The organism is Rhizobium sp. RU35A (assembly GCF_900156005.1).
Taxonomy (GTDB): domain Bacteria; phylum Pseudomonadota; class Alphaproteobacteria; order Rhizobiales; family Rhizobiaceae; genus Neorhizobium; species Neorhizobium straminoryzae.
Window position 1 is genome coordinate 1 of sequence record NZ_FTMR01000003.1, and the last position, 56,660, is coordinate 56,660.

Here is a 56,660-nt window from a genome sequence, read left to right on the forward strand (position 1 = left end):
AATCCCATCTGCAATCTCCCAGACAACTGTCAGAGCCGGGGAGTGTGACATTCCAACTTTGCAGAAACAGGACATTCTAACTTTGCGGCTACATGCGCCAGCCGCGTAATCCAGCTTATGGAACATTCATTCTCGCTCAAGAGGGCCGGAGAGTTTGCTCCGGCCCGCTTTTATCGCCTTCAATTCGATGCGAATGCGGCCTGGGCCGCAGCCGGCTGATACAGGTCACGCCACCTCGAACCTGATCGTGTGGGCGCCCTGCCAAAGAACCTTGTTGCCGAGGATCGGCAGCTTGTCGAGGTTGGAGGTGATGGTGATGAAGTGGTTGCCGGCGAGCTGACCCATTTTCGAGGAAAAGTCGACGCCGCCATAGGCCAGCAGAATTTCCGTTTCGCTGATGCCGCCGGGATAAAGAATGATGTGGCCCGGCGCGGGGTGGCTGGTGTGGTTTTCGTACCCGACCCCGAAATTATAATCGCCGAGCGGGATCCAGACGCCTTCGCCGGACCAGCGGACATGCACGATCTGGCCTTCGTACGGCAGGCGTTCGGCAAAGGCCTTTGAGGTCTGCGGCGCCTTTTCGGTTTCCAGCACCGCGTCGAAAACGAAGGGGCCGGCGGTAATCTTGAGCTTCATGGTGTCCTGTCTCCAGCAAGGTTCAGAGTGAGGGGGCAGGCCGCGTGCGGGCCGGGCGATAGAGGCCCTGGCCCTTGCGGCCCAAAAGTTCGCCGTCGCGGATCATCACGTGACCGCCGAGAATGACCGTCGTCGGCCAGCCGGTCACCTCGATCCCCTCATAGGGCGAATAGTCGGCGCCGTCATGCAGATCGGCGTGGCGGATCGTGCGGGTCAGGCCAGGGTCCCAGATCGCAAGATCGGCATCTGCGCCGATGGCGATCGTGCCCTTCTGCGGATAGAGGCCGTAGGTCTTGGCATGGTTGGTGGCAGAGAGCGCGACGAAGCGCGGCAGATCGATCCGCCCCTTCATTACGCCTTCCGAAAACAGGATCGGCAGGCGCGTCTCGACGCCCGGAATGCCGTTCGGAATGTGGCGGAAGCTCTGCCGGCCCCTCGTATTCAGCTTGCCGCGCTCGTCCTCGTAGCGAAAGGGGCAGTGGTCGGAGGAGAAGAGATCGAAGACGCCGGTCTCGATGCCGCGCCAGCAATCGGCCTGGGCCGCCTTGTCGCGCGGCGGCGGTGAGCACACGAACTTCGCCCCCTCCCAGTCCATGCCGTCGAGATCGTCGGCCGTCAGCATCAGGTATTGCGGGCAGGTTTCGCCCACGACCTTCAGACCCCTCGCCCGGGCACGCGAAATCTCCTCCATGGCCTCGCCGTTCGAGACATGCACGATGACGATCGGCACGTCGGCGATTTCGGCGAGCGTCAGGGCGCGATGAGTGGCCTCGCGCTCCACGGCGACCGGCCGGGTCGCGGCATGCGCGCGCGGCGCCACGTCGCCGGCCGCTTCATGGCGGGCAATAAGGAAGCGGATCGCATCCTCGTTCTCGCAATGGACCATCACCGTCGCGCCGGTCGAACGGGCCACGTCGAGCGTCTTCAGGATCTCGGCATCGTTGAGGCGCAGGCCCTCATAGGTCATGAAGACCTTCATGGAGGCATAGCCGTCGGCGGCAAGCGCCGGCAGTTCCTGGCCGAGCAGCGAGTCTGTCGGATCGGAGACGATCAGGTGAAAACTGACATCCGTATAGCAATTGCCCTCGGCAAGCGCGTGGTAGGCGCTCAGCGCCTCGCGCATCGGCCGGCCCTTTTCCTGCAGGCAGAAGGGCATGATGGTGGTATTGCCGCCGAAGATCGCCGAGCGCGTGCCGCTTTCGAAATCATCCGCCATCACGATGCCGTCCCCGGAGGGCTGCGAGATGTGCACATGGCTGTCGATCCCGCCGGGAAGGACATATTTGCCGGTGGCGTCGATCACCGGACCGTCGCCGTCAAGCCGTTCGCCGATCTGGACGATCCGGCCGTCCCGGATGCCGATATCGGCGTGAAAGACATCGGAGGCGGTGGCAATCGTGCCGCCGCGGATCGTCAGATCGAACGTGCTCATCCCTGTTGCCCTCAATGATGCAGGATCTTGCTGAGAAAGGCCTCGGCGCGCGAATTGCGGCCTTCGGTGAAAAATGCCTCCGTCGGCCGGTCCTCGACGATCTCGCCCTGGTCGATGAAGATCATGCGGGTGGCCACGCGGCGGGCAAAGCCCATTTCATGGGTCACGACCATCATGGTCATTCCCTCGCGGGCAAGGTTCGTCATCACATCCAGCACTTCCGAAATCATTTCCGGATCGAGCGCGGAAGTCGGCTCGTCGAACAGCATGGCCTTGGGGTTCATCGCGAGAGCGCGGGCAATCGCCACGCGCTGCTGCTGCCCGCCGGACAACTGGCCCGGATATTTTTGTGCATGGCCGCTCATCCCCACCCGGTCGAGCAGGGTCATCGCCTGCTTTCTGGCAAGACTTTCCGAGCGGCCGAGCACGATGCGCTGGGCGATCATGATGTTTTCCTCGATGCTGAGATGCGGAAACAGCTCGAAGTTCTGGAACACCATGCCGACGCGCGAGCGCAGATCCGGCAGGTTGGTGTCCGGATCGTTGACCTCGATGCCATCGACCTTGATCGATCCCTGCTGAATGGGCTCGAGCGCGTTCACGCACTTGATCAGTGTGGATTTGCCCGAACCGGACGGCCCGCAGACCACCACCACTTCGCCCTTCGACACATGCGTCGAGCAGTTCTTCAACACCGGATAGGTGCCGTAATATTTCGTCACGCCCGTGATTTCGATCATCATCGTCCTCCTTGGAAGCGGCGGATGGAAAAGGCCGACAGATCCCGCCCGGGATCGCGGCCAAGAACGAGCGCTGCGGTCAACTGGCCGACAATCGGCCCCAGCGTGTAGCCATTGGATGTCACGGCGGTGAAGACGCCCGGCAGGGCCGGATGTTCGCCGAGGATCGGTGCGCCGTCGATATTGATGTTCATGGCGGCCCAGCTGCGGATGACATGCAGCTTGCGCAGCCCTGGAACGACATGCTGCGCCACCCAGAGATTGCCCTCCAGGCTCGAAAACAGGGGACGCGGATGGCTGTGCACCGGGTCGAGCCCCGCCGTCCAGCCGCCGCCGATCAGAAAATTGCCGTTGGCGGCCTGCTTCAGCGTCAGATGCCGGTCGGCATGCGCGACGAGATGGGAAATGGCGGGCGCCGCGGCCTCCGTCACCACCATCTGCAACGGCGCCCCGAACACGGGAATGTCGAGGCCGAGCATGGCGCCGATCCGCCCGGCAAACGCACCCGCGGCGTTGACGATGCGCCCGGCCCTCAGCCGGCCGCGGGAGGTGACGATATCGAAGCCGCCCGCCCCGGGCGCGATCGCCAGCACCTCCGTTCGGTCGAGAATGCGGGCGCCAGCCGCGACCGCACCCTCCAGCACATGCCGGGTGGCGACGAGCGGATTGATCTTGCCTTCCATCGGGCAATAGGCCGCGCCGATCATCGCCTCGGAGAGGAGCGGCTCCAGCCGCCTCAGATCATTCTGGCCGATCACGTGGCAGTCGATACCGTTTTCCCGCTCCACCCGCGTCTTTTCCTCGAGGAAGCGCAGATGGGCCTCCGTTTCGGCCACCATCAGGCCGCCGGTGATCTTCATCTCGAAATCGCGGCCAAGCTGCGTTTCCAGCCGCCGCCAGAGGTCGATCGAATCCCGTTGCAGGGTAAGGGTGCGCGCGGCGGCCCCGCCGCCGCCTTCGGCGCGGGCGCCGTGATCGAAGGACAGAAGCTGCGCATGCAGGCTGCCCGCATTGCCGCCCGACGCCAGGCCGCCGGGAAAGCCGCGCTCCAGCACCACCACGTCCTCGCCCGCTTCCGCCAGAAACAGCGCGGTGGCGAGCCCCGCAATGCCGGCCCCGATTACCACTGTCGCGGCCTCTGTCAGCGGCAGGGGCGAAGGCGCCGGCAGTGGCGGACGTTCCGGCAGCAGCGCCCGCTTGTGGCCGCCCCATTCGGGCTTTTCCACCGCCAGTGCCGCAAGAGGGACGGGCCGCAACGGCATTTGCGGCGCAAGGAAGCCGGTCGTCTCGCTGCGCGGCGTTTCGCGCCGGCTTGTTTCTCCTTTCGGCGTTTCCGCCGGTGCCGTGTCGGCCAGCGTGGCGAGCGTGCGGCCGCAGTATCGGCTCTGGCAGCGGCCCATGCCCGCCCGCGTCAGCCGCTTCAGCGTGGCGATGTCCGCCCTGCCCTGCCGGATGACGTCTGCGAGCGCGCCGGCGGTCACGCTTTCGCAGCGGCAGACGATGGTGGTGTCCGGCGTGGCCGAGGCAAACGCTGCCGGCGCAAAGAGATCCCAGAGCGCCGACTGGAAGGCTCTGGCGCGGGCCAGCCGGCGCCGCGCCGCCGGATCGGCGGGGGCCGTCAGGCCGAGCTTTTCGGCAATCGAAAGCCCCGCGAGCCGGCCTTGCGCCAGCGCCACCTGCGCGCCGCCGAACAGCCGCGCCTCGCCGACGATATGCACCGAGGCAAGCGAACTCTCGCCATCCTCGCGGCAATCGGCGACGAGCGTCCCGCCCGACCCGACGGAATGGGTGCACCCGAGAAGGCGCGACAATTCGTTGGCGGGCGCGAAATCGCCGCCGATCAGCACCGTGTCTGCCTCGATCGTCGTTTCGATGCCGCCGCTTACGAGCGTGACCGCGCGCACCCGGCCCTCTCCCGCGATGGAGTGCACCTCGCTTTCAAAGGCAAGCGTCACGCCCGCCTGCTCCAGCCGCACGAGATCCTTCATCCCCTTCCAGGCGAGCGCGGGATCGTGACGCAGCAGGGCGGCTGCCTGGCGCGGCCGCTGCCAGGGGGCGGGCGCCCGCTCCGCCAGACAGAGGACCTCGCCCCCGGCCTTCAGGATTTCGCCCGCGATCTGAATGTTGAGCGGACCGTTGCCGGCAATGACGATCCTGCGGCCGGGCAGCACGCCATAGCTGCGCAGAAGCGTTTGCGCCGCACCGGCGGTCATCACGCCGGGCAGGGTCCAGCCGGGCACGGGGGCCGGTCGCTCGAAGGCGCCTGTGGCGATCACCAGAAAGCGCGGCTGGCAATAGAAGGCGCCGTCCGGGCCGAGGCAGGCGATGACCGGCTGCCCATCCTCTCCGCGCGCCGCACCCCAGACGGTCACGGCGTGCAGGAAGCGGATGCCGAGCGCCACGGCACGGGCAATCAGGGCAGCCCCTTCGCCGGCCTGCGCATCGGCCTGAAGTGCCAGGCGGGCGGGCGCCGTCGCCGGCTGCTTGTAATACTGTCCACCGGCCTTGGGGCGCTCGTCGAGAACGGTGACGGATGCTCCGGCGGACGCTGCCGCAACCGCCGCCGCCAGTCCGCCCGGCCCCGCGCCGATCACCAGGAGATCCATGGCGCGGCTCTCGATCTTGTCCGGAAGAGGCTGCAGGGGGGCAAGCAGGGCATCGGCGATATCCGGCCGCGCCTGCTGCCGCTCGATGCGCATGCCGTCGGCAACGGCGCTCAAACAGGCCCGCTGGCTGGTGCGCCCGTCGATCTTCACAAGACAATCGTGGCAGACGCCCATGCCGCAGAACTGGCCGCGCAGCTCTCCGGCCGCATCCCTGGAAAAGCCGGGGCGGTCGAGCGATGCCATCAGCGCCGCAACGGACAGCTCCGCCGCGCAGCGATGCGGCTTTCCGTCGATATAGACCGTCACTGTCGTGTCTTCTGGCACGGAGGCTGGCATCGTCCGGGCTCCGGTTCAGTGCGCAAAGCGCAGGCCGAACCGCTCGACCAGCGCCTGCATGGCGGCATCCTGTGCCGGCGGCAGGGGAAGGCGCGGCGGCAGCGGGGCACCCGCCGCAAAGCCCATATGGCCGAGCAGCGCCTTCGAGCCCGCCACATAGGCCTGCCCGCCGACCGCCTGAATGATCGGCAGCCATTCGAGATAAAGCGCGCGCGCCTCCTCGTAGCGCTTCTCGTCGGCGGCGAGTTCGAAGATCCGCGCCATCGGCCCCGGCGCCACGTTGGAAGCGACTGCTACCCAGCCCTGCGCGCCCATGACGAAGGATTCAAAGCCCAGGATCCCGCCGAACGGTGTCATTCTGTCCCCGGCGAGCCGCACGATATCGCGAATGCGCGTCACCTCGAGCGTCGATTCCTTGACGTAGTCGCAGCCGTCGATCTCGGCGATGCGGGCCAGCAGCTCCGGCTTCATGTCGACATTCGAGGTGGCCGGATTGTTGTAGACCATGATCGGAATGGAGATCGCCGCAGCGATCCGGCGATAATGCTCCACCAGCTCGTCGTCGGTCGGCGTCGAATAGAAGGGCGGGATGATCATCACGCCATCGGCGCCCATCGCCTCAGCCTTGCGGCTCAGCCTGACGGCCTCGCGCGTATCCTCCGCGCCCGTTCCGATCAGGACCGGCACGCGGCCGGCAGCCGTTGCGATGACCGTGCGGGCAACCGCCTCCCAGTCAGCCTGCGACAGCGACAGGAATTCGCCGGTGGAGCCGAGCGGGATCAGGCCATGCACACCCTCGCGGATCTGCCAGTCGGTGAAGGCTTCGAGCGCCGGCAGATTGACCTTTCCCTGATCGTCGACCGGCGTGATCATCACGGTGAAGACGCCGCGAAATGGCTTGGACATGCGATTACCCTTTTATGAATTCAGCGTTTTTCGGTGAGGCTGGCAACGGCGGTGGACTGGCCGAAGCGACGCTCGATGCGCCGTTGCACGAAATCCCAGACCGAGGTGAGAAGGAGATAATAGAGCGCGGCGACCGCGAAGAGTTCCAGCACCATGAACTTCTCCTGGATCAGCACCTGCGTGCGCCGCAAAAGCTCTTCCATGGAGATGACCGAGGTGACCGAGGTCGTCTTGAGCAGGCCGTTGACGGAATTGCCGAGCGGCGGAATGATGACCTTGAAGGCCTGCGGCATCACGATGTGGCGCATGATCTGGCGTTCCGTCATGCCGAGCGCGCGGGCCGCGCGCGACTGCCCGTCCGGAACGGCCTGGATGCCGGCGCGGATGATTTCCGCGAGATAGGCGGCCTCGTTCAGCGCAAGGCCGATCAGCGCCGCCTGGACGACGGAGAAGCGGATGCCCATCTGCGGCAAGGCCGTGTAGATGACGATCAGCTGCACCAGAAGGGGCGTGCCGCGAAACAGCCAGACATAGAAGGCGCCGAGACTTCTGACCGGCCTGAGCCTCGAGCGGCGCATCAGGGCGATCAACAGGCCGAGCATCAGGCCGAACACCAGCGAGACGGCGGTCAGCCAGATGGTGATCAGAACGCCGCCGAGAATGAACGGGTTGACGAGATAGTCAAAGAAGCCGGACCAGCTCCAGAACGACATGAGGAGGCCTTTCTTGCCGCGGTGGATGGTGCCGGCGAAACACCGGCACCCGATGGTTCGGTCGCTGAGCGATCAGCGGCCCGGCCCCTTGACGGAATAGTCGCCGGCCACCATCGGCAGGCCGTAGCTGTCGAACAGCTTGGCGAGCGAGCCGTCGGCCTTCATCTCCTTCATCACGGCAGAGACGGCATCGGCAAGCTTCGGGCTCTTGAAGGCGACGGCCACCGGGGCCGGATAGAGCCCGCTGACGGCACGGCGGAAATCGCCGCGCGTCTCGTATTCCTTGGCCACGCCGTCGATCGACACCACGCCCTCGACCTGGCCGGCGCGCAGCGCCTGATAGGCCAGCGCGAAGTTGTCGAAGGTCTGGATCGTCAGACCCTTCTTGCCGGCAGCCTTCAGCTCGGCATCGAGCGCGCGGGTCTTCGTTTCCTCAAAGCCGCCGAGTTCGACGCCGACGCGCAGCCCGTCGAGCCCGTCCTTGTCCTTGATTGCGGTCTTGCCGACGGGAACCGAGACGCTGATCGCCTGATCCTCGTAGGGGATCATCTGCATGATCTTGGCGCGCTCGGGGGTGAAGAAGATGCCGGTATTGATCATGTCCCAGCGGCCGGCCTGCAGGCCCGGAATCATCGCCGAGAATTCGATGCGGATATATTCCGGCTTCAGGCACAGGCGCTTGGCGATCTCCTTTCCGAGTTCCACGCGCATGCCCTTCAGCTCGCCGGAGGAATCGACGAATTGCAGCGGCGGCAGAGTGGGATTGGTGGCCATGACGAGTGTGCCCGGCTTGATCAGCTCGGCGGCATCAACCTTCGGCGCGCAATCCTCGGCGAAGGCGGCAGCAGCGCTGGCGACAAGCAGCGCGGAAGCAATCGGAAAAATGCGGAATGACATGGGGACCTCTGGCGATTTTTTGATGTTGTTTGCAACCAAGGAAGGATGCTTGCGCAATCGCATTCAATTGGTATACCATTTATATACACAAACAGCCGAGCCTCCGCAAGCCCCTCCTTCGAGCCTGACGCATGAACCCAGACGAGCCGGAATGCAGACCCTTGCGGGCCCTAGTAGGAGGCGAGCACGTTCTGCCGCGCCTGTTCCAGATGCAGCGTCATCGCCGCGCGCGCCGCCTCGGCGTTTCGCGCCTTCAGCGCCTCAAGGATAGACTGGTGGTCGGACAGGCCCGGCTTCCGCTGGGCAAGCTTGCGCTGGCGTTCGAAGATCGTCGTGTAGCGCCGCATCTGTACGATGGTATCGGCCAGAAAAGGATTGCCGCTCGCCTCGCCGACGCTCTGATGAAGCGCATGGTCGAAGGACCAGACTAAGGCGGGGTCCGGATCGGGATCGGCGGCAATCGCATCGAGCATGGCCTGAAGATCGGCGATGCGGGCGTCGTCGATGTGTTCGCAGGCCTGGGCGGCCGCACTCGGCTCGATCAGCAGGCGCATCGCCATGCTGCTCAGATAGTCGGCAAGGGTGATGATCCGCACCGTCAGCACGCCCTTGGCATTGCGCACCAGAAGCCCCTGCCCTTCCAGGCGGCCCAGCGCATCGCGCATTGGCGAGCGGGACACGCCGAGCCGGTCCGCCAGCCGCCGCTCCTGCACGACGGAGCCGCCAGCGAGTTTGGTCGAGAGGATCTCGTCCAGAAGCGTGCGGTAGGTTTCGTCGGCCAGACTCTTGTCTGTGCCCCGGCTCTCATCCATAGGTCGCGGCTCCCCGTCCATCGTCATGGTGCCTGCCATGGACGGAGGCAAAGGGCAAGAAAAGGTCATCGCGCCCAGACGCGAAACATTGAATAATCCATGGCGGGAGCACAGACATGACACAGCCAGACACAGACATCGAGACCGACAGACCCGCGCGGGCCAGCCACAAGCTTGCCGCCCAGGCCTATAATGCCGTGTCGGAAATGATCCGTCATCGCCGGCTCGGCGGCGGCCATGTCATCGTGGAGGCGCGGTTGGCCGAAACGCTCGGCATTTCCCGCACGCCGCTGCGCGAGGCGCTGCAGCGGCTGGAGGGCGAAGGCCTGGTGCACAAGGGAGACGGGCGCAATTACGTGGTGCGCCATGTGGATATCGGCGAATACATCCAGAGCCTGAAGCTCCGGCTGCTGATCGAGCCGCAGGCGGCGGTGGAGGCCATGGACAGCATTCCCGGCCGCAAGCTGATCGAGGTGCGCCGCGAAATCGACGAGTTGATGGGCGCCACGATCTATCACACCGATGCCCACTGGTTCTCGGACGACCACCTGCACAACCTGATCATCGATTACTGCGGCAATGAGGTGATGGCCAAGGTGCTGCGCAACCTGCGCGCCACCACGCGCCTGTTCGAAATCGGCCGGCTGAAGGACCGGCTGACCCCGGATTCGACCGAGCACCTGCTGATCATCGACGCCCTGCAGCGCAAGGACGCCGAAGCTGGCCGCAAGGCCGTTGCCGCCCATATCGAAAGCCTGATCGCGTTCGCCAGAAGGCATATCAAGATGAACGAGTGATCGTCTTGCCCATCCAGCCGCGCGGACGCGTCAGCCAAACCCGGCTGCCATCGGCGCTTGCCTCGGCCTGACGGTGTCGCACATCAAGGATTGGGGCAATGGGCCAGCAAGCCTCACAGACGGCGCGCTGCCCCGCGTCGCCAACGCACGACAATCTGCGAGTTCTCGCAGTCGCACCGCCACCGCACTATGGGGGAAGAAGTTTTTTTATTTATTAAATTAATATTTGACAGCGCTGACCGTTTCTGATGTTTTTCCGGCGCCAGGATGAGGTTCCTGGCGGAGGAGAGACCCATGACCATCGACAGAATTTCCCTGCGCCCCACCCGCCGCGCCTTCATGGGCGGCATGGGTGCTGCGGCATCGACCGCCCTGTTTACGCCGGCCATTGCGCAATCGCGCCAGCTCACCATCATCTCCAACCGTGGCAATGCCGACCAGCGCAAGGCGGTGGAAAACATCGCGGCAGACTTCGGCAAAGCCGCCGGCGTCAGCGTCACCGTCAACAATATGGACCACGAGGCGCACAAGACCGCCATCCGCAACTATCTCGTCGCAAGCCCGCCGGACATCTGCTTCTGGTTTTCGGGACAGCGCATGCGCTCCTTCGTCGAAAAGAACCTGTTCGAGGATATTTCCGACCTGATCGCCAAGGAAAACTGGGCCGGCCCGATGGGCACCTCGATCGGTGCCGTCACGGTCAACGGCAAGCAATATGGCCTGCCCACCGGCGGCATTCTCTGGGGCCTGTTCTACCGGCAGGATACGTTCGATCAGTTCGGCCTGAAGGCACCGGAAACCTTCGAAGACTTCTTCACGCTGGCCGCTCAGTCCAAGAAGGCGGGGCTCACGCCGATGTCCATCGGCACCAAGGACATGTGGACGGCCGGCGGCTGGTTCGATCACATGAACCTGCGCATCAATGGTCTCGACCATCACATGGACCTGATGGCCGGCAAGATCAAATATACCGACGCATCGCTGAAGGAGGTCTTCGATCTCTGGGAGCGTCTGGTCAAGGCCGACTTCTTCTCCGCCAACCACACCTCCTATGCCTGGGATCCGGCCGCCGCTGCCGTGGTGCAGAAGAAGGCCGCGATGATCGATCTCGGCAACTTTATCAAATACGCCTTCCCGGTCGACGATCTGGCGCAGGTGCGTTTCAAGCCCTTTCCGAGCATCAGGCCGGGTGTGGCCCAGTATGAGGATTTCTCGGTGGATTCCATCCACATTCCCTCGGGCGCCAGGAACAAGGAGGCTGCAAAGGAATTCCTTGCCTATTTCTACAAGCCGGAAAATCTGGGGGCCTATCTCGCGCCGGAGGGCAATATGCCGGCCCGCAGCGATTGCCCTGTCGGCAATGATCCCATCCTGAAGATGGCCGCCGAGAGCATGAAGACGATCAAGGGAACCGCGCAGTATTTTGACCGCGATACCGATCCCGACCTCGCTCAGGCCGGCATGAAGGGTTTTCAGGAATTCATGGTCCGGCCCGAACGGCGCGAGCAGATCCTCGGCCAGATCGAACGCACACGCGCCCGCATCTACGGCTGAGGCCGATGCGGTTTACGGGAGGCGACACGCCTCCCGTCTTCGAGGAGAGTTTTCCATGACCATCTGGTGGCGGCGCCATCGCAACTGGCTCACGCCGGCGCTTCTTCTGGCGCCCGGCCTTTTTCTGTTTCTCGTGGTGATCATCTGGTCGTCGCTCGAAACCTTCTGGATTTCGTTCTTCGACTGGGACGGCATGGGAGTAAAGACCTGGGTCGGGCTCGCCAACTATCGCGAGCTTCTGGATGATCCCCAGTTCTATGTGTCGCTGAATAACAATCTCATCTGGCTTTTGATGTTCCTGCTGGCGCCGCCGGCCGGGCTCGCCATCGCCTTTCTGGTCAACCAGAAGATTGCCGGCATGCGCGTGATGAAGTCACTGTTCTTCATGCCGCTGGTGCTGGCAACCGTCACCGTCGGCGTCATCTTCACCTGGTTCTACGACCCGACCTTCGGGCTGCTCGCCCTTCTTTTCCGGGCCTTTGGCGCAGAGGCGCCGGCGCTGTTGTCCGACGAACACCTGGTCACCTTCGCCGTCGTTGCCTCCGCGCTGTGGCCGCAGATCGCCTTCTGCATGGTGCTGTTTCTCGCCGGGCTCAACAATCTGGACGAGGAACTGATCGGTGCGGGCCGCGTCGATGGCGCCCGGGGTCTGGCGATGCTCTGGCATGTGGTGCTGCCGCAACTGACACAGGTGGCCTTCATCGCGGTGGCTATCACCATTGTCGGCGCGCTTCGCTCGTTTGATGCCATTTCCGTAATGACGGCCGGCGGTCCCTTCGGTTCATCCACGACGCTTGCCTACCAGATGTACGAGCAGTCGCTGTTCTCCTATCGCTTCGGCTATGGCGCGGCCATCGCCACCATCCTCTTCCTCATCATGGCGGTGTTCATCGCCTGGTATCTCCGCGGCCTCATCCGGGCCGAAAAAGGAGCGTGACCATGTATCCCCGCGCCATCCCCGAAAATCGCCCGCTGTCGCGCTTCGCCTATGGGCTGCTGGTGGCCCTTGTTCTGGCCCTCTGGTTGCTGCCGCTGTTTGCGGTGATCATGACCTCCTTCCGGTCGTTCGACGACGTGATGGCCGGAAACTACTGGGGCTGGCCCTCGAAGATCCAGGTTTTCGAGAACTATGCCGCCGTGTTCCAGCAATCGAAGATGCTGGACTATTTCCTCAACAGCCTGATCATCACCATTCCCTCGACGATTGCGGTGCTCGTCCTGTCGACGATGACGGGCTTCGTGCTGTCGCGCTATCCCTTCCCCGGCGCCATGGTGATCTTTGCGCTGTTCGTCGGCGGAAACTTCCTGCCGCAACAGATCATGATGATACCGATCCGCGACCTGATGGTGGCGACCGGTCTCTATGACACGTTCTGGGCGCTGATCCTCTTCCATGTCGCCTTCCAGACGGGCTTTGCCACGCTCTTCATGCGCAACTTCATCGCGGCGCTGCCATCCGAACTGTTCCAGGCGGCGCGCGCGGAAGGTGCCTCTCCCTGGCAGACGCTGATCCACATCGTGGCACCCCTGGTAAGGCCGGCACTCGCGGCGCTCGCCATCCTCGTCTTCACCTTCATCTGGAACGATTATTTCTGGGCCGTCGTCCTGACCCAATCGGACGCGGTGAAGCCGGTCACGGCGGGCTTGTCCAATCTGCGCGGCGAGTGGGTGTCGCAGTGGAACATCGTGTCTGCCGCAACCATCCTCGTCGCCGTGCCGCCGGTGCTGATGTTCTTCCTGATGCAGAAACACTTCATCTCCGGCCTCACCATGGGAGCGGTCAAAGGATGACCGCGCGCCCCATCAACAGCATCACAGGGAGCGATACCCCATGAACAGCGTCGAACTCATCGGGCTGGACAAGCATTACGGGCAATACCATGCCCTGAAATCCCTCGACCTCACCATCGAAAAGGGGGAATTCATCGTCATGGTCGGCCCTTCGGGCTGCGGCAAGTCCACGTTGCTGAAGACCATTGCCGGCCTTGAAACGGTGGACACCGGCAAGATCACCATCGGCGGCAAGGACGTTACCAAGGCCGAGCCCGGGGATCGCGGCATCGCCATGGTGTTCCAGTCCTACGCGCTCTATCCGCACATGACGGTTGCCGAAAACATGGGCTTCGGCCTGCGCATGGCCAGGCGGCCGAAGGCGGAGATCGATGTCGCCGTCCGCCGCGCCGCCGACATCCTGCGGATCACCGAGCAACTCGACAAGCTGCCGAAACAGCTGTCGGGCGGACAGAGACAGCGCGTCGCAATCGGCCGCGCCATCACCCGCTCTCCGGATGTCTTCCTGTTCGACGAGCCGCTGTCCAATCTCGATGCCGCGCTGCGCACGCAGATGCGCGTCGAACTGTCCACGCTGCATGCCGAGCTTGGCTCGACCATGATCTACGTGACGCATGACCAGGTCGAGGCCATGACCATGGCCAGCCGCATCGTCGTGCTCAACAAGGGCGCCATCGAACAGGTCGGCAGCCCGCTCGCGCTTTATGCCAACCCCGTCAACCGGTTCGTCGCGGGCTTTCTCGGCGCGCCCCGCATGAACTTCATCGAAGGGACCACCACCGAGGTCGGCACCGACGACGCACTGGTTCAGCTCGCGGGCCTTGCCCCGCTGCGGATCGCGCTTCGCCAGGGCGCGACAGTGAAGACCGGCGATCCGGTAACCGTCGGCATTCGACCCGAGGCTTTTGCCGTTGGCGGCAGCAAGCCGGCTTCCTGTCCTGCAAGGGTGCGCCTGGTCGAAAATCTCGGTCGGGAAACGGTGGTCTATGCCGACGCCTCGCCGCTTGTCACCAGCGGCTCGGACACCGGCACGCGCAATGTGACGATCCAGCTCGGCAGCGCCGTGGCCGTTGCGCCCAACAGCGAGATCACCATCGGCTTCGATCCAGCGGACGCCTATCTGTTCGGCTCCGACGGAGCCACGCTCACCCCGGCCAAGCCCGAAATTCAATCCCGATAATCCGGAGCAGATCATGAAACGCAGACCGCCCGCGCCCCTCTCCGTCTGGCGCACCCTCAACCTTGACGATTTTCTTCTCGGCGTTCCGCATTATCCGGAACATGTGGACGAAAGCTACTGGCGCCGCGACGCCGAGCGCATGCGCGATGCAGGCTTCAACGTGGTGCGCATGGGCGAATTCGCCTGGCACCTCTGGGAGCCCTACGAGGGCAAGTTCGATTTCGACCTGTTCGATCGCGCCATCGATATCCTGGCCGACTGCGGCATCAAGACCATTCTGTGCACGCCGACGGCAACGCCGCCGCGCTGGCTGACGATGAACTATCCCGAAGTGCTGCGCGTCGATCGTAACGGACGCCGCGCCTCGCATGGCTCCCGCCAGCATGCCGACACGACCAGCCCCGTGCTGCGCGAACACAGCCGGCGTATCACCCGCGCGCTGGCCGAGCATTATCGGGACAATCCGCATGTGGTGGGCTGGCAGACCGACAACGAGCTGAACACCACGGTTTCAGAATCCTATTCCGAGTCCTGTGCGCTCGCCTTCCGCAACTATCTGCGCCACCGGTACCAGACGATCGACAAGCTCAACTTTGCCTGGGGCGGCGATTTCTGGGCAACGGCCTACGACAATTTCGATCAGGTGGTGCTGCCGCTGCCGATGGCACCATCCTATCTGAGCCCGGGCCATGTGCAGGATTATCATCGCTTCCTGGCGCAGGCCACGGCGGCCTTCCAGCACGATCAGGTGCGGATCCTGCGCGAAACGAACGAGGCGTGGTTCATCTTCCACAATCTCGGCAATCTCGCCGATATCGATTTCCGTGGCGAATTTGGCCAGGATCTCGATTTCATCGGCTTCGACATCTATCCGATGCTTTATGACGAGTTCCGCCGCACCGGCGGCCATGCGGCGACGCAGGCGCTTCAACTCGACATCTGCCGCAGCTATGCCGGCAACTTCATCGTGCCGGAACAGGCCTCCGGCCTCGGCAGCCAACCGTCCTTCACCACCATGACACCGGAACCCGGCGAGATGCGCCGCATGGCGCTGTCATCGGTGGCGCGCGGTGCGGATGGCCTGATGTTCTTCCGCTGGCGTCCAGCCCATTTCGGCGCGGAAATCTACTGGATGGGCCTCATCGACCACGACGACGTGCCGCGCCGCCGCTACGCCGAAGCCAAGCAGTTCGCCGGAGACATCTCCCGGATCAAGGACCAGTTGCTCGGGACGACGGTTGCCATGGATGTCGGCATCGCCGGTGGCGATTTCGACAATCAGGAGGCGCACAAGACCTATCCGATCGGCCTGCCCTCCCCGATGGACGATGCGGCACTTCTGCACCGCCATTGTTACAAGGCGGGCATTGCCTGCGGCTTCATCCATCCTGAAGACGATCTGAGCCGCCTGAAGGTGTTTTACATTCCCCATTGGGTGATGTGGGATCAGGCCTGGACACCGAAGGTGCGCGCCTTCGTCGAGAATGGCGGCACGCTGATCGTCGGTGCCATGACCGGAACGCGGGACGCCAACAACCACATCCTCCGCGAACTGGCGCCCGGCGGCGCGCTTGCCGATCTCTGCGGCGTGCGCGTCGAGGAATTCGGACGGCTGACGGCAAAGGACGGAGCCGGTCTCTTCCAGCGCTTCCCGATTGATCAGGGCCTTTTCATTCCGCCGAACCTCCTGCCTTCGTCTTCTGCCGGGCGAAAATACAGCCTGGAGATCGGCGGCCGCGAGATCGAAGCCGAACATCTCTACGAATTGCTGGAAACCGGCAGCGACGTCGAAGCGCTTGCCACCTGGAAGGCCTGGTTCGCGAAAGGCCGCCCCGCCATTACCAGCCGCCGCGTCGGCAAGGGCCGCGTCGTCTATCTCGGAACCTATCTTGGAGAGGAACTGGTCGAAGCCCTGGCGCAGACGGTGCTCGCCGATGCCGGTGCACAGCCCCTGATCCGGGATCTGCCGGAGGGCGTGGAAGTGACGCTCAGGCAGGCCGAAGATCGCAAGCTGCTGTTCGTGCTGAACGTGACGGACACGCCACGCCAGATCGCGAACCTGCCTTCGTCCATTGATCTCCTGACCGGCCAACGGGTCGATGGATCTCTGGAGCTTGCGGAATATGGAGCGGCGGTCCTGTCCTACGCTTGAGTTCGGTTACGCCACCGGAACGGTGCGCAAGCGCAATCATTCCGACTGTGTTCCCGCGGCGGGGCTTCGGCTCCGCCGCTTTTTTCAGTGACAGAAGATGGATCAACCGCCGGTGGCCATTTCGAAATTGAAGAGACCCTGAATGGCCAGCGCCGCAGCACCCGCAGCCCAGAAGTGCTCGCGTTCATCGGGGATCACGGCCGGCGGGCGGCCATAGCAGTAGCGTTCAAGCGATTTGCGCATGGGATCGAACAGAAGATCCCCGAACGTCACCGCCTCGCCGCCGACCAGCACCACTTCGGGATCGGTGGAATTGATGACATTTGCCAGATGGACGCCGATATCCTCGCCCGCGCGTTGCAGCAGCGTGCGGGCAAGGTCGTCCCCCTGAAGGGCAGCCTCCTTCATGCTGTAGCGATCAAGCTCGGAACCGAGCCCCTTTCCACGTCGCCAGGCGTCGACGATCGCCGGCACAGAATGAAAGGTCTGCAGACAGCCGATCCGACCACATTCACACATTGGTCCCTCCAGCCGGTGCGTGACGTGGCCAAGCTTGCCGGCATGGCCATGCGCCCCGCGCAGGACGACGCCATTGGCAACCGTCGCGCACCCGATCCCGACGCCCACGGCGAGCGCGAGAAAAACCGAGTGCTGGCTTCCGAGACCGAACAGATGCTGTGCCAGTGCAAAGGCCAGCGTATCATCTTCCATCCAGACCGGCGCACTGATCCTTTCTCTCAGCAAGCCCGCGAATGGAACATTCCTCCAGCCGAAACGATTGCTGGAGACGCAGACGCCTGCTGCCATGTCGATCGTGCCAGGCATTGAAAAGCCAACGCCTGTCAGTTTTCCGGCCTGCTCCGGCACGGTGCGCAAGAGCCGCCCGATCGCCGCTTCGGCCGCCGAGAGCACCGTCTGCGGCGACGGACTGTCAAAGGAGACGGACAGAGAGGAAATGACGGCGGTCGAAAGATCGGTCAGCACGCAGTCGAGCGAACCCAGGTTCATTTTGACCCCGATTGCCAGACTCCCGCGATAATTGATCGACAGCGGTACGGGTCTGCGCCCTCCCCCGCCCGGCGCGGTCTCACCTTCGATGACGTAGCCTTCGGCCAGAAGATCGGTGACCACGAATGTCACAGCGGCCGGGCTCAAGCCTGTTGCCGCGGCCAGATCGGCCCGGCTCAGGGCACCCTCCTTGCGGATCAGGTTGAGGATGAGCCGGCGGTTCATCGCCCGGGTCGTTCTCTGGTCGATTTTCAAGAATGCTACCTACACCCGTGCCCAAACCAGCCTGCGGCCTGCTTTCCGGGTTATGGGCAAGGTTCGATCGAGCGTCAATCCGTTCCACCACCCGGATTGCCCGCAACATGAAAAGGCATTCTGACCTTGCAATGCCGCTGTCGCAAAACGCCGGCCTGCCGACATGTCGTGATCGCCCGATGCACCTCGCAGCCGCCGAAGGGGCTGCCCGGAAGAGATGGATCGATATCGGCCGGCACGCTGATCCTCCTGTCACGAGGATCAGCGCATCACACCATTCGGACATTATGTCAAAGGGCGTTCAATGGTGGAATCCGGTGCTCCCACGGCGACGCCTGTTCGAGTTGGGCAGCCAGCGCAAACAAAAGCGGTTCTGCGCCGAAGGTCGCTGCAAATTGCGATCCGATCGGCAGACCTTCCCTGTTCCAGTGCAAGGGCACCGACATGGCAGGCTGCCCGGTGGCGTTGAACAGCGCGGTAAACGGTGAGAAAGAGTGGAACCTATCAATGACGGTAGCGATCGTATCCTCATCCTTGATGTCGAAGTCGCCGATCTTTGCCGGTGGACGCGCCATGGTCGGCGTCAGGAGAACATCGTAACGCTGGAAGAGATGCGCCATGCGTCGACCGAATGCATGGATATAGTCGACGGCTGCCGCATACTCCGCACCGCTGAGATGTCCCTTGTCGCGCAAGATGACGCGATGGCGGGCTTCCAGCGCCTGCTCGTCCATAGGATGGCCCGCAATGCGGCCGAGGAAGTTCATCAGGCTTCGGGTTTGAGAGCCGATGATCGTGAAGACGTGATCATAGAAGTCGAGCCCCTCGACCGGCAATGCCGTCTCCTCGACCTGGTGGCCAAGCGCTTCACACAGTTTCGCGGTTTTCTGAACGGCTTCGATGCAATCATCATGGCTCTGCCAGGGCGCCATGTGGGAAACAAGGCCGATGCGAAGGGCTTTCGGTGGTGCGCCGGTGGCCGCAGACAGAAGCGTCTGGGCATGATGCGGCGCGGCATAGGGGGCGCCGAGATCGGCGCCGGCCAGTTGATCGAGCGCAGCGGCGCTGTCGCGCACGGAGATGCTGATAACATGACTTGTGCTCATGCCGGCCCATCCCTCTCCAACGGCCGGCCCCATCGGCGTCAGGCCCCTGGACGGCTTCAGGCCGAACACGCCGCAGGCGGAGGCCGGCACCCGCAAGGAGCCGCCGCCATCATTGCCATGGGCAACAGGAAGTACCCGGGCGGCCACCATCGCGGCTGCCGCCCCGCTCGATCCGCCACAGATGTGCTCTGTCGACCAGGGATTACGACTGGCGCCGAACAGACGTGATTCAGTAGAGTACGAGCTGCCGAATTCCGGGGAGGTCGTGGTGCCGAAGATCGTGAAGCCCGTGCGGCGGAAACGCGTGACCAGTTCCGCGTCGAAGGGCATGACATTGTCCTTCAGCAGAAGCGATCCGTTGGTCATCCGCGCGCCCTTCACGGGCGTGAACAGATCTTTGGTCAGCAATGGTACGCCCGCAAAGGGACCGGAAGCCTTATCGGATTGGGCGTTGTTCTCCGCCGTTTCATAAAGCCTTTCGGCGATTGCGTTCAGCTGGGGGTTAACCCTTTCGACCTTCGCAATCGCATCCGAGAGCGCTTCGGCCGGGGTGAGTGTGCCCTTGCGGATCTGAGCCGCAAGCTCAAGACCGTCAACAGTCGTCTTGGTGGCTGAAACATTCATCGAGGAGTGCCTTTCAGTGTCTGTGCAAGAGTGGCGCCATGTCGGACGCCGCCTGAAAAATGCGGTTCAGCCATTCCCTGTCTGCGCAGGCTCGCGGCTTTTCGAGGCGCCGACGAACAGCCAGGCCAAAGCCATCAGCGCCGTGACCACTCCCCAGATCACAATGGCGGCTGCAAGACCCGCCGGAATGCCGCCAAATGGCGCGGCAATGGCCGCGACAATCAGGGGGCTGGCGAACTGGCCGAGGTAAAGGCATGAGGTAAAGCCGCCGATACCGCGGGCACGCAAGCCTGCGGGCAGTTTCATGAGAAGCGGGAGCGATGCATTCGAAACAAGGAAGCCTGCGCCAAATCCCTGCAGGACCATGGCAACCAGAACAACCGGGTAGGACGGCGCAAGCGACAGGACGAACAGGCCGCAAGCCATGAACCACAGCAAACATGCGTTGACACGAGCAACGCCGATCCGATCCCGGAAGAATGGCCACGCAATGGAGCCAAGCAGCGTGCAGAGAATGGCAAGCCCTGCCGCAGCGCCGATCAATGACGTGGATGTCACGCCAAGGCCAACCAGCACCGTGGGCGTCTGCACGGTCACGACGAAGCAGGTGACCATGCCTGCAAAGATCAGGAAATAGGAACCGGCAATGGTTGATGCGATCTTCTGCTGTGGACGTTTTGGCGCAGAAGCTTCCTCACCGCGCCGATCAGGCTCCCAAAGCCAGGCGATAACAGCGGGTATGATCAGCAGCGGCGCCAGATAGAGGAAGAACGGCGTACGCCATGATCCCTCTCCGGCAATGCCGCCGATGACGAAGAACAAGGCGCCGACAACACCGATCGTGATCACCTGTCGGTTGATGTAGCGCATGCGGTCAGCCGGCGCCCAGTAATCGGCGATCAGCGTTGTGCAGCAAGTCATGATGATCGCTTCGGCACAGCCGAACAGCAGGCGCGACAGCACGATGAGCTTGATATCTCCGATCACGGCCGGCAGCGCGCCAAACAGCGCGTAGAGAAGACAACCGATCAACAGCATCCTTTTTCGACCGAGAACATCGGCCAGCACGCCGGCGATCGGCGCGAAGAGGGCGATTGCAAGGGCCGGAGCTGCAACGATCAATGGGATGAGATCGACGGAACCCGGATCCGTCGCTGCAAACTCGGCTGTGATCTTCGGAAGCATGGGCGCGATCATGACCGAGCCCATGATCGTCAAACTGCTTGCGAACTGGATGATCAGTCCCTGCTTCGAACCGGCGGATCGCGTGATGGACGTCACGTGGCTCATGGTGACCCCCTCAGAAGCTCATGGCCAGACGAAGGGCCACGTTGTAGCCTTCGGCGCGGTTTTCGGCTCCAAACTCCTTGTAGGCATGCAGCGTGACAAGCGGCAGGCCGGGTTTGAAGTAGCTGATGGCAGGCCCGGCTGCAAAGACGCGCGCCCGGTTCCCGTCGCCTGCACCCGGCCCCTTGTCATCGCTGATCTGCTGGTAAGCGTAACCACCGACGCCGAGGGTCCAGGCATCGATGTGCTGGCCGACGGCAAATTCCTGCTTGTACTCGATGCCGCTGCGATAGTTGGTGTCGGTGTTGGTCGTGTTGAAGTTCAGGTTGGCCTGCGTCGAGATCTCGAAGCCGGTGTCCGAAATGTAGGTGGCCCCGACGACAGGCGTGAAGGTCCAGTGGTTGACGCCGGTGTTGAACGCATTGGAGGTGCTGTAGGAGCCGGTTGGCATCTGGATCTGCAGGCCTGCCGTTATGAAAAGGTTCGGCGGGGTATCCCATGCGAGGAGGAGTGGCATGATCTGGGCGTCGCCCAGCCCAAAATCATCCCCGGAAAGTTGGAGCGGACCGCCGGGTGTTGGTACGTTCAGCCGACCACTGATGTTCATCAAAGGCAGAACGCCACCGAAGCCGAGCCGTGCACCGAACAGCTGCAGGTCTGTCATGTAGAAATAGGCGAGAGCGACGGTTTCCACATCGAGATGGAAGTCATTCGGGATCTCACGACCAGCTCCGTCCCGGAGGGACGACGCCGAGTAATAGGTGCTCCTGATCCCGAAGGTCCCGTATGGCGAACTGGGTGGCAGCATGCCGGCACCGAAATCGGTCACGCCCATCGGGGTGATCGTTCCGCCCTGCTCAACCGCACCGGCAGGTGTCGAAAGCAGCATTGCGACGGAAAGAGCTGAAAATGCAAAGGCGGTCGCGCGCCTGCGCGCAGTCTGAGTGTCAAACATCAATGTTCCCCAGGTTTCTAATCGAACCAATTGGGGAATTGTAAAAACGCAAATGGCGTCGCGTTATCCGTTTTGGGAAGTGTCTTGCGTTTTGCTGCGCCCGACCAGGCTCTCGCCAGGGCGCAGCGTTTCGGACGGCAGTTCTGCGAACATCTCCCGGTAATCGGCAGCAAACCGGCTCAGATGCCAAAAGCCCCATTGTGCGGCGATGTCACCGATCACGACGTGCCGGTTCTCGCGTCGGGACCGGATCAGGGCCTTGCGAACCATATTCAGCCGTTCCGCCCGGATGAACTCCGTAGCCGGCAGCCCAACCGAATTGTTGAAGCAGGTTTGCAGGTGGCGACGACTGATCCCGAGATGAGCGGCAACCTCCGATACGGTCGGCAATTCGCTGATGTCGCGAAACATCAATCGGCGTGCCTTGTCGATCGTGAGCTTGTTGTTGGTATCGCTGACCGCCTCGATCTTGCGTGCGGATGTGATCACCGTGAGGAGAATGTCGGTTACGAAATCCCGTGCCGATGATTCCATAGAGCCTTTATGCGGCGGTCGTGTGCCGTTCGGTGCGAACAGCAACTGTGAAAACAGGCTGGTAAAGGCCGGTGCCTGGCTATGCCACATGGCGATCGACGCGTAGGCACGGATATAGCCCGCCAGCCTTTCATGTCCGCGCTGTCCGAGCTGATCTGCAAGCCATTGGCGGTCAATTGCGATATAGACCAGGTCAAGGGTGTGGGGGGTGAGAATTTCTGGCAGAAATTGGCCATCGACCATGAGACTGATTTCGGGATCGACCTCATGCCCGGAAAGCCAGCCATTGCCCTCTGCGTTGAGAACAAAGCTCAGGACAAGGGAGCCCGGCCAGCTCAGGCCCCGTTTCAGAAGCGTCTTGTCCGTCCGCTCATGAAAGATCTGGATGGTGTCCAGTTGCGTCACGGACAGCGAGTAGGTGATCCTGCCTGGCGACATCTGCAGAAGGTCCATGTCCCAGCCCGGCATGACGAGCATGGCGTCATCGATTGAATTCACCTTGTGTGCGGAGAACTGCTGCCGTTGGCAGTCGGCACGGATATCAAAAGCAGATGCCACCTTTCATGCCTCCCAGTTGTTGCAGCCATGCGAGCGCCTTCTTTTCCCATGTTCCACAGTATTTTCTTCTGGCGCTCGATATGTGCGACCGACAGGACACCTTGCCGGGCGCTTTCGCATTTCCGGCAGCCGCCTTTAAGCGCTGCCGGACTCATGATACGCGATTGCAGCCTATTCGACACCGCCGCCCAGATAGGTCGCCACGACCCGAGGGTCAGCCGCCATGCCTGATGCCGGACCTTCCAGCACAAACTCGCCGGTATCCATGACATAGGCATAATCGGCGACATCCAGTGCCGCGCGCGCGTTCTGTTCCACAAGCAGGATCGACACGCCCTGGTCACGCAATGCACGGACGCGCATCAGGACATCGCGCACGATGGTCGGTGCCAGGCCGAGACTGGGCTCGTCAAGCAGCAGCAGGCGCGGTTGTGCCATCAGTGCCCGACCGATGGCGAGCATCTGTCGCTCGCCGCCGGACAGGGTTTGCGCCAGCTGTGTCTGTCGCTCCGCCAGACGTGGAAATTGCTCGAAGACGCTGTCGAGACTTTTCCTGACGAAAGCCTTGTCTCTGCGTCGGACAAAGGCGCCAAGCAGAAGATTGTCGATGACCGGCATGTCGCCGAACAGCGCACGCTGTTCGGGCACAAGGCAGAAGCCCTGCTCCACCCGGTCTTCGACGGTCATCCGCAAGAGGTCCTGCCCGCGGTAACTAGCCCGCCCGCCGGATGGCAACAGACCGGCTGCAGCGGAGAGAAGCGTCGTCTTGCCAGCGCCGTTCGCTCCGATGACGGTGATGATCTGCCCCTCCTCCAGCCGAAGGTGGATCCCGCGAACCGCCTCCACCTTTCCGTAGGACACGCGGAGGTCGTTCAGTTCCAGCAAGACGCTGCTCATGCGAGACCTCCGAGATAGGCTTCCTGGACGGCGGGATCCTTGCGAATGGTGGCTGGATCACCTTCCCGCAACTTCTGTCCGAACACCATGACGACGATCCGGTCGACGAGATTCATCACGAAGTCCATGTCGTGTTCGACGATGAGAATGGTCAGGCCATCCTGCCGCAGCTTGCGAAGGAGGGTAGCGAGCGCGTCCTTCTCCTTCTTGCGGAGGCCGGCGGCCGGCTCATCGAGGATCAACAGCACCGGATCAAGGGCCAGCGCGCGTGCAATTTCGAGCACGCGCTGCTGGCCGAGCGGGAGGTCGCCAGCCAGATCATGGGCACGGTCGGCAAGGCCAACCTGCCCGAGCCGCAACAAGGCTTCGTGACGGGCTCGTTCCTCTTCCAGTCGGTCGAGCCTGAGACCGCCCTTGATGTAGCCCGCGCCGGTTCGCAGATAGGTGCCGCTGACCACATTGTCGAGCAGTGTCATGCCTGGTCGCAACTTCACATGCTGGAAGGTGCGCGCGCAGCCGAGTCTGGCGATTTCGCGTTGTGAAAGACGGCTGGCGTCCTTGCCTAGAAACCGTACGGTGCCGCTGCTGACGGCGAGCGTTCCCGTGATCAGGTTGAACATCGTGCTTTTACCGGCGCCATTGGGGCCGATCAGTCCAACGATTTCGCCGGCCCTGACATCGAAACTCACCTTATTGACGGCAATAAGCCCACCAAAGCGTCGCTCGACGGCTTCGACCTCAAGCACCGGCTCTCCGCGGGGCGGCAATTGCCGTGTGGGCAGGCCGCCGACATTCGCCTTGACGGTGCGAGGCGTGCTTCTGACACGCTTGAGAACCATCGGCATGAAGCCACCTGCGGCAAAGCGCAAGATCAGAAGCAGCATCAGGGCGAAGGCGACCTGTTCAAGCTGCGCCGGATTATCCGTCAGATGCGGCAGGAAATCCTGAAGCCAGTTTTTGATCAGTACGATCAAGCCGGAGCCCACGGTTGCACCGGCAACCTGCGATGCACCGCCGGTCATCGCCATCAGCAGATATTCGATGGAAATCTTCACATCGAAGGGTGCCGGACTGATGAAACGCGTCATATGCGCGTAGAGCCAGCCCGCCAGGCCTGAAAAGATGCCGGCGATGAGAAAGACGCGCAGACGTGTACCGAAGGTGTCCATGCCGACGCTGCCCATCAGATGAGCCCCGCCGCGCAGGAGACGCAGGGCCCGGCCCTCGCGGGAATCCAGCAGGTTCAGACTAAAGAGCGTTGCCAGAAGCACGACGACCCAGATGAGATAATACATCGCGATCTGGGACATGAATGACACCGGTCCGAGCGTGATCGGCGGAATGTTCAAGAGGCCGCTGTGGCGACCGAGCGGCTCGAGGTTGCCGAACAGGTAGTAGATCGAGAGCCCCCAAGCAATCGTCGAGAGTGGCAGGAAATGCCCGCCGAGCTTGAGAGTGATCGCTCCGATGGCCAACGCACTGACAGCGGTGAGCGCGAGGGCAAAAACAAGGCCGAGCCAGGGCGACCAGCCGAGCGCCGTTGTCAGCCAGCCCGTGGTATAGGCGGCAATACCCACAAAGGCTGCCTGGCCAAATGACATCATGCCACCTATGCCGGTCAGGAGGACGAGGCCCAGCACCACGAGCGAGCTGACGCCCACATGGCTCATGAGCGTGACGAGGAAAGGCGAGCCGACAACAGGCAGAGCCAGCAGAACAACCACCACGATGAGGGAGAGCAGACGTGCACTGATCATGTCAGGCAAACTCCTCTATTTCTTCGTCACCGTCGCGGTGGACACTGAACGACCGCCAGATCAGCACGGGAATGACCGCGCTGAAGATGATGATTTCCTTGTAATCGCTGGCAAGGAACGAGGCCCAGCTCTCCAGAACGCCGACGAAGACCGAACCGATGGCAGTGATGGGGTAGCTCGCCATCCCGCCGATAATCGCCCCGACAGAGGCTTTGAGCCCGATCATGAAGCCGGAATCGTAATACATGGTCGTCACGGGTGCGATCAGGATCCCGACAATTGCGGCAAGTCCCGAGGCGATCAGGTATGCCATGGTGGCTGCCCTCTCCGGGCGAATGCCCACGAGACGCGCGCCAACCCGGTTCGATGCCGTTGCCCGCAGCGCCTTGCCGGTCATGGAACGCCCGAAGAACAGATAGAAGACGAGGCTCAGCAGCAGTGCCACGATCATCATGAGCAACTGCTGGGCAGGGATCACGACGCTATCGGACAGTGAAATGATACCGTCCAGGATTGGCGTCGTACGAACCCCCTCCGGTCCGAACGCGATCAGGCCGATACCGGCGATCAGGTAATGCGCCGCGATGGCAACGATGAAGAGGATCAGAGTGGAGGATGCCGCCAGCGGCCGGAGCATCAGCCGGTCGATCAGCACGCCCATGGGCAGGATCAGGGCTATGGTGGTTAAAATCCGGAGCACTTCAGGCACGTCCTGTCTGGCGATTACCAGTCCGATGCCGCAGGGAATGAGCGGCAGGACACCATAGAGCAAAAGGGCTCTCGGTATGCGTCTGGTCGCACCGTTGCGCAGCAGCGTGCTGCATTCGGCCAGACAGGCAAGACCGGCCATGGCGGCAACCAGCCAGATCGAGCCGGGAACCGTGCGGCCCTGGAAGGCAGCAAGCGTCAGCGCCGCAAAGGCTGCGATGTCGCCGGAGGGAATGAAGATGACGCGTGTGACGGAAAAGACGAGCACGAAGCCCAATCCCGCGAGCAGATAGATCGCCCCGGTCGACAGCCCGTCGACCAGCAAAATGAGAATAATGTCCAGAGACATCCTGATACTCCTGAACATGATGGCAGACGATCCCGGCCAGGGATCGGTGAAATGCGGTGGGCATTTTCCGCCCACCGCCTCTGCATCCATGCTTCAGGACATCAGTTGCCAGTCCCCCTTTTCCAGTTTGACGAGAACCCGCGATCGTTCGTCATTGCCGTAACGGGAGCCGGGCTTGAAATTGTAGACGCCGTGCGAGCCGACGACGTCGTGCGCGTTGGTCAGCGCATCCCGCAACGCCAGCTTGAACTGCGCTGTCCCGGGTTCAGCCGTCTTGATGGCGATTTCGGCGGCCGCCACGAAGAGCACCCAGGCATCGAAGGAATAACCGGAAAAGGCGTTCGGCACGGCATCGGGGACGGTTGCCTTCAAGGCCTTGGCAAATTCCCGAGAGACGGCCTTGGTTGGATTGGAGTCCGGAAGCTGTTCGAAAACGACAACAGGGCCGGTCGATGCGATCAGGCCTTCAACGGCGGCACCGCCAACCTTGACGAAGGCGGGATTGATGATGGCGGGCGTGCCGTAAAACTGTCCCTTGTAACCGCGCTCGCGCAGGGCAAGGTACGGCAGTGCACCGGGCGTTCCCGATCCGCCTGCCATGAAGACGTCCGGTCGCGTCGCGAAAACCTTCAACGCCTGCCCCGTTACCGAAGTGTCGGCGCGCGCGTAACGCTCGTTGGAGGTGACCTTGATGCCCGCTTCGGGGCCGGATTGCATCAACGCATTGTAAACCAGATCGCCCCATGGATCGGCAAAGCCCATATAGCCCACGGACTTCACCCCCGTTTGCTTCATATGTGCAACCGCACCGGCGATCATCAGCGGTGCCGGTTGCGGAACGGTAACGGTCCAGGCTCCGGGTTCACCCTGCGGGTCAGCGTTTGCAATGCAGATCAGTGGCGTCTTGGTTTCGGCACAGACCGTTGCAATGGCGAGGGATCCCGGAGAGCCCGCAGTTCCAATGATCACGTCAACATTGTTCTCCTGGATCAGCTTGCGGGCGTTAACGGCCGCATTGGTAGGATCGGAGGCATCGTCGAGTGCGATCAGCTTGACGGATTTGCCGCCCACCTGGCTCTTGAAGGCAAGCGCGGCCTTCATCCCCTGATCATAGGGGATCCCGAGCGAAGACACCGCTCCGGACATGGAGGTAATAAAGCCGACAACGATTGTGCCATCTGCAGCGCGGGCCCTTGATACGAACCCGCCTGGAAATGCAGACAGTGCAGCAACCGCAGCAACGGCGCCGCCTCCTTGCCGGAGAAACTGCCTGCGGTCCACTTGCTTCGCGTCTCGGGCAAGCAACGACTGGAGAGATCTGAGATTTTTCATGTTCCGTTCCCCAAAGATATGATCGAGATATCGATCGTGGATCTCCGGATGCCGCGAGCCTTGTTCACCCTGTCAGTCATCCGGCAAAGCTTCGCCGTTGGCAGCTTTCGTGCAGAAAAGCGCCATGGCATGGTCTGGCCTTTCGGCCCTATGGGAGAAAATTCACGTGAAAAAGCTACTTTTTGACCTGCGCTTTTTCAAGTATTTTCTGTGTTCCTCGTCGGTTTCTTGTTCAATTTCAAACTTATCCGTCCCTCGCGTCATATCGCACAATGTCCCTTCCCTTTCGGGAACGTCGATTGTCCGCGAGCGTGCGGCAGTTGCGAATAGTGGAATTTTCCACTATCGGCTTCTGCGTCGACACGGCGCAAAGCAGTCCTCCCGCATCTGCGCCACGCTTGTTCGCAAGACCCAAAAGACCTAACAGTCGCGAGACACCATGTTTGAGAAACCAGCATCCGATGCCGCTGGCCACATCGGCGTAGCAGCAGAAAAGCGAATGAAGAAAGACTGGCCGTTCTACTGGGTTTCCCGTGTGAGTGCGCGCTATTCCCAAGTTCTGGAACGCCGCCTGAAGCCGCTCGATCTCGATGTGGCGCGCTGGCGGGTGCTGATGTCGCTCTACGAGGACGAGCATCTCAGCGTCTCGGAAATCGCCGATTATGCCGTCATCAAGCTGAACACAGTCACCAAGATCGTGCAGCGCATGATTGCCGACGGCCTGGTCGTCACCCGTGTGCGGCCGAGTGACGGGCGAGTGACGGAAGTCTGCCTGACCCCGGAGGGAGACCGGTTGCGGCGCCTTGCCCGCAAGGAGGCGGACCAGGTGTTCGCCGCGTCCTTCGTCAACATCACGCCCGACGAACTGGCGCAGTTGAATGGCCTGCTCGAAAAGGTCTTCCTGCAGCTCGAAGGGGCGTGAGGCGTCATTCATCGTCAGTGTGTTTCCAACGGATGGAAGGCACGGTCGAACCAGACTAGTCCGTGCGCATGTCCTTCTGCCACTTCGGTCGTGTCCACTTCGCAAAAGAACACGCTGTGCGTTCCGCGCGCCTGCCGATCGACGATGCGGCAGTCGAAGGCGACTGCCGCATCTGCAAGAACCGGCGCACCGGTTGCCCTGGTGTACCACTCGGTGCTTGCGAAACGGTCCTCGCCGGTCCATCGGGCGAAGGCACGCGACAGGTCCTGATGCGCCGGGCTCAAGACATTGACGCAGATTGCGCCATTTTCCACGAAGGCATCATGCGAAAAGGCCTTGCGGTTGATGCAGACGAGCAGCGTCGGCGGCTGGTCTGTCACGGAGCAGACGGCCGAGACGGTCAGCCCATGGCGGCCCGCCGGGCCGTCGGTGGTGACGATGTTGACGGCCGCGCCGAGCCGGCTCATGCCGTTGCGAAAGGCGAGCGCTTCCGGAGAAGGGACAGGGGGTATGGCTTCTTGGGTCATGGTCAGACATCCAGTACCAGGGTGGGGGTGGCAGCCCGCGAGCAGCAGGCGCAGATCATTGAGCATTCCTCGCGTTCCTCGTCGGTGAGGAACTTGTCGCGATGGTCGGGTATGCCTTCGAGCACGTCGGTGACGCAGGTGCCGCAGACGCCTTCCTCGCACTTCACTTCGATCTTCACGCCGGCGGCCGCGAGTGCCTTGGCGATCGTGTTGCCGGCCTCGACGCGCACTGTGACACCGGAGCGTTTCGCCACGACCTCGAAGCCGCCGCCGGACTGGTCGACATCGGCCGAGAAATATTCGCGGTGAACGTTCGCCCTCGCATGGCCGGCGCTTTCCGCCGTGTTGATCACCCAGTCCATGAAGCCCTGCGGGCCGCAAACGTAGAGATGCGTGCCGGGAGCAGGTTTCGGCAGGTCGCGGGCGAGATCGAGCCGCTGTTCTGCCGGCTGGTCATCAAAGTGGAAGACCACCTTGTCGGCCCAGGGGGCGGCGGCAATGAGGTTCTTGAAGGCCGTCACGCCGTGCGATCGTGTGCAGTAATGCAGAACGAAGTCCCGGTTCAGTGCGTGGAGGCGCTGCGCCATGGCGAGCATCGGCGTAATCCCGATGCCGCCGCCGAGAAGGACGGAGGTTTCCGCCGTCTCTTCCAGTGGGAAGTGGTTGCGCGGACCCTCGACGTCGAAGCTGGTGCCGACTTGTGCCAGCTTGTGGACGGCCACGGAACCGCCGCGTGATTTCGGGTCGCGCAACACGCCGATCTCGTAAGCCTCTGACTTTGCCGGATCGGAGCAGAGCGAATACTGCCGCCACAGATCCGTCGACCCATCCTGAAGGTGCAGATCGAGATGCGCGCCGGCTTCGAAGGCCGGAAGCGCAGCGCCCGAGGCTTCGACGAGCCGCAGGCGCAGGATGTTGCCGGGCTCCTCGATGCGCTCGGCGACTTTCAGTTTCAGCGTGTTCGTGCCCATGGTTCTCCCCTCACCGCATGTAGATGCCGCCATTGACGTCCCAGCAGGCGCCATTGACGAAGGATGCTTTCGGTCCGGCCAAGAGCGCCACCAGTTCGGCGACGAAGACCGGATCGCCCAATTGGCCGACCGGGATATTGGCAAGTGCCGCTGCCATCTTGTCTGGCGTGATCACCGAGCGGACCATGGGCGTATCCATGGGGCCGGGTGCGATCGCATTGCAGGTCACGCCGAAGGGCGCGAGATCGCGGGCAAACACCTTGGTCAGCGTCAGGATCGCGCCCTTGGAGGCGGCGTAATGCGCGCCCGTCGCCGTGCCGCCGTTCTGCCCCGCCAGCGAGGCCAGATTGACGATGCGGCCATAGCCGCGTTCCTTGAAATGCCGGCCGAAGATCTGGCTGCCGGCAAAGGTACCGCCGGCATTGGTGGCCAGGATGGCGTTGAAATCGGCCGGGTCGATGTCGAGCACCGGCTTGACCGCCGTGCGCGCGGCATTGTTGACCAGCACTTCCACCGAGCCCCAGCGCTCGACGCATTTGTCGAGAACCTCCTGGAAATCGGCAGGTCTTGTGACGTCGAGCGTCGCCGTCAGGGCTGTTTCGCCGGCGAGATCGAGTTCGGAGGCAAGCGATGCCCCCGCATCCGCCTCGATGTCGGTGATCACGACCCGGAAACCTTCGCGGTGGAGGGCGCGTACGATCTCGGCCCCAAGGCCGCGTGCGCCGCCCGTCACCACGGCGGTCTGGATCTTTTCGGGAAGCGGGGCCGCCATCAGAACAGATAGCTGAACGAATTCAGCATCCCATCAGAGTTGAGCAGCCGCACCACCTTGGTGCGGATCCTGAAGCCGTCTGCGGAGGCGACGAGCGTGTGCTTCATGTTCGCCGCCCAGACACGCTGGCGGCCGAACTTGTCCTCGACCACATGCTCGGCACTCGAAACCGTGACCGTATCGCCCTCGACGCTGTCAATGACGAAGCGGGATACGGTACGAACGGTCTGTGCCGGCGGGGCCGAGGAGATCGAAAAGCCCTGCTGGAAGCGCTGGATGCGATCGCGCCGCATACGGTCATTGTCGTGGCAGAGGTTGAGCTGGTTGTCGAAATCCTCGCCTTCGCCGATCGGCAGCGTGTAGAAACCTTCCGCCAGCCAGAGCGCCAGCCAGCCATCGTAATCCTTGGCATCAAGCAGGTCGGCCTCGGCCCAGAGGAAGGCGCTGACCTTTTGCAGGAGCGCCAGATCGTCGATCCTGGTCATCATGTTCATAGCGACATCATCCTCTTCCACATCTTGTAGGCGGCGCGCATGCCGGTTTCGGCGCTGATATGGCCGCGCGGGCCGAGCGCGCCGGGCTGTTCGTCGATCAGGCCGCGATTGACGAGGATCGGCAGATCCTCGCCGCCCTTGGTGCCGCGCTGGACGCGCTCCCACACTTCCGCATCATCGGGAGAGCCAAAGCCCATCGGGCCCTGGAAATGCTCGTGCAGGCGCATGCGCATGCGGTTGGCTGCGGCCGGCCCGCCGTCCATGCCGAGCGCGATGTGGCGGATGTCGGTCCGTTCCACATTGACCGGGGTCAGCACGCGGAAGAAGGCGAGCGAGAAGGAGACATTCGGGAAGAGGTTGAGATTGAAGCCCGCCCCGCCGACGGCGCGCACGATCTTCTTGACCTGGTCTTCCGGATAGCCCCCGTTACGCAGTTCCTGCACGAGCGGCAGGAAACGCTCCTCGACCGGATCATCGAGGTGTTCATCGAGATCGATGCGCTCCGGGATCATGACCATGACGGAATGGCCGTTGCCGAGATCCTCGACAAAACCCTTGCCGGTTTCGAGGAATTTGAACGCCTCTTCCGCATCGCCGTCGAGTGACTGCATGAAGCTCTTGTGCACGACGGGGAAGTGATAGGCGTCGGTCGTGTTCTCCAGCTGCACCTTCCAGTTCATCGGCACGGTGAACTGATGCTCGCCGAGAACCTTGACCGGAAAACCGCCGCCCTGCTTCATGAAGAGGTCGATGTATCGGCGCACTTCCGGGCCGAGGAAGTCGACCAGCGGCTCGACATCATCGTTGAAGGTCGCGAAGATCATGCCGTTGTAGGTTTCTGTGCGCAGCTTCTTCAGGCCATGCGCACCCTTGTCGAAATCCTCGCCATACTGCTCCGGATAGGGCAGGCCGCGCAGCGAGCCATCAAGACCGTAGCCCCAGCCGTGATAGGGGCACTGGAAGGAGGAAGTTTTGCCCTTCTTCACCTCGCAGACGGTGGCGGCGCGGTGGCGACACCGGTTGACGAGGACGTTCACCTCGCCCTTGCGATCACGCACGACGATGACGGGTTCCAGCCCGACATTCGACAGCTTGAACGAGCCCTTGTCGGCGAGTTCGCTGTCATGGGCGACCCAGACCCAGGTACGCTTGAAGATGCGTTCCATCTCTTCGTTGAAGAGGTCAGCATCCTCGTACATCGAAGTCGCCACCCTTGCGTCGGGCGTATAGAGCGCGTCGAGATCGTTGAATTTTTCATGAGCCTGCAACATGGCTGCTCCTCTCATATTCAAAGTTCGGGAATGGTGAGCGCCCGGCCCATGCGGGCTTCGACGCGCATGTATTTCCAGAGGCGGTGATCCGCGTCATCGACGACGATCGTGCGCAGCAGGTTGCAGGCCGCAATCACCGACTGCCGGTCGGGGAAATCGCACAGCATGTACCAGGTAAAGGGGAAGGACGGCGACGTGCCGACCTGGGTCTGGTCGTCATCAAGCGTGCCGAGGACGGTGACGCCTTCGAGCCTGGAAACGCCTGACATGAAGGCCTGCGTCGCCTTCCAGACGGCGCCGATTTCGCCGAAAGGCAGATCGAAAAAGGCCGGCTGCACGGCAAGACAAAGAAGGGTACGGATGGGTGTCGGTTCAGACATGAGACTAATCCTTTCGTGCCGTGATCACGGATAACCGGGCGGTGTCTGCTGGTCGAACAGGGCGGCGCCTGCTGCCTGCCAGCTTCCGGAATTGATGAAGGCGTGTTGGGCGACGCAGGCCGCGTCGATCATCTTGCGGCCGAGCGGATGGCCGGTCGCCATGGCTTCCGAACCACCCATGACGAAGGCGAGACGGGCAGCCTCAGCGCCGTCCTGCGCGGCCTTGGAGGCGGCATGACGCAGGCGGATGAGTGTCGGGCGGTCGACTTCCCCGTTCGTCTGCATCTGCCGCCAGCCGTCCTCGATGGCGTCGTAAAAGGCCGAGCGTGCGCCCATCAGAATGCCTTCCGCCTTGGCGAAATCGATCTGGATGTAGGCGCGCGCCGCCGGGCTCGGAGCGCCGGTGACGGAGGCGCGCGCGAGGGCATTGGCATGCACCCAGTCGAGCGCCGAGCGCGCCGCGCCGAGCGCCACGACGGCCAGAACCTGCGCTGCAAGCGCCATGGCCGGATAGCGGAAGATCAGGTCGTCCTGCTGCGGCTTGCCGCCGCGAATGAAGGTCCATTCTTCCGGCACGATGGCCTTGTCGATGACGATGTCGTGGCTGCCGGTGGCGCGAAGGCCGACCGTGTCCCAGTTCTCGTCCACGGACGCCTTGGCGCGCGGCAGCACGGCCGTGCGCGGAAGCGGGCTGTTCTCGCCCTCGATCTTGATGCCGGCGCCGACAATATCGGCCCCCATGACGCCCGAGCCCCAGGGCCAGCGGCCGGAGACTTCCAGTCCGCCTGCCACGCGCCTGGCGGGTTGCGGGGGGAACATCGCACCGGCAAAGACCGTATTCGGGTCTGTACCATAGATCGCGGCATAGGTTTCCGGCGGCAGCGATGCGAGATAAGTGGCGGAAACGCCGAAACTTGCCACCCAGCCGGCAGAGGCGTCGGCGGTTGCAATCTCTTCGATCAAGCGACAGAAATCCTGCGGAGCCAGTTCGTCGCCGCCGAAGCGTTTCGGCACGAAGGCGCGGTAGACCCCGACCGCCTGAAACTGGCGGACGATATCCTTCGGAATATGGCGCAGCGCCTGGAATTCCTCAGCGCGCGCACGAATTTCCGACTTCAACGCGTCCAGTGCGCCTGCCGAGGCCGGAGGGGCATGATAATTCATCGTTTCATTCCTTCGTCTGGAAAATCGGGTTGTCTTCGACGAGACGGCGGGCAATCGCGATCAGCCGGGCATCTGCACCCTTGGCTGCCACGAGCTGGATGCCGGAGGGCAGGCCGTCCACCGTTCTCGCCGGCAAAACGAGGGCCGGATGGCCTGAGAGATTGAACGGACGCAGGTAGCGTGTCAGGGTCAGCACCTTGGCCGGATCGCTTGCCTCCGACAGTCGCGGTGGCGGCAACGGCAAGGCCGGGGTCATGAGCACGTCGAACCGTTCGAGGAGCGCATCGATATCTGCGGTAAAGCGCACGCGGACATTTTCGGCTTCCGCCATATCGGCATCGGTGGCATTCCGTGCTCCCTCCAGACGTTTTCGCACGTCCTCGCCCAGCAGTTCCGGGCGCTCGAGCAGCGCGATATTGGCGAGAAGCGTTTCGCGGGCGATGATCGTCATGCCGGCCTTGAACGCGGCGTCGAGGAGCGGCAGCTCAATGTCCTTGATTGCGCCGTCGCCGTCAGTCCGGACCGCCAGCATCGCCTCAGCCATTCGCGGCTCGATCTCCCCGTCCATGCCCAGCCGAGCGAGACGGAGCGGGCCTTCGAAAATTTCGGCCTGAAACGTGCGATCAATGGCCCCCATGGCTTGCTCGATCATTCCTACCGTGCGGGCGAAGGGACCAATGCAGTCCAGCGACGATTGCACCGGCAATGCTCCCTTGCGGCTGACACGACCGAAGGTCGGCTTGAAGCCAATGACGCCGCAGCAGATCGCCGGCTGGCGGATCGAACCGCCCGTGTCCGTACCGATGGCGAAATCGACGAGACTGGCTGCAACAGCCGCTGCGGAGCCGGAGGAGGATCCACCGGGAATACGGTCGGGAAAATGCGGGTTGAGCGGCGTTCCCTCGAACGCGTTGATGCCGGTCATGCCATAGGCGAGCTCATGCATTTTCGTCTTGCCGAGGATTCGACAACCGGCGGCAATGAGGTTCGCCACGACATCAGAATGAGCCTTTGCCGGTGCGGCATCGGCCAGCGCGCGGGAACCGCAGCGCGTTACCAACCCCTCGATGTCGAGACAGTCCTTGATGGCAACGGTCGCGCAGCCTTTTGCGCTCCCTTGGGAGCCGGCCGCACATTGCGATGCAAAGACGCCATAGGCGTCCGGATGACTGGATAGATGTCGCATTGAGCAGTCGGGCTTTTCGCCCGTTCCCCATTTATTACGTGAATATTACTGTAATTGTGGGGCCTGTCAATCGGCTGATGGGGAAAGCAATATTTTTATTATTGAAAATCAGATGCTTGCAATAAAGTGCCACGGCTTCGCCCTCGGCGGAACCGTGATCCGCGTGCAGCCATGTTCAATCGTCTTGCGCCCTCGCTCCACGTCGAGGACCTCAGAACATCGCTATAGCACGCGACGTCCGTCATCATTTTTGCGGAATCCGGAAAACTGTTTTCCGCAACAATGCGTCCTTGCTGCAGCTCCAATGAGAACAGAGGTTTGGCGATGCTCATGGAGCCGATATCGCAAAATTACGTGAATATTACCGCTTGACCCTCGTTCTTCCGGAGCTAGGATTTTGTTGAAGCGCGCCCGCTCAAGGGCCCAAGCGCCGGGAACGGGATAATCATCATGACCAGCCAGACTGATATCGCGGCGCTTGTGCGCCGCATCGAAACGCTTGAAGCCGAAGCCGATATCCGCCGCATCCAGGCGCGCTACATGTTTCTCTGCGATACGCCCAACCCGGAATTCGGCGTCGCCGACGATGCCGCTCGCATCGAGCTGATCATGCAGCTCTACACGGAAGATGCCGTCTGGGAGGGGGTCGGCGAATATTACGACAACCAGTTCGGTCGCGCCGTCGGGGCTGCCGCCATCCGCAAGCATTTCCAGAGTTTCTGGGGCGGCAAGACCGATCCGGCCCTGATCCTCAATTGCCATTATCTGACCTCCGAGCAGATCCACGTTCATGAGAACGGCACGACGGCGGACGGCCAGTGGGTGCATATGCAGCCCTGGCTCTTCTCCGACGGCAAGGCACTGCTTCGCTCTTCGCGCCTGAACAACGCGTTCCGCAAGGAGCCGGACGGCGTTTGGAAGATCACCCGCACCCGCACGGAAAACGTCTTCGTCGCGCCGCTGCCGGCCACCTGGGCCTCGGATTATCCGTCGAAATCGGTGCTTATGAAGCCTTGACAGCCTGGCGGAGGGGCGGTCACGGCCTCCGCAAACTGCCCATATAGGCAGGGCCGGTTTTCGCCGGCCCTTTTGCGTTTCATGAACACTCGTCGTCTATTCGCGGTAGGCGATGCAGACGGCCTTCGTTTCCAGATAGTTTTCGAGCGCGCGGCTGCCATGCTCGCGGCCGATGCCGGACTGCTTACGGCCGCCGAACGGCATGTTCTGGTCGGGGATGTTGTGGCTGTTGACCCACACCGTGCCGGCCTGGATTCTCGGCACATAGCGCATGACCTTGTTGAGATCGTTGGTCCAGATCGATGCGCCGAGGCCGTAGCGGGTGTCGTTGGCCTTGGCGATCGCCTCGTCCGCGTCCTCGAAAGGTGTGATCGTGACGACCGGACCGAAGACTTCGTCCTGCATGATCGCCATGTCCTGACGGACATCGGTGAAGAGTTCCGGGGCGACGAAGAATCCCTTGTCCGGTGCGTTGCCGTTGATGACCGGTGTCGCGCCTTGCTCGATGCCGCGTGCGATGCAGGCCTTCACGTGCTTCTGGTGTTTGGCGGAAACCAGCGGGTTGATCTGGTTCATCGGATTGAGGCCTGAGCCGATCGCGAGGCTGCGCGACACGTTGGCAATCACCTCAAGCGCCTTCTCGTAAATGCCCTTCTGCGCATAGATGCGCGTGCCGGCGCAACAGGTCTGTCCGGTGTTGAAGAAGACTCCGATGCCGGCGGCAGCGCCCAGAAGGTCGAGATCCATATCGTCAAACATGATCATCGGGGCCTTGCCACCGAGTTCGAGCGTCACCCGCTTCATGTCTTTCATGGCCTGAATGCCGATCAATTTGCCGGTCTCTGTGGAGCCAGTGAAGGTGATCTTGGCAACGCCCGGATGTGCGACGAGGGCAGCGCCTGCGGTTTCACCCATGCCGGTGACGACATTGACCACGCCTTCCGGGAAGCCGGCCTCGCGGCAGAGTTCGACGAGGCGAATGGAGGTCAGCGGCGTTTCCTCGGCCGGCTTCAGGACCACGGTGCAACCGGCGGCGAGCGCGGGGGCAATCTTCCATGTCGCCATGTTGAGCGGGAAATTCCACGGCGTGATCGCTGCAACGACGCCCACCGGTTCCTTGCGGGTATGCGCCTGATAGCGCATGCCCGGTGGAATGGCGATCGAGACATCGAGCGTCGAGCCTTCGATCCTGGTTGCCGCGCCCGCCATATAGCGGAAATAGTCGGCCGAAGACTGCACCTCGATGAGGCGCGACAGCAGGATCGACTTGCCCTGGTTCAACGTTTCGAGCTGGGCGAGCTCCTCGCCGTTTTCCTCAATGAGGTCGGCAAGCTTCAGCATCAGCGCCTGGCGCTGCACCGGCAGCATTTTCGACCACGGCCCCTCGAAGGCTGCGGCGGCCGCCTTGACGGCACGGTCGACATCGGTTGCGTCACAGGCCGGGACACCCGCCAGCACCTCGCCGGTGGCGGGGTCCGTGACGGCGTAGGTCGCACCGGATGCGGCAGCAGAAGACTGCCCATCAATGATGATCTTCGGAGAGCGGAGGAAATCGGCAATGCTGGCAGAAATCGTTTCGACGGAGCTGTCGGGCTGGGCAATTCTCATGGTCGTCCCTCTGTCGGTTCTTGTTTTTGAAGACTTGGCGTGCCGTCCGATGGCCGATCACGCGGTCTGGCGGCACAGAACGAAATCGTAATCCGCGCGCCATACCTCGCTTGGCGTGTCGGTCTTCAGATACTCAACAATCAGCGTTTCCTTGACCCCGAAGACGGCGTCGGATGCCAGATAGCGGTCGCCGGCAACGAAGATATGCGTGATGAGGCGTCGGTAGCCGGGGGCCGTAACCATGAAGTGCATATGCGCCGGTCGCCATGGATGGCGCCCGAGTGCTGCCAGCATCTTGCCGACCGGCCCGTCGTCGGGGATGGGGTAGGATACCGGCTTGATGCCGCGAAACGCGTAGACACCGTCAGGGCCCGTGCGGAACCGTCCACGATTGTTGAAAGCGGGCTGGCTGTCCGGCTGCTGGACATCGTAGAAACCGTCTTCATTGTCGGACCAGACATCGACGATGGCGTTCTCGATCGGCTTGCCGTCGAGATCAAGCACGCGGCCGCTGTAAAGGCAGACCTCGCCCTTCCCATCTAGGCTGATATTCGCTCCCATGTCGCGCTCGGGCGCACCATCGACGTGGAACGGTCCAAAAACGGTCGTCTCCGTCGCGCCATCGGGCGCGCGGTGGTTGATGGCGTCAACTAGCATCGAAACACCGAGCGTGTCGGACAACAGAATGAATTCCTGCCGGTTGCCGCAACAGATTTGCCCGGTCTTGGTCAGGAAATCGATGGCCGTCTCCCATTCCGCTTCCGTCAGTTCAACATCGCGGATGAAGGCGTGAAGGTGATTGACCAAAGAAGTCATCACCTTGCGCAGACGCGGTGAAGCGTCAGCTCCTATCCGGCCGTTGACGACCTCGGTCGACGTGTCCTCCGTGAAATAACTCATGCGGTCTCCCTCCCATCCGCCAAAGGCAGCGCACCTTCGAAGGCACGTTGCAGCAGCCCGCGGATCGCTTCCGGCTGAAGCGGGCGCGGGTTCCAGTAGCTGTTTTTCAGTGCCAGTTCCGTGGCGCGATCGAGTCCATCTTCGGGCATGCCAATCTCCGACAGACCGGTTGGCGCATGGATCGTGCGGGCAAGATCCTGCAGGGCACGGGCCGGATCTTGTCCCAGAACGGTCGTCAAAGACGCCATGACCTCCGGAATCGCGGCTGCATTGTAGGCAAGAGCATGTGGCAGGATGACCGTGTGCGTCTCGGAATGCGGCAGATCGAAACTGCCACCCAGCGTGTGGCAGAGCTTGTGATGAAGGGCCATGCCGACGGCGCCAAGGCACATGCCACACAGCCAGGCACCGTACAGCGCATCAAAGCGCGCATCGCGATCCCGCGGGTCCTGCGCGATTTTCGGCAGGGAAGTGGCAAGCGCCTTCACGGCCTCAAGTGCTAATGCGGAAATCACAGGATTGCCGTCTCGCGCATAGAGAGCTTCGACCGCATGGGCGATCGCGTTGATGCCGCTCGTCCCCGACAGGCCGACCGGCAGTTCCATCGTCTGATCGACATCGTAAATGACGACTTCGGGCAAAACCCTCGTCGTGGTCTGGGTTGTCTTGATGCCGTTTTGTGTCTCGCCCAGGATCGGGGTCATTTCAGAACCCGCATAGGTGGTCGGCAAGACGATTTGCGGCAAATCGGTTCGCAGCGCGATGGCCTTTCCCAGTCCGGTCGTGGATCCGCCCCCAACGGATACAATGACATCCGCTGAAAGCTTTGATGCACATTCGGTGGCTCGCTCACTGACATCGACCGGCGTGTGCATGGCGGCTTCGGCAAAAATCCCGGCCGAAGCGCTGCCAAGCAGGCTTGCCAGATGCGCGGCCTGCCCCTCCTGGTGCGGGGTCGACAGAATGAGCGCTCGCGAGGCACCGAGACGTGCAACCTCTTCCGGCAGCCTGTCCGTCGTTCCGAATCCGAAGAGAACGCGCGCGGGATGTCCCGTGTATACGAAGCCGCGATGTTCCATCTCAATCTGCCTTTCGCTGCGCAACGGGGTAATCCACCTGATGCCGTCCGATGCGCAGGCCCTCCAGCCGGTCACGGACTTCAAGATGCGCGGGATGCGTTGCATAGGCCTCCAGTGCATCGACGCTTTCGAATTGCGTCACAAGAACGACATCGCAGGCATAGGAAATTCGGCTCGTATCCACGCCGATCTCTAGACTCGTCATTCCGGGGATGCGACCTCTCAATCCCTCGAACTCCCGCTGGACGGTGGCAATCGCCCGTGCCCTCTGCTCTGGCGTCGTCCCCGCGACGTCCCACATCACGATGTGGCACATGGCGGGATTGGTCGTGGGTACAGACATGGACGTCCTCCGTTCGTCTTCTTGCGGCGACATTCCGCGCTGCCACACCCTCTCACCGTCCATTTGCGTGATAAATCATGCAACATGAAAAACTATCTTGCTGCTTGCGCAACAATCGCGCCGGCTCCTCTGCCGCTATTGCATTTCCCGCCATGATATGTGTGAATATTACCGTATTTGGGAGAGGCGACAAGTCTGACGTCATGGACCGCTTTACGGAGCTGGAAGTTTTCATCCGAATTGCCGATGAGGAGAGCCTGACCCGGGCTGCCGACCTGATGGGGCTCTCTGTCTCCGGGGTCAGTCGTTGCCTGACGAGCCTGGAAAACCGGCTGGGAGTCCGGCTTGTCCAACGAACGACCCGACAATTGTCATTGACGCTTGAGGGAGAGCGTTTTGCCCGCAATGCCCGGGAAATCCTGGCGACGCTCAGCAATGCGGAAGCAAGTGTCAGTGCGGTGGCTGCGGAGCCTTTGGGTACTCTGAGGATCGGCACATCTCTGTCGTTCTCGCTTCTCCACCTCATTCCGGTGATCCGCCAGTTCAAGACGGATCATCCGGCTGTGCGCATCGACCTGCAGGTGTCCAACCGCTATTATGACCTGATCGAGAACGGTCTCGATCTGGCGATCCGAACGCGCAGGGTCGAGAGCGACAGTTCCGTGACGATACGTCGCCTGGCGGAAGTGCCGCGCCTGTTGACGGCAACGCCTGCCTATCTTCAGCGACACGGCCTACCTGCTGACCCGGAGGAACTGTCGCAGCATGCGCTGCTCCTCTACACGCTGTCGGAGGACTGGGAGCACCTGACCTTCCATCGCAGGGGCGTCATGAAACGTCTTCCGGTCAGCGCCGAATTCAGTTGCAACGATGGCCAGGCACTTCGCCGCGCCGCCTTGAACGACATGGGCATTCTGGTGCAGCCGGCCTATATCGTGCAGGACGACCTTGCGGCGGGCCGGCTTGTGTCGGTCCTGTCGGAATGGAAGCTTCATCCCCTGACGATGAACGTTGCCTTTCCGACACGAACTCATCTGCCTGCCCGCACCCGGCTCTTCATCGATGCCCTTGTCCGCTACTTCCGCGAGAAAGATCTGGAGCGGATCTGGGCCTGTTCAGCCGAAGATAATTCCGCTTGAGCTACACCCGAAAAGGAAACTTCATGCCCGCAACGACCGCCTATGTCGAACACACGGCCTTCCGTGTCCGTGAAATTCTTCCGCTTGTCGCCTTCTTCGCCGAGGTCCTCGACATGGGAGTGACCCAGATGGAGGGCGATGCACAATCGCCTAGGCAGGTGTGGCTGCAAGGTGGTGTGCAGCTGATCGCCGATCCCGATTTTGTAGGGCCGGACGGACGTTTCGGGCACCTCGGAATTGTCTGCAAGAATGTATCCGCCGCGATCGACGCGGCGCGGGCGCGGGGCGCGGTATCGACGACCAAGGGCGATCACTGGCTGCTTCTGGAAGACGGCCTTTTGCTGGAGTTCCTGCCCGAGAAAAACGATGCGGTCGATATCATTCGCGGGCTCGATCCGCGCCTGTGATTGTCACTTGCCTGTCCGAGACGGAGCATGGCCGGTCCAGCCCTTGAAGGCCCGGCCGAAGACAGCGCTGTCGGCATAGCCAAGCGTCTGGGCAATCTCCGCGACGGAGGTCTTCTTGCCGGCTGCAAGCAGATTGGCAGCCAGCTGCCGCCGATAAGCCTGTGTGATGGTGCGTACGCTTGTCCCCTCCCGCTCGAGCTGGCGCTGCAAGGTCCTGGCATTCATGCCAAGCTCCTCCGACAAAAAGCCGATCGTGATTGGCCGGCGGCCGAGATAATGCTCGATGAGTGTCGTCACCTTTGACGTCAGGCTCGAGCCGACATCCGTTTCTCCAATCAGATCGAGGATATGCCGCTCAAGGATTGCCGCCAGTTCTTTGTTATCGCTGCGATAGACGCGGGTGATGTCGTCCGTGCGCATGATCATGCGGTTGCTTGACTGGCGGAAGAGAACCGGTGCACGGAAGATCCTGCGTAGCACCTCCGGGTCAGCGGGCGCGTCATGCTCGAAGTGCACCTCTTCCGGTTTCCAGGCGGACGAGAAATTGGAACGCACCAGTTGGCAGCTTGCAGCCAGTGAATATTCCGCATCCTGCCTCCGCGGCCAGATCGACTGATCGGCGATGCGATAGGTCCACACGCATGCGTCGCCATCCTCGACGAAGCTTGAGCTTGTGGAATTCTGTAAGGAGTTGACGAATCTCGCGATCCGCTCGAACGCATCCTTGATCGTCGGCGAGAGAGAAAACAGCATTCCAAGCGGGCCGATGTCAGCCGGCTTGAAGACCGAGCCCAGCTTGGCCCCGAAATATGGGTCCTCAAGCGCGTGCGCCGCATCCTCGAAAAAGGCAATGAACCGTTGCAGCGGGATGACCGCATAAGGGTCTTCAAGCTGCGATTGCGATAGCCGGTGGCGTGCCAGAAGCACCCGTGCCTTTTCCTGGCGTTTGTCGAACTGATGGATCAGCGGTGTGATGGCAGCCACGCGGATGAACGCGACATTACCCGCCCCCCTGTATGCTTCCCTCATGCCAAGCTCCATGGGCGTCTGCGTCTGATGCGTGAATTGTGACGTAAATTATCAAAACGGTGGCATGGATTGCAATATTGCAGCGCAAAAATCTTCCCTAGATTTCTCAAATAACAATTAAACACATAAAAGGGGTTCAACATGCAAACTGGTGAGAGTCTCACTGCGCCCAGCGGCAAGCTGGCGCGGAATTCCGTCGGCATTGCGCATATCGTCTTCTTCGTGGTGGCTGCTGCAGCCCCATTGACGGCCGTTGTCGGTGCAACGCCGCCGGCCTTCGCCTTCGGCAACGGTGCCGGCGTTCCGGGCGCCTTTGTGCTGGCCGGTCTCCTCTATCTGATCTTTTCCGTCGGCTACACGGCCATGAGCCGACATATCAGCGGTGCCGGGGCTTTCTATACCTATATTGCCAACGGCATCGGCAAGCCGGCAGGCGTTGCGGGCGCGTTCATTGCGCTTTTGACCTACAGCTCCGTGCAGATCGCCGTCTACGGCCTCATCGGCGTCTTCACGAGTGGCGCCATGGCCTCGCTTGGCATTGATCTGCCCTGGTGGGTCTGGTCCTTCGGCTTCCTCATCGTCACGCATCTGGCCGGTCAGCGCAACATCACCTTTTCGGGCGCCATCCTCGGTGTCTGCATGCTGGCCGAAATCGTCATCCTGCTGCTGCTCGATATTGGCATCGTCCTGCATGGCGGCGGCCCGGAAGGCATGAGCGCCTCGACCTTCATGCCCTCGACCGTCTTCACGCCGGGCCTTGGTGTCTCGCTCGTCTTCGTCGTCGGCTCCTTCATCGGCTTCGAGGCAACCGCCATCTTCGGCGAAGAGGCGCATCGACCGGAAATCACCATCCCGCGCGCCACCTACATCTCCGTGCTGTTGATCGCGATCTTCTATGCCTTCTCGACTTGGGCGATCGTTCAGTTCTACGGTCCGTCGAAAATCCAGGAAACGGCCAATGCTTCGCTGAATACGTTTTACTTCGACGCGGCGACCCAGGTGCTCGGTGCCTGGGCGGCACATGCGATGAACGTGTTGCTGATCACGAGCCTGTTTGCCTGCATCCTCTCCTTTCACAACACGCTGAACCGCTATTTCTTCGCGCTCGGGCGGGAAGGCCTTGCCTTCGAAGTGCTGGGCAAGGTGCACAAAATCCATGGCTCGCCGCATATTGCCGGCATGCTGCAGTCTGGCATCGCCGCAACGGTCCTCACCGCCTTCGTCATCACAGGCCAGGACCCGCTGGCCGTTGTCTTCTCCTACATGTCGGCGCTTGCGGTTCTCGGCATCCTTTCCGTTCAGGCCATGGTGTCCATCGCCATTGTCATGTTCTTCCGCAGGGACAACAAAGGCTATGGTCCGTGGCGGACCACGGTAGCACCGGTCCTGTCGCTCATCGGTCTTGCCGGTGCGATCGTCCTCGTCATCTCCAATCTCGGCCTTCTGGCGGGCGCGTCGAACATCGTCGTCGACTCCTTCCCCGTCATCGTGGCTCTGATCGGAATTGCCGGAGCCTTCTTCGCCTTGTCGATCAAAAGGGCGAGCCCTGAGCGCTATGCCGCCCTCGGTCGCGTCTTCGCCGACTGAGAACAGATCGGGCATGGCGCAAGGCCATGCCCCCGCAGCTGGAACCATATTCTCAAATGCAAACCCGCCCGCGGCCGATGCGCCTGGAGGGCGGACAGCGAAGCCTTACCCGAACGAGAGCCAATACCATGACCGAAAACACCAAAATCGACTTCATCTACCTTTCCGAACAGGACATGATCCGCGCCGGCGTGACCGAAATGCCGGCCTGCGTGGACGCCATGGAAGAAATGTTCGGGCTGCTCTATCACGGCGACTACCGCATGGCGGGCCCGAACAGCGACAGCCATGGCGCGGCCATCAGCTTTCCGGAAAACTCGCCCTTTCCGGACATGCCGAAGCCGACGGCTGACCGCCGCTTCATGGCCATGCCCGCCTATCTCGGCGGCCGCTTCCGCACCGCCGGCATGAAATGGTATGGCTCCAACATCGAGAACCGCGAGAAGGGTCTGCCCCGCTCGATCCTGATGTTCTGCCTGAACGATGCCGATACCGGCGCGCCGCTCGCCTTCATGTCGGCGAACCTCCTGTCTGCCTATCGCACCGGCGCAATCCCGGGCGTGGGCGCCCGCCATCTGGCGCGCAAGGATTCCCGCGTTGTCGGCATTCTCGGTCCGGGCGTCATGGCCAAGACCACGCTTGCCGCCTTCATCGCCGCCTGCCCGAACATCGATACGGTCAAGGTCAAGGGCCGCGGCCAGAAGAGCCTCGACAGCTTCCTCTCCTGGCTGAAGGAAACCTATCCGCAGGTGACGAAGGTCGAGATCGTCGACAGCATCGAAGCCGTCGTACGCGACAGCGACCTCGTCACCTATTGCAATTCCGGCGCGGTCGGCGATCCGTCCACCTACCCGATGGTCAAGCGCGAATGGGTCAGCCCCGGCACGTTCCTCGCCATGCCGGCACTGTGCAACATCGATGAAGGCATGCAGCACCCGGATATCCGCAAGGTCGTCGACAATACCGGCCTCTACGACGCCTGGTTCCATGAGCTGCCGAAGCCGGCGCATGTGCATGTGCCGATCATCGGCGTGAAGTTCCTGGACATGATCGCCGAAGGCAAGATGAGCCGCGACGCGCTGGAAGATATCGGCAAGATCGTTGCCGGCGATGCACCCGGCCGCAAGAACGACGACGAGATCATCATCATGTCGGTCGGCGGCATGCCGGTGGAGGACGTCGCGTGGGGCACGATCGTCTACCGCAACGCCATCGAGCGCGGCATCGGCGTCAAGCTCAACCTCTGGGACGTTCCCGTTCTGCGCTGACCCACTCCCCCTGGGGGCGCCAACTTGGTCGGGCCGCGAACCCTGTCGCGCCCGGCCCCTCTCTTTTCCATCTCAGCAGCAAGGAGCGATCATGACCAAGGTCGTGAAGATCAAGACCGGTTCGAAATTCGAGGACCATGGCAGCTATTCCCGCATCGTGGCCGTCGACAACTGGATTTTCGTGTCCAACACCGCAGGCCGCAATCCCGACACCAAGGAAATCCCCGAGGATGTGGGAGCGCAGACGCATCAGGTCTTCGCCAATATCGAGCGGGCGCTTCAGGCCGTTGGTGCAAGCCTTGCCGATGTCGTGATGTCCCGCGTCTTCATCCAGGAGCCGAAGGACACCGAAACCGTGATGACCATCGTGGGTGAAAAGTTCCGCGGTACCGATCCTGCCTCGACGGTGACCTGCCCGCCGCTTGGCTCGACCGTCTACAAGGTCGAGATCGAAGTGACGGCCTATCGCGGCGCCTCCACTGCCGAGATCGAAAAGCGCACCATTTCCCTCTGACGGCCGGCCGCTCCCGCCTGCTCTATTTTCAAGGATGATTGCCATGGCTCCCGCGATTGCACCGGTTCAGACTTCTCCCGATTTCCCCAGGGAAACGACCGTCGTCGTCATTGGCGCGGGGATTGTTGGCCTCACGGCGGCGCTGACGCTGGCGGAGCGCGGCATTCCGGTTGTCGTCCTTGAAAAGGGCCGCGTGGCGGGGGAACAGTCGTCGCGCAATCTTGGCTGGTGCCGCAAGATGGGGCGTTCCGCGCCGGATGTGCCGATGGCGGTCGCTGCCGACCAGCTCTGGGCCGAGATGCCACAGCGTGTCGGCGTCGATGTCGGCTATCGGCAGGCCGGCATCATGTATCTCGCCCGCACCGAGGCCGAGATGGAGATGCATCGCGGCTGGATGAAGTCGGTCAGCGATCTTTCGCTCGACTCGAAACTCCTCAGCGCCAGCGAAATCGACGGACTTGTGCCGGGCGGCAAGGGCCAATGGGCCGGTGGCATCTTCACCGCCTCCGACGGCCGCGCCGAACCGACGCTGGCGCCGAGCGCCATTGCCAATGCCGCCGCCCGCCTCGGGGTAAAGATCGTCGAGAATTGCGCCGTGCGCACGCTGTCGCGTTCCGCTGGGCGGGTGACGGGTGTCGTCACCGAACGCGGAGAAATCCGGTGCAGCGAGGTTCTGCTTGCCGCCGGTCTCTGGTCGCGCAAGTTTCTCGCCAATCTCGGCATCTCGCTACCGACGCTGCCGCTCGTTTCCTCCGTCATGCGGACCGCGCCGATGGACGGGCCGACGGAGATCGCGGTCGGCGGCCCGGACTTCTCCTTCCGCAAGCGCAGCGACGGCGGGTATACCGTCACCCAGCGCGGAGCGCTCGGCGCACCGTTGCTGCTGGACCATCTTCTAATCGGCATGCGCTATCTGCACATGCTGCGCCACCAGCGCAGCCTGTTGCGCATTCATCTGGGTAAGGATTTCCTCGAAGACATCAAGATGCCGCGACGCTGGGGCCCGAGGAGCGTGTCTCCCTTCGAACGCATCCGAACCATGGACCCGAAGGCCGACGAGGGGATCAATGCGGAAGCGATCCGCAATCTCGTGGCCGCCTGGCCGATTTTCAAGGATATGGTGGTTCAGGACGTCTGGGCCGGAATGATGGACATCACGCCGGATTCGTTGCCCGCTATCGGCCGCATCGACCGCATTCCCGGCTTCACGATTGCCACCGGTTTTTCCGGCCACGGCTTCGGAACAGGACCTGCGGCTGGTCAGCTTGCGGCGGATCTCGTCACCAACGCGCCGCCGATCCTCGATCCCGCACCTTACCGCCTGGAACGGTTCAGCTGATAGAACGCGTGCCGGCGGCCGTGCCTTGACGCTGGACAGCCTTCAGGTTCGCTCACCTCGCGAGGGCCGAAACGGACCGGGCGATCCAGAAGACACACGCCGGGACAGTGCCAAAGGCTTACATCGCTGATCCGTCCAATCCGGCTTCAGCAATCGCGGAAGCCGGTTTCGGTCGCCCATAGAGATAACCTTGACCTCTGTCGACGCCGAGCCCCTGGAGGACCAATTCCTCCTCCGCGGTTTCGACACCTTCCGCAACAACCGCCGTGCCTGTCCGCCGGCTATACTCCACCAGTGCACCGACCAAAGCGATACGGCGCTGGTCCTTGTCGATCCCTCGCGTCAGGCTGGTGTCGAATTTGATGATATCCGGCTGTAGCCGCAGGACATGGAGCAGGCTGGAATAGCCTGCGCCGGCGTCATCGATTGCAATGCGCACGCCCGCCTGCCGCAACGTCTTCAGCGCGGCTTCGATGGGAGCATAGTCATCAATCGGCGTGTGTTCCGTAATCTCGATCACGAGGCGGGCCGGATCGATCAGGGCGGCAAGCGGCATGAGGTCGCCGGTCAGGATGGTCTGCGGGGACAGGTTGATATTGATGGACAGACCGGCCGGAAGCCAGCGACTTTCGTCGATGGCGCGGCGGGCGGCGAGGAGTTCGAGGCGGTTGCCGATGCCGGCACTTGCCGCATCCGCGAACCACTTGTCCGGGCTGCGGACAGGTTCTGAAGCGAAGCGAGACAGTGCCTCGAAGCCGACAATGCTGCGGGAGCAGAGGTCGATGATAGGCTGGAAGGCGATCCCCGGATCGCCGACGCTCAGCGCCCCTTCCACGAGCTTGCGTAATCGCCGACGCTGCTGATGTGCGGTGACATCAGCCGCCAGCATGTTGGCCGTCAGGCCAGCCAACTTATGCAGCAGTTCCAGATCGGCAAGGCCGAGCGTCGGACGTGGCCGGTGGCTGAAGCAACAGAGTGTTCCATAGACGTGGCCGTCGTTCAGGCGGACCGGCACGCTCAGATGCGCGCCGATCGGGATCGACGCGGTTTCAGGGATCGTGGCAGCCAGAGGCACCTCTGCCGTATCCGGTATCAGTTCTGGCAGGGCGCGGTGAACAACCTTCTGACAGTAACCTGCACCCAGTGGATGTATGTCGCCCGCGCGGATCGGCGGGTTATCTGTCGCCGTCGAAACGCCGCGGAACAGGCGGGCTGCTCCTGAAAATTCGGCTAGGAACGCGACATCCATGCCCAGATAGGAGCGTATCATGTCGAGAATGATATTGATGTTGGCCGCCACCGGCGTAGACAAGGGGGTCGCCGAGGCACCCAGATCGCGGAAACTGCTCAATCATCCCCCCGTATCGAGCTTGCGTCCGCTGGACATACTCCGACAATGCAGAGCTTGAGAAGCAGGATTTCGCTCAATATCCGCTGAGCGCAGAAACGCGTCACGCGAATCCGATAAGCGCGTATGAGCGTAAATTCTACAGCCGAAGCCATCCATATTCAACAATTCCAACATGATGCTCTTGGTTGTTCTGTCGGCAATATTCATGCGTCGGGTCGAATGTGATGTCGTCTGAATTTTGTATTTGTTGATCGTCGGGGTCTCCAGAACGCAGAATGCGGCGTAACCATCTCGAATTCCATCGTGGCGCACACGTGTCCCGGTTTCTGCTGGCAATGTTGCGAGCGGATCTGTTCGCATGGAAGGTTTGCTTCATTCTTTTCTGCGAATGTGGACCCTCCGTGTTCGCTAGGCAGATTCATAAGGCGGAACCGCCTTGTTTTCGGGACGTGTCGGACAGGCGCACTTTCCAATTGTCGCATACCAGCCACATCCTGAGCGTCACTCTGAATGAGACCCCCGACGGTCGAATACAAATCAGGAGTGGTTTTGCTCACCGCTGCTTGGGGTATGAAGCCCAACGGGGGCGATGCATGTCATCGTGGAGCGGCTTCTGACCGGCCTTTCACAAGGGACCGCCGGTATGCAATGGGATCATACAGGTCCCGGAGACGCACTACAGGGAAAGCCCGCTTGCCCGGTCGAAGACATGCACCTGCGGTGCGGCGATGGATGCGCGGAAGGGCGTGCCGTGGCGGGCCGGGAATGCGCCGTCCACCACGGCTGTCACCGGCTTTCCGGCCAGGGTGAAGACGATGTGGGTCTGGGCGCCGGTCGGTTCCACCACCACCGTATCGCCCTCCAGAACCGTATCGCCGGTTTGGCCGGCGAGGAAATGTTCCGGCCTGATGCCAAGCTGTACCGGCTGGCCGCGGCGAACCTTGCGGGAACCATCGAGGTGAACGAGGGTGCCGTCCGACAGGCGCGCTGCGGGCTGGCCATCCGCACCATCCACCTCGGCTTCCAGAAAGTTCATTGCCGGCGATCCGATGAAACCTGCGACGAACAGGTTGGCGGGCGTCCGGTAAAGATCGAGCGGCGTTCCCACCTGTTCGATACGGCCGCCATTCAGCACCACGATGCGGTCGGCAAGCGTCATGGCCTCGATCTGGTCGTGCGTCACATAAACCGACGTGGTGGCAACCTTCTGATGCAGCGTCTTGATCTCGGTGCGCATGGCGACGCGCAGTTTCGCATCGAGATTGGAGAGCGGTTCGTCGAACAGGAAGACGGCGGGATCGCGAACGATCGCGCGGCCCATGGCCACCCGCTGACGCTGGCCGCCGGAGAGCTGGCTCGGCTTGCGCTCCAGAAGCTCCTCCAGCGCCAGCATGCGTGCTGCTTCTGCCACGCGTGTCCGGATCTCGGGTTTCGGAACGCCGGAGAGTTTCAGGTTGAAGCCCATGTTCTCCGCAACGGTCATGTGCGGATAAAGTGCGTAGGACTGGAAGACCATGGCGATGTTGCGCTCGCGCGGGGTGAGAGCATTGACGACCGTACCACCGATCGCGACCTCGCCATGGCTGATGTCCTCCAGCCCGGCGATCATGCGCAGCAGGGTGGATTTGCCGCAGCCGGACGGGCCGACCAGCGCAATGAATTCGCCATCGGCAATCGACAACGACACACCGTGGATCACCTCCAGCGCGCCATAGGCCTTGCGGACATCTCTGAGTTCGACAGACGCCATTTCACTCTCCGGATTACGACTTGACTGCGCCGGCCGTCAGGCCTGCGATGATGTGTTTCTGCGCCAGGAAGAAGACGATGACGGTCGGCAGGATCGTCAATGTGATGAAGGCGAGGACGAGCTGCCATTCCGTTCCGAATTCACCGCGATAGACCATGATGCCGAGCGGCCAGGGATATTTCGTTTCGGTGTTGAGCATGATTAGCGGCAGGATGTAGCTGTTCCAGCTGTTGACGAAGCTGACGATGCTGACCGTGGCCACGATCGGCCGCGACAGCGGCAGCGACACGTGCCAGAAGAAGCGGATGTAGCCGCAACCATCGACGAAAGCCGCCTGGAAGAGTTCGTCCGGAAGGTTTCTGAAGTAGTTGCGGAACAGCAGGATGCTCATGCCAAGCCCAAAGGCCACCTGCGGCAGGATCACGCCCCAGTAGGAGTCGAGCAGGCCGAGATCCCGGATGCGGATGAACAGCGGGAGAATGGCGGTTGCCACCGGAAACATCAGCCCGATCAGGAAGTAGTTCATCAGCTGCGCGGCGCCGAAGAATTTCACATGGGCGAAGGTGAAGGCGGCCATGGCCGAGACGACGACGGTGAGGAAGACGGTGGCGCTGGCAATCAGCAGGGAGTTGCCCATCTGCCGCCAGTAGCGTTCGCCGAAGAGAATGTCGGTATAGTTCGACCACACCCATTGCTCTGGCAGGCCAAACGGATTGACACGCAGGTCGCCCAGCGACTTGAAGCCGCCAAGCGCGGTGGTGACCAGCGGCACCAGGACGAGGCAGGCCACGAGTGACAGCGAAAGATACAGATAGAGCCGCGTCGCGGGCTTCATTTTGAGGCCTGATGTCATCTCAGTCATGGCGCATGAAGATCCGTTTGTAACCGAAGGCGAGCGTGACGCAGATGACGAAGAGGACCACGCCGACGGCGCTGCCGAGGCCAACCTGCATGCGTGTCACGCCATAGGTGTAGAGAAAGGTCACCATGGTCTGGGTGGAGTTGGACGGTCCTCCTCCCGTCAGCGGCATCACAAGGTCGAAAAGCTGCAACGAGCCGATGATGGCGAAAAAGACGGAGAGTCGCAGCGTGGACGACAGAAGCGGCAGCGTGACATAGCGGAACTTCTGCCAGCCGGTCGCGCCGTCGATCTCTGCCGCTTCCAGAACGCTTCTGTCGACGGCCTGAAGGCCCGCTATGTAGAGCATCATGTGGAAGCCGAAATATTTCCACACGATCACGGCCAGTACCGCATAGATCGCAAGATCCCGGTCTGCGAGCACATAAGGGGTGGCAACCCCGAAGAAGCCGGCAATGGCGGCGAACAGGCCATAATCGCCGTCATAGACGAAGCGCCAGATCAGACCTGCCGCGACATCCGCCAGCACGTAGGGAAGAAAGAAGATCAGGCGGAATGTGACGACCCCGGTGATCTTGTGGGCGAGCATCATTGCAAGCCAGATCGCCAGCGGGATCTGGAGCAGCAGCGAGACGACGATGATCAGGCCGTTGTTCACCAGCGCCTGCGTGAAAGCGGCATTGTTGAACAGCACGGAAAAATTCCGGATCCCGACAAAATCCGTCGGCGTGCCATAGCCGTTCCAGCGATAAAGACTGTACCAGGCCGCTTCCCCCATCGGCAGGATGACGAAGAGGGTGAAAAGCAGAAGCGCAGGCGGCAGGAACAGGATCAGCACCGGCAGGCGCCCGCGCGCCGTGGGGCTCTTGTATTTGACCGTGCGCAAGGCCACGGCCGGTGCTGCGACCGACGCCGTCATCTCCGTCATTCCGTCATCTCCTTCTCGAACCACAGGCTGCTTGCGGCCCGGAAAGCGCTCGCCGGTCTGGCCGACCGCGCATTCCGGGCCGCAGCGGAGGCGCTATTCCAGGGCGCGTGCATCCTGGATCATCTGGGCGCCGTCCTTCGCAGACATCTGACCCGAGAGGATTTCCACCGAGACATCATTGACGACGCGTCCGACGGAGGGACCGAGATCCTGGTCGAAGAAGTTCTGATGCCAGGTCGAGCCGGCCAACTGGTCGGCTGCCTGCCGCATCAGCGGGTTCTTCAGGCCATCCTCGGCCCCGAGGGCTGCCGGGATGATCATGCCCGCAGCCGCCATCTTGCGTTCCTGCTCGGGGCTTGTGAGATATTTCAGGAAGTCGATCGCGGCGGGCGACGCCTTCTTTGTCACTGCCCAGCCGTTCAGGCCGCCCAGCGTATCGGTCACCTTGCCGGGGCCACCCTCGACGACGGGGAAGGGAAAGCGTCCGATATTGTCCGCGGCAAGCCCCTTGCCGTCGCCCGCATTCTTTGCCTGGTTGGCTTCGGTGTTCTCGAATCCGAGCAGGATGGCGGCCTTGCCATCGCCGAACACGCCCAGTGTCTGCGGCCAGGTCGCACCGAGATAGCCGCCCTGGAACGGTTGCAGCTTGCCGAGTTCCGCGAGTTGTTCGCCGGCCTTGATGATGGCCGGATCGAGAAAGCCGTCGCCCTCGTTCTTCTTCGCCTTGTCGAAGACGGCCTGGCCGCCGTTGCGCATCACCAGATAGCTCCAGTAGAAGTGCAGCGGCCATTTTTCGCCACCACCGCCGGCAATCGGTGTGATGCCGGCGTCCTTCAGCGTCTTTACCGTTTTCAGGAAGTCATTCCAGGTCTTGATGTCCTCCGCCTTGATGCCGGCCTTCTGGAAAAGCTGCTTATTGTAGAAGAAGGCAACGGTGCCCATGCGGTAGGGTACGGCATAGGTCTTGCCATCGAAGGTCAGGCCGTCGAGCGCGGCGGGCTTGTAGGATTTCGCCCAGGTGCCGCCATCCGCCTTCATGGCGCTGCTGAGATCCTGCAGGGCGCCTGTCTGCGACTGCTGCCGCAGCACGCCTCCACCCCAGCTGTAGAAGAAATCGGGGGCGGCATCCGACTGAAGCAGGGTTGGCAGCTTGGCCTTGAAGGCTTCGTTCTCGAGGAACTGCAATTCGACCCGCACGTCCGGATGCGCGGCATGATAGGCGGCGGCAATCTCCTCCCAGACCTTGAGATTGGACGGCACCGTCTCGACATGCATCCATTTCACGACGGTTTCGGCGCGAGCGGCGGTGGCAAAGGCTCCGAACGCGAGCGAGGTGGCAACTGTCAGGCACGCGAATAGCTCGGCGCGCGGGCGCGCCTTCTCCTGGTGATGCGTCATCCTGTTCTCCTCCCAAGGTGCGCATTTTTTCCTTAACGCGTATAAAATCGGACCAAGCTGCCCGGCCTGTCAACAGAAAAACCGCCTGCTCTCATAAATCCCCACGGATGGATTGACTTTTGGCCATGCCTTCGGATTATTTTTATCCGGAAGCCGAACATAATGATGCGAGCGCATAGCGATTCATGAAGACTGCCGACCCGGAACTGATGCGCGCCATCAATCGCTTCACCGTGCTGGACACGATCCGGCGGTTCGGCCCCATATCACGCGTCGAAATCAGCGAACGCTCGCAGCTGTCCACCACCACCGTTTCGGCCATCACCGCCTCGCTGCTGGACGACGGGCTGATCCTGACACGCCATGAAGGAGACATCCGCAATGCTGCGGCAAGAGGGCGGCCGCGCGTGATGCTGGTGTTGAACCCGGATGCCGCCCGGGTGGTCGGCGCCAAGATCGCCGCGCATCAGATGAACTTCGTTGTCACCGATTTCTGCGGCGAGGTGATTTCGCATCTCTCGCTGCCGATCCGCGTCAACCGGCAGCCGGTCGGCGTGATCAGCGACCTGATCGAGGATGGCGTTCGACGGTGCGTGGTCGATGCGGGACTGAGCCTTGATGACATCGATACCGTTTGCATCGGCTTTCCCGGCGTGATCGAGCATCGCACAGGCCTCGTGCGCTCCAGCCCCATCCTCAGCGAACCGGACGTGGATTTTGCCCGCGAGATGTCACAGCGGCTGAATGTCGCGACCATCGTGGAGAGCGACTCCCATGCCATCACGCTCGGGCATCACTGGTTCGGAAAGGGGCGTGATCTGGACGACATGGTGCTGGTTTCGCTCGAGCAGACGCTGGGGCTTGGCGTGCTGAATGGTGGCCAGTTGTTTCGCGGTGCGGGCGGCCTCAGCCACAATCTCGGCGATCTGATGATGGGTTGCGGACTGGCGGAAACGATCCGTTTGTCCGCTCTGGCCGGCGAGCAGGCCATTCTGGGAGAGCAGTCGCAGCAGGGGCGCTTTGCGGAAGCGGTGCGGCTGGGGCGCGGCATGGCACATGCGCAGACGCTTATTGCCGCGGAGGACAACGGTCTGACGGCTGCTGCCACCCGCGCGGGGGAAGCGATCGGCATTGCGGTCGCCAACATCGTCACGCTGTTCGGGCCACCCCGCGTCGTCATTGTCGGTTCCAGCCTGCTTCTCGGGCACGTCTTCCTGACGACGCTTTCGGAAGCCTATCGCCGCGCCATTCCCCCGTCGATCCGCGAGATCGCCGAACTGGTCTTCGACAATTCGCCGGACGAGATGTGGGCGCAAGGGGCTGCCGTCGTGGCGCTTTGCGAGCTCTACGAATCTCCCTGGGGAACCACCGGCCCGGCGCCGGCGCCGCAACATTAGAACACGTCCGAGCCAAAAGTGCGTCAGCGGTTTTGCGTCCGGACTGCGTGAAAACAAAGAGATAGAGCATTTCCGGTGAGCCGGTTTTCGCCGGAAATGCTCTGGACCCACAAGACAGTTTCTCGGACTCTGGGAGGATCCATGGACAAGGTTGGTATCGGTATCATCGGCTGCGGGAACATTTCCTCGGCCTATCTGAAGGCAATGGCCTCCTTTCCCATTCTCGACATCAAGGGCGTGGCGGACCTCAACGAAGAACTGGCGCGCCAGCGTGCCGCCGAATTCGGGCTCGAGGCGAAGACGGTGGAGGCGCTTCTCGCCGACCCGGGGATCGAGATCATCGTCAACCTTACGGTGCCGAAGGCGCATGTGAGCGTTGCGATGCGGGCGCTGGAGGCCGGCAAGCACACCTATTCCGAAAAGCCGCTCGGTATCAGCTTTGCCGAGGGACACGCCCTGGCGCTCGCCGCGCGCGAAAAGGGTCTGCGGATCGGGGCGGCGCCCGATACGTTTTTCGGCGGATCGCACCAGACGGCGCGCGAGATGATCGACGCCGGCGTGCTCGGCCAGCCGGTCGGCGGCACGGCCACCTTCATGTGCCCGGGCCATGAACGCTGGCATCCGAACCCCGCCTTCTATTACGAAGTGGGCGGCGGGCCGATGCTGGACATGGGCCCCTATTACATCACCGATCTCGTCAATCTGCTCGGGCCGGTGGACAAGGTCGCGGGCTTTGCGACCGCGCCGCGCAAGGAGCGCGTGATCACCAGCCAGCCCCGTCACGGCGAGATCATTCCGGTCGATGTGGCCACCCATGTGGCGGGCGTGATGGCCTTCCAGTGCGGGGCCGTGGTACAGATCGGCATGAGCTTCGATGTGGCCGGCCACAAGCACGTGCCGCTGGAGATCTACGGCACCGATGGCACGCTGATCGTGCCCGATCCCAATCATTTCGGCGGGCAGATCGAATATCTGAAGAAGGGCGGCAGCTTCGAGCCGCAGGAAACCACCCGCCCCTACGCCGACGGCAATTATCGCTCGATCGGCGTGGCTGACATGGCGCATGCCTTGCGAAGCGGGCGTCCACACCGCGCCAATGGCGATCTGGCGCTGCATGTCCTGGAGGTCATGGAAGCCT

At 62.2% G+C, this 56,660-nt stretch carries 53 protein-coding genes (1 of these 53 running past the window's edge); 17 read left to right on the forward strand and 36 right to left on the reverse strand.

The features are described 5' to 3' along the window. Positions 1–225 precede the first annotated feature (225 nt). The 8 genes from F3H95_RS08595 to F3H95_RS08630 form a co-directional block, all read right to left on the reverse strand. Positions 226–636 (reverse strand): DUF3830 family protein, encoded by a 411-nt coding sequence (locus tag F3H95_RS08595; protein WP_149745639.1) that lies wholly within the window; start codon positions 634–636, stop codon positions 226–228. 22 nt (positions 637–658) lie between these two features. Further along, complete coding sequence (gene hydA, locus F3H95_RS08600; RefSeq protein WP_149745640.1) at positions 659–2,068, reverse strand: dihydropyrimidinase; 1,410 nt, start codon at positions 2,066–2,068, stop codon at positions 659–661. A gap of 11 nt (positions 2,069–2,079) precedes the next feature. Beyond that, positions 2,080–2,808, reverse strand: coding sequence for an amino acid ABC transporter ATP-binding protein (locus tag F3H95_RS08605; RefSeq protein WP_149745641.1), 729 nt, complete (start codon positions 2,806–2,808; stop codon positions 2,080–2,082). Further along, positions 2,808–5,750, reverse strand: coding sequence for an FAD-dependent oxidoreductase (locus F3H95_RS08610; RefSeq protein ID WP_149745642.1), 2,943 nt, complete (start codon positions 5,748–5,750; stop codon positions 2,808–2,810). Before F3H95_RS08610 ends, F3H95_RS08605 begins: the two co-directional genes overlap by 1 nt. A 15-nt stretch (positions 5,751–5,765) precedes the next feature. Then, the gene (locus tag F3H95_RS08615; protein ID WP_149745643.1) at positions 5,766–6,656 is read right to left on the reverse strand and encodes a dihydrodipicolinate synthase family protein; all 891 of its coding nucleotides are present in this window, start codon (positions 6,654–6,656) and stop codon (positions 5,766–5,768) included. Between the two features lie 20 nt (positions 6,657–6,676). Next, a complete protein-coding gene (locus F3H95_RS08620; RefSeq protein WP_149745644.1) occupies positions 6,677–7,369 on the reverse strand; it encodes an amino acid ABC transporter permease in 693 nt (230 codons plus the stop codon). Positions 7,370–7,441: 72 nt separating this feature from the next. Further along, positions 7,442–8,266, reverse strand: a complete 825-nt coding sequence (locus tag F3H95_RS08625) for an ABC transporter substrate-binding protein (protein WP_149745645.1) — start codon at positions 8,264–8,266, stop codon at positions 7,442–7,444. 170 nt (positions 8,267–8,436) lie between these two features. Continuing rightward, entirely contained in the window at positions 8,437–9,078 is a 642-nt protein-coding gene (locus F3H95_RS08630; RefSeq protein WP_149745646.1) for a GntR family transcriptional regulator, read from the reverse strand. Positions 9,079–9,194: 116 nt separating this feature from the next. Between F3H95_RS08630 and F3H95_RS08635 the strand changes: the two genes are divergently transcribed. From F3H95_RS08635 to F3H95_RS08660, 6 genes are all read left to right on the forward strand, one after another. Beyond that, a complete protein-coding gene (locus tag F3H95_RS08635; protein ID WP_143127423.1) occupies positions 9,195–9,875 on the forward strand; it encodes a GntR family transcriptional regulator in 681 nt (226 codons plus the stop codon). Positions 9,876–10,169: 294 nt separating this feature from the next. Then, positions 10,170–11,429, forward strand: coding sequence for an ABC transporter substrate-binding protein (locus F3H95_RS08640; protein ID WP_149745647.1), 1,260 nt, complete (start codon positions 10,170–10,172; stop codon positions 11,427–11,429). Between the two features lie 55 nt (positions 11,430–11,484). Beyond that, positions 11,485–12,366, forward strand: coding sequence for a sugar ABC transporter permease (locus tag F3H95_RS08645; protein ID WP_149745648.1), 882 nt, complete (start codon positions 11,485–11,487; stop codon positions 12,364–12,366). Positions 12,367–12,368: 2 nt separating this feature from the next. After that, on the forward strand, positions 12,369–13,220 hold the full coding sequence (locus tag F3H95_RS08650) for a carbohydrate ABC transporter permease (protein WP_143127427.1): 852 nt from the start codon (positions 12,369–12,371) through the stop codon (positions 13,218–13,220). Positions 13,221–13,260: 40 nt separating this feature from the next. Continuing rightward, complete coding sequence (locus F3H95_RS08655; protein WP_149745649.1) at positions 13,261–14,400, forward strand: ABC transporter ATP-binding protein; 1,140 nt, start codon at positions 13,261–13,263, stop codon at positions 14,398–14,400. A 13-nt stretch (positions 14,401–14,413) separates the two neighbouring features. Next, positions 14,414–16,552, forward strand: coding sequence for a beta-galactosidase (locus F3H95_RS08660; protein WP_149745650.1), 2,139 nt, complete (start codon positions 14,414–14,416; stop codon positions 16,550–16,552). Positions 16,553–16,654: 102 nt separating this feature from the next. Here F3H95_RS08660 and F3H95_RS08665 read toward each other — a convergent pair whose 3' ends face one another. The 9 genes from F3H95_RS08665 to F3H95_RS08705 form a co-directional block, all read right to left on the reverse strand. Next, on the reverse strand, positions 16,655–17,815 hold the full coding sequence (locus tag F3H95_RS08665) for an ROK family transcriptional regulator (RefSeq protein WP_244617944.1): 1,161 nt from the start codon (positions 17,813–17,815) through the stop codon (positions 16,655–16,657). 290 nt (positions 17,816–18,105) lie between these two features. Next, the gene (locus tag F3H95_RS08670; protein WP_149745651.1) at positions 18,106–19,545 is read right to left on the reverse strand and encodes an amidase; all 1,440 of its coding nucleotides are present in this window, start codon (positions 19,543–19,545) and stop codon (positions 18,106–18,108) included. Between the two features lie 66 nt (positions 19,546–19,611). Beyond that, positions 19,612–20,835, reverse strand: coding sequence for an MFS transporter (locus tag F3H95_RS08675; RefSeq protein WP_149745652.1), 1,224 nt, complete (start codon positions 20,833–20,835; stop codon positions 19,612–19,614). A 10-nt stretch (positions 20,836–20,845) separates the two neighbouring features. Then, positions 20,846–21,787: a transporter gene (locus F3H95_RS08680; RefSeq protein WP_149745653.1), complete on the reverse strand. Its 942-nt coding sequence runs from the start codon at positions 21,785–21,787 to the stop codon at positions 20,846–20,848. A 63-nt stretch (positions 21,788–21,850) separates the two neighbouring features. Then, positions 21,851–22,879 carry a helix-turn-helix domain-containing protein gene (locus tag F3H95_RS08685; RefSeq protein WP_149745654.1) on the reverse strand — a complete coding sequence of 343 codons (1,029 nt, stop codon included), beginning with the start codon at positions 22,877–22,879 and terminating at the stop codon, positions 21,851–21,853. Between the two features lie 171 nt (positions 22,880–23,050). Then, complete coding sequence (locus tag F3H95_RS08690; RefSeq protein WP_143127414.1) at positions 23,051–23,776, reverse strand: ABC transporter ATP-binding protein; 726 nt, start codon at positions 23,774–23,776, stop codon at positions 23,051–23,053. Further along, positions 23,773–25,533: a branched-chain amino acid ABC transporter ATP-binding protein/permease gene (locus F3H95_RS08695; RefSeq protein ID WP_149745655.1), complete on the reverse strand. Its 1,761-nt coding sequence runs from the start codon at positions 25,531–25,533 to the stop codon at positions 23,773–23,775. The genes F3H95_RS08690 and F3H95_RS08695 overlap by 4 nt, the downstream gene beginning before the upstream one ends. Before the next feature lies 1 nt (position 25,534). After that, positions 25,535–26,590 carry a branched-chain amino acid ABC transporter permease gene (locus F3H95_RS08700; RefSeq protein WP_149745656.1) on the reverse strand — a complete coding sequence of 352 codons (1,056 nt, stop codon included), beginning with the start codon at positions 26,588–26,590 and terminating at the stop codon, positions 25,535–25,537. A 93-nt stretch (positions 26,591–26,683) separates the two neighbouring features. Continuing rightward, a complete protein-coding gene (locus F3H95_RS08705; protein ID WP_244617964.1) occupies positions 26,684–27,814 on the reverse strand; it encodes an ABC transporter substrate-binding protein in 1,131 nt (376 codons plus the stop codon). Positions 27,815–27,844: 30 nt separating this feature from the next. On the opposite strand from F3H95_RS08705, the gene F3H95_RS27135 reads away from it, so the two are divergent. Continuing rightward, a complete protein-coding gene (locus tag F3H95_RS27135; protein WP_188134356.1) occupies positions 27,845–28,108 on the forward strand; it encodes a hypothetical protein in 264 nt (87 codons plus the stop codon). A gap of 313 nt (positions 28,109–28,421) precedes the next feature. After that, positions 28,422–28,844: a MarR family transcriptional regulator gene (locus tag F3H95_RS08710; RefSeq protein ID WP_210245913.1), complete on the forward strand. Its 423-nt coding sequence runs from the start codon at positions 28,422–28,424 to the stop codon at positions 28,842–28,844. 14 nt (positions 28,845–28,858) lie between these two features. Here the strand turns inward: F3H95_RS08710 and F3H95_RS08715 are convergent, their stop codons facing one another. Genes F3H95_RS08715 through F3H95_RS08750 form a run of 8 tightly spaced genes read right to left on the reverse strand, consistent with a single transcriptional unit; the run spans position 28,859 to position 35,609 of the window. Continuing rightward, entirely contained in the window at positions 28,859–29,371 is a 513-nt protein-coding gene (locus F3H95_RS08715; protein ID WP_149745658.1) for a flavin reductase, read from the reverse strand. 2 nt (positions 29,372–29,373) lie between these two features. Further along, positions 29,374–30,342 (reverse strand): PDR/VanB family oxidoreductase, encoded by a 969-nt coding sequence (locus F3H95_RS08720; RefSeq protein ID WP_143127408.1) that lies wholly within the window; start codon positions 30,340–30,342, stop codon positions 29,374–29,376. Between the two features lie 10 nt (positions 30,343–30,352). Beyond that, a complete protein-coding gene (locus F3H95_RS08725) occupies positions 30,353–31,114 on the reverse strand; it encodes an SDR family oxidoreductase (protein ID WP_149745659.1) in 762 nt (253 codons plus the stop codon). Then, positions 31,114–31,608 (reverse strand): aromatic-ring-hydroxylating dioxygenase subunit beta, encoded by a 495-nt coding sequence (locus F3H95_RS08730; RefSeq protein WP_143127406.1) that lies wholly within the window; start codon positions 31,606–31,608, stop codon positions 31,114–31,116. The genes F3H95_RS08725 and F3H95_RS08730 overlap by 1 nt, the downstream gene beginning before the upstream one ends. Next, a complete protein-coding gene (locus F3H95_RS08735; RefSeq protein WP_143127405.1) occupies positions 31,605–32,879 on the reverse strand; it encodes a Rieske 2Fe-2S domain-containing protein in 1,275 nt (424 codons plus the stop codon). Before F3H95_RS08735 ends, F3H95_RS08730 begins: the two co-directional genes overlap by 4 nt. Before the next feature lie 17 nt (positions 32,880–32,896). Next, positions 32,897–33,259, reverse strand: a complete 363-nt coding sequence (locus tag F3H95_RS08740) for a hypothetical protein (RefSeq protein WP_143127404.1) — start codon at positions 33,257–33,259, stop codon at positions 32,897–32,899. Positions 33,260–33,283: 24 nt separating this feature from the next. Then, positions 33,284–34,423 (reverse strand): acyl-CoA dehydrogenase family protein, encoded by a 1,140-nt coding sequence (locus tag F3H95_RS08745; protein ID WP_143127403.1) that lies wholly within the window; start codon positions 34,421–34,423, stop codon positions 33,284–33,286. Positions 34,424–34,427: 4 nt separating this feature from the next. Further along, complete coding sequence (locus F3H95_RS08750) at positions 34,428–35,609, reverse strand: amidase (RefSeq protein WP_149745660.1); 1,182 nt, start codon at positions 35,607–35,609, stop codon at positions 34,428–34,430. A gap of 450 nt (positions 35,610–36,059) precedes the next feature. On the opposite strand from F3H95_RS08750, the gene F3H95_RS08755 reads away from it, so the two are divergent. Beyond that, entirely contained in the window at positions 36,060–36,626 is a 567-nt protein-coding gene (locus F3H95_RS08755) for a nuclear transport factor 2 family protein (protein WP_143127401.1), read from the forward strand. Between the two features lie 96 nt (positions 36,627–36,722). Here the strand turns inward: F3H95_RS08755 and F3H95_RS08760 are convergent, their stop codons facing one another. Genes F3H95_RS08760 through F3H95_RS08775 form a run of 4 tightly spaced genes read right to left on the reverse strand, consistent with a single transcriptional unit; the run spans position 36,723 to position 40,556 of the window. Beyond that, positions 36,723–38,234: an aldehyde dehydrogenase family protein gene (locus F3H95_RS08760; RefSeq protein WP_149745661.1), complete on the reverse strand. Its 1,512-nt coding sequence runs from the start codon at positions 38,232–38,234 to the stop codon at positions 36,723–36,725. Between the two features lie 57 nt (positions 38,235–38,291). Further along, the gene (locus tag F3H95_RS08765) at positions 38,292–39,134 is read right to left on the reverse strand and encodes an intradiol ring-cleavage dioxygenase (RefSeq protein WP_149745662.1); all 843 of its coding nucleotides are present in this window, start codon (positions 39,132–39,134) and stop codon (positions 38,292–38,294) included. After that, the gene (locus tag F3H95_RS08770) at positions 39,131–40,213 is read right to left on the reverse strand and encodes a maleylacetate reductase (RefSeq protein WP_149745929.1); all 1,083 of its coding nucleotides are present in this window, start codon (positions 40,211–40,213) and stop codon (positions 39,131–39,133) included. The genes F3H95_RS08765 and F3H95_RS08770 overlap by 4 nt, the downstream gene beginning before the upstream one ends. 1 nt (position 40,214) lies before the next feature. After that, complete coding sequence (locus F3H95_RS08775; protein WP_244617945.1) at positions 40,215–40,556, reverse strand: Dabb family protein; 342 nt, start codon at positions 40,554–40,556, stop codon at positions 40,215–40,217. Positions 40,557–40,759: 203 nt separating this feature from the next. Here F3H95_RS08775 and F3H95_RS08780 point away from each other — a divergent pair, with 203 nt between their 5' ends. Both F3H95_RS08780 and F3H95_RS08785 read left to right on the forward strand, forming a co-directional pair. Continuing rightward, positions 40,760–41,695, forward strand: a complete 936-nt coding sequence (locus F3H95_RS08780; RefSeq protein ID WP_149745663.1) for a LysR family transcriptional regulator — start codon at positions 40,760–40,762, stop codon at positions 41,693–41,695. A 23-nt stretch (positions 41,696–41,718) separates the two neighbouring features. Then, positions 41,719–42,102, forward strand: coding sequence for a VOC family protein (locus F3H95_RS08785; protein WP_149745664.1), 384 nt, complete (start codon positions 41,719–41,721; stop codon positions 42,100–42,102). A gap of 3 nt (positions 42,103–42,105) precedes the next feature. Here F3H95_RS08785 and F3H95_RS08790 read toward each other — a convergent pair whose 3' ends face one another. Continuing rightward, positions 42,106–43,131, reverse strand: a complete 1,026-nt coding sequence (locus F3H95_RS08790) for an AraC family transcriptional regulator (protein ID WP_149745665.1) — start codon at positions 43,129–43,131, stop codon at positions 42,106–42,108. Between the two features lie 141 nt (positions 43,132–43,272). Between F3H95_RS08790 and F3H95_RS08795 the strand changes: the two genes are divergently transcribed. From F3H95_RS08795 to F3H95_RS08810, 4 genes are all read left to right on the forward strand, one after another. Then, on the forward strand, positions 43,273–44,718 hold the full coding sequence (locus F3H95_RS08795) for an APC family permease (RefSeq protein ID WP_149745666.1): 1,446 nt from the start codon (positions 43,273–43,275) through the stop codon (positions 44,716–44,718). A gap of 128 nt (positions 44,719–44,846) precedes the next feature. Next, positions 44,847–45,986 carry a tyramine oxidase subunit B gene (locus F3H95_RS08800; RefSeq protein ID WP_149745667.1) on the forward strand — a complete coding sequence of 380 codons (1,140 nt, stop codon included), beginning with the start codon at positions 44,847–44,849 and terminating at the stop codon, positions 45,984–45,986. Positions 45,987–46,077: 91 nt separating this feature from the next. Further along, the gene (locus F3H95_RS08805; RefSeq protein ID WP_149745668.1) at positions 46,078–46,500 is read left to right on the forward strand and encodes a RidA family protein; all 423 of its coding nucleotides are present in this window, start codon (positions 46,078–46,080) and stop codon (positions 46,498–46,500) included. Between the two features lie 43 nt (positions 46,501–46,543). Next, on the forward strand, positions 46,544–47,839 hold the full coding sequence (locus F3H95_RS08810) for an FAD-binding oxidoreductase (protein ID WP_149745669.1): 1,296 nt from the start codon (positions 46,544–46,546) through the stop codon (positions 47,837–47,839). Between the two features lie 118 nt (positions 47,840–47,957). Here F3H95_RS08810 and F3H95_RS08815 read toward each other — a convergent pair whose 3' ends face one another. The 6 genes from F3H95_RS08815 to F3H95_RS08840 form a co-directional block, all read right to left on the reverse strand. Beyond that, on the reverse strand, positions 47,958–49,190 hold the full coding sequence (locus F3H95_RS08815) for an EAL domain-containing protein (RefSeq protein WP_149745670.1): 1,233 nt from the start codon (positions 49,188–49,190) through the stop codon (positions 47,958–47,960). Then, positions 49,191–49,550: a hypothetical protein gene (locus tag F3H95_RS08820; protein WP_149745671.1), complete on the reverse strand. Its 360-nt coding sequence runs from the start codon at positions 49,548–49,550 to the stop codon at positions 49,191–49,193. Positions 49,551–49,866: 316 nt separating this feature from the next. After that, positions 49,867–50,940: a sn-glycerol-3-phosphate ABC transporter ATP-binding protein UgpC gene (ugpC, locus tag F3H95_RS08825; RefSeq protein WP_149745672.1), complete on the reverse strand. Its 1,074-nt coding sequence runs from the start codon at positions 50,938–50,940 to the stop codon at positions 49,867–49,869. Positions 50,941–50,953: 13 nt separating this feature from the next. Further along, positions 50,954–51,802: a carbohydrate ABC transporter permease gene (locus F3H95_RS08830; protein ID WP_149745673.1), complete on the reverse strand. Its 849-nt coding sequence runs from the start codon at positions 51,800–51,802 to the stop codon at positions 50,954–50,956. Further along, a complete protein-coding gene (locus tag F3H95_RS08835) occupies positions 51,795–52,727 on the reverse strand; it encodes a sugar ABC transporter permease (RefSeq protein ID WP_143127386.1) in 933 nt (310 codons plus the stop codon). The genes F3H95_RS08830 and F3H95_RS08835 overlap by 8 nt, the downstream gene beginning before the upstream one ends. Positions 52,728–52,820: 93 nt before the next feature. Next, positions 52,821–54,125, reverse strand: coding sequence for an ABC transporter substrate-binding protein (locus tag F3H95_RS08840; RefSeq protein WP_149745674.1), 1,305 nt, complete (start codon positions 54,123–54,125; stop codon positions 52,821–52,823). A gap of 185 nt (positions 54,126–54,310) precedes the next feature. Here F3H95_RS08840 and F3H95_RS08845 point away from each other — a divergent pair, with 185 nt between their 5' ends. Continuing rightward, positions 54,311–55,522, forward strand: coding sequence for an ROK family transcriptional regulator (locus F3H95_RS08845; RefSeq protein ID WP_149745675.1), 1,212 nt, complete (start codon positions 54,311–54,313; stop codon positions 55,520–55,522). A gap of 141 nt (positions 55,523–55,663) precedes the next feature. After that, on the forward strand, positions 55,664–56,660 hold the 5' portion of the coding sequence (locus F3H95_RS08850) for a Gfo/Idh/MocA family oxidoreductase (RefSeq protein ID WP_149745676.1). It continues 104 nt past the right edge of the window; only the first 997 of its 1,101 coding nucleotides appear in the window; it begins with the start codon at positions 55,664–55,666; its stop codon lies beyond the right edge, outside the window.

What these genes read in the sequence shown, in the direction of transcription:
- F3H95_RS08595 (WP_149745639.1), bottom strand. Translation starts at nt 636, where the DNA reads ATGAAGCTCAAGATTACCGCCGGCCCCTTCGTTTTCGACGCGGTGCTG.
- hydA (WP_149745640.1), bottom strand. Translation starts at nt 2,068, where the DNA reads ATGAGCACGTTCGATCTGACGATCCGCGGCGGCACGATTGCCACCGCC.
- F3H95_RS08605 (WP_149745641.1), bottom strand. Translation starts at nt 2,808, where the DNA reads ATGATCGAAATCACGGGCGTGACGAAATATTACGGCACCTATCCGGTG.
- F3H95_RS08610 (WP_149745642.1), bottom strand. Translation starts at nt 5,750, where the DNA reads ATGCCAGCCTCCGTGCCAGAAGACACGACAGTGACGGTCTATATCGAC.
- F3H95_RS08615 (WP_149745643.1), bottom strand. Translation starts at nt 6,656, where the DNA reads ATGTCCAAGCCATTTCGCGGCGTCTTCACCGTGATGATCACGCCGGTC.
- F3H95_RS08620 (WP_149745644.1), bottom strand. Translation starts at nt 7,369, where the DNA reads ATGTCGTTCTGGAGCTGGTCCGGCTTCTTTGACTATCTCGTCAACCCG.
- F3H95_RS08625 (WP_149745645.1), bottom strand. Translation starts at nt 8,266, where the DNA reads ATGTCATTCCGCATTTTTCCGATTGCTTCCGCGCTGCTTGTCGCCAGC.
- F3H95_RS08630 (WP_149745646.1), bottom strand. Translation starts at nt 9,078, where the DNA reads ATGGATGAGAGCCGGGGCACAGACAAGAGTCTGGCCGACGAAACCTAC.
- F3H95_RS08635 (WP_143127423.1), top strand. Translation starts at nt 9,195, where the DNA reads ATGACACAGCCAGACACAGACATCGAGACCGACAGACCCGCGCGGGCC.
- F3H95_RS08640 (WP_149745647.1), top strand. Translation starts at nt 10,170, where the DNA reads ATGACCATCGACAGAATTTCCCTGCGCCCCACCCGCCGCGCCTTCATG.
- F3H95_RS08645 (WP_149745648.1), top strand. Translation starts at nt 11,485, where the DNA reads ATGACCATCTGGTGGCGGCGCCATCGCAACTGGCTCACGCCGGCGCTT.
- F3H95_RS08650 (WP_143127427.1), top strand. Translation starts at nt 12,369, where the DNA reads ATGTATCCCCGCGCCATCCCCGAAAATCGCCCGCTGTCGCGCTTCGCC.
- F3H95_RS08655 (WP_149745649.1), top strand. Translation starts at nt 13,261, where the DNA reads ATGAACAGCGTCGAACTCATCGGGCTGGACAAGCATTACGGGCAATAC.
- F3H95_RS08660 (WP_149745650.1), top strand. Translation starts at nt 14,414, where the DNA reads ATGAAACGCAGACCGCCCGCGCCCCTCTCCGTCTGGCGCACCCTCAAC.
- F3H95_RS08670 (WP_149745651.1), bottom strand. Translation starts at nt 19,545, where the DNA reads ATGAATGTTTCAGCCACCAAGACGACTGTTGACGGTCTTGAGCTTGCG.
- F3H95_RS08675 (WP_149745652.1), bottom strand. Translation starts at nt 20,835, where the DNA reads ATGAGCCACGTGACGTCCATCACGCGATCCGCCGGTTCGAAGCAGGGA.
- F3H95_RS08680 (WP_149745653.1), bottom strand. Translation starts at nt 21,787, where the DNA reads ATGTTTGACACTCAGACTGCGCGCAGGCGCGCGACCGCCTTTGCATTT.
- F3H95_RS08690 (WP_143127414.1), bottom strand. Translation starts at nt 23,776, where the DNA reads ATGAGCAGCGTCTTGCTGGAACTGAACGACCTCCGCGTGTCCTACGGA.
- F3H95_RS08695 (WP_149745655.1), bottom strand. Translation starts at nt 25,533, where the DNA reads ATGATCAGTGCACGTCTGCTCTCCCTCATCGTGGTGGTTGTTCTGCTG.
- F3H95_RS08700 (WP_149745656.1), bottom strand. Translation starts at nt 26,590, where the DNA reads ATGTCTCTGGACATTATTCTCATTTTGCTGGTCGACGGGCTGTCGACC.
- F3H95_RS08710 (WP_210245913.1), top strand. Translation starts at nt 28,422, where the DNA reads ATGAAGAAAGACTGGCCGTTCTACTGGGTTTCCCGTGTGAGTGCGCGC.
- F3H95_RS08715 (WP_149745658.1), bottom strand. Translation starts at nt 29,371, where the DNA reads ATGACCCAAGAAGCCATACCCCCTGTCCCTTCTCCGGAAGCGCTCGCC.
- F3H95_RS08720 (WP_143127408.1), bottom strand. Translation starts at nt 30,342, where the DNA reads ATGGGCACGAACACGCTGAAACTGAAAGTCGCCGAGCGCATCGAGGAG.
- F3H95_RS08725 (WP_149745659.1), bottom strand. Translation starts at nt 31,114, where the DNA reads ATGGCGGCCCCGCTTCCCGAAAAGATCCAGACCGCCGTGGTGACGGGC.
- F3H95_RS08730 (WP_143127406.1), bottom strand. Translation starts at nt 31,608, where the DNA reads ATGAACATGATGACCAGGATCGACGATCTGGCGCTCCTGCAAAAGGTC.
- F3H95_RS08735 (WP_143127405.1), bottom strand. Translation starts at nt 32,879, where the DNA reads ATGTTGCAGGCTCATGAAAAATTCAACGATCTCGACGCGCTCTATACG.
- F3H95_RS08740 (WP_143127404.1), bottom strand. Translation starts at nt 33,259, where the DNA reads ATGTCTGAACCGACACCCATCCGTACCCTTCTTTGTCTTGCCGTGCAG.
- F3H95_RS08745 (WP_143127403.1), bottom strand. Translation starts at nt 34,423, where the DNA reads ATGAATTATCATGCCCCTCCGGCCTCGGCAGGCGCACTGGACGCGTTG.
- F3H95_RS08750 (WP_149745660.1), bottom strand. Translation starts at nt 35,609, where the DNA reads ATGCGACATCTATCCAGTCATCCGGACGCCTATGGCGTCTTTGCATCG.
- F3H95_RS08755 (WP_143127401.1), top strand. Translation starts at nt 36,060, where the DNA reads ATGACCAGCCAGACTGATATCGCGGCGCTTGTGCGCCGCATCGAAACG.
- F3H95_RS08760 (WP_149745661.1), bottom strand. Translation starts at nt 38,234, where the DNA reads ATGAGAATTGCCCAGCCCGACAGCTCCGTCGAAACGATTTCTGCCAGC.
- F3H95_RS08765 (WP_149745662.1), bottom strand. Translation starts at nt 39,134, where the DNA reads ATGAGTTATTTCACGGAGGACACGTCGACCGAGGTCGTCAACGGCCGG.
- F3H95_RS08770 (WP_149745929.1), bottom strand. Translation starts at nt 40,213, where the DNA reads ATGGAACATCGCGGCTTCGTATACACGGGACATCCCGCGCGCGTTCTC.
- F3H95_RS08775 (WP_244617945.1), bottom strand. Translation starts at nt 40,556, where the DNA reads ATGTCTGTACCCACGACCAATCCCGCCATGTGCCACATCGTGATGTGG.
- F3H95_RS08780 (WP_149745663.1), top strand. Translation starts at nt 40,760, where the DNA reads ATGGACCGCTTTACGGAGCTGGAAGTTTTCATCCGAATTGCCGATGAG.
- F3H95_RS08785 (WP_149745664.1), top strand. Translation starts at nt 41,719, where the DNA reads ATGCCCGCAACGACCGCCTATGTCGAACACACGGCCTTCCGTGTCCGT.
- F3H95_RS08790 (WP_149745665.1), bottom strand. Translation starts at nt 43,131, where the DNA reads ATGAGGGAAGCATACAGGGGGGCGGGTAATGTCGCGTTCATCCGCGTG.
- F3H95_RS08795 (WP_149745666.1), top strand. Translation starts at nt 43,273, where the DNA reads ATGCAAACTGGTGAGAGTCTCACTGCGCCCAGCGGCAAGCTGGCGCGG.
- F3H95_RS08800 (WP_149745667.1), top strand. Translation starts at nt 44,847, where the DNA reads ATGACCGAAAACACCAAAATCGACTTCATCTACCTTTCCGAACAGGAC.
- F3H95_RS08805 (WP_149745668.1), top strand. Translation starts at nt 46,078, where the DNA reads ATGACCAAGGTCGTGAAGATCAAGACCGGTTCGAAATTCGAGGACCAT.
- F3H95_RS08810 (WP_149745669.1), top strand. Translation starts at nt 46,544, where the DNA reads ATGGCTCCCGCGATTGCACCGGTTCAGACTTCTCCCGATTTCCCCAGG.
- F3H95_RS08820 (WP_149745671.1), bottom strand. Translation starts at nt 49,550, where the DNA reads ATGCGAACAGATCCGCTCGCAACATTGCCAGCAGAAACCGGGACACGT.
- ugpC (WP_149745672.1), bottom strand. Translation starts at nt 50,940, where the DNA reads ATGGCGTCTGTCGAACTCAGAGATGTCCGCAAGGCCTATGGCGCGCTG.
- F3H95_RS08830 (WP_149745673.1), bottom strand. Translation starts at nt 51,802, where the DNA reads ATGACTGAGATGACATCAGGCCTCAAAATGAAGCCCGCGACGCGGCTC.
- F3H95_RS08835 (WP_143127386.1), bottom strand. Translation starts at nt 52,727, where the DNA reads ATGACGGAGATGACGGCGTCGGTCGCAGCACCGGCCGTGGCCTTGCGC.
- F3H95_RS08840 (WP_149745674.1), bottom strand. Translation starts at nt 54,125, where the DNA reads ATGACGCATCACCAGGAGAAGGCGCGCCCGCGCGCCGAGCTATTCGCG.
- F3H95_RS08845 (WP_149745675.1), top strand. Translation starts at nt 54,311, where the DNA reads ATGAAGACTGCCGACCCGGAACTGATGCGCGCCATCAATCGCTTCACC.